Source organism: Dactylosporangium sp. NPDC051541 (assembly GCF_044454505.1).
Lineage (GTDB): Bacteria > Actinomycetota > Actinomycetes > Mycobacteriales > Micromonosporaceae > Dactylosporangium.
Genome location: NZ_JBITDU010000001.1, coordinates 283,779 through 340,224 on the forward strand (window position 1 = coordinate 283,779; position 56,446 = coordinate 340,224).

A 56,446-nucleotide genomic window follows, 5' to 3' on the forward strand; every position below is an offset into this window, starting at 1 on the left:
TCCTTGCCGTCGCGGACCTTCGAGACGAGCCGGCCCTGCGCCCACATCTTCTCGCGCAGGTCGCCGATGAGGTCGGGGTCCTCGGAGAAGCGCTCCACGAGGATGGCCCGGGCACCGTCCAGGGCCGCGGCGGTGTCGGCCACGCCCTTCTCGGCGTCGACGAAGACGGCCGCGGCCGCCTGCGGGTCGACGGTCGGGTCGGCCAGCAGCCCGTCGGCGAGGGGCTCGAGGCCGGCCTCGCGGGCGATCATGGCCTTGGTCCGCCGCTTGGGCTTGTAGGGCAGGTAGATGTCCTCGAGTCGGGCCTTCGAGTCGGCCGCGTTGATCTGCGCCTCGAGTGCCTCGTCGAGCTTGCCCTGGCTGCGGATCGACTCGAGGATCGCGGTCCGGCGCTCCTCCATCTCACGCAGGTAGCGCAGCCGCTCCTCCAGCGTGCGCAGCTGGGCGTCGTCGAGCATCTCGGTCGCCTCTTTGCGGTACCGGGCGATGAAGGGCACCGTGGCTCCGCCGTCGAGCAGATCGACCGCCGCGGTCACCTGCCGCTCCCTGACGCCGAGCTCTTCCGCGATGCGCTGGTGAATGGAGACCGTCACGAGCAGCATTCTGCCCCACCGGTACCGCCGACAACCAGCAGCTGGTTCGGGTGCGCCGAAAGGGGGTCACGTCGTGAATCCAGCTCACCTATGATCACGCGTCGTGACTTCCTTCGACCCCGCCGGCCCCTACCCGGAGCTGGGGGAACTGCGCCGCGCGGCGATGCGCCGCGAGTGGCCCGCGGTCGCCGCGTTCTTCGCCGGCGTGCGCGACTGGGACGACCACGAGTATGCGGCCCGGGTCGTCGCCGAGGTCGCCGACAGTGAGGGTTTCCTGAGCGGCGCGGCCGACCGGGAGCGGTCCACCCGTGACGGCACGCTCGCGCGGACGCTGTATGCCACCCGGCTCATCAACGCCGGCTGGGACGTGCGGACCGGGGCCCGGGCCCAGAACGTCAGCCGCTCCCAGTTCGCCGCGTTCCACGACTATCTGCGCCGGGCCGAGCAGGTGCTGATCGAGGTCACGGCCGAGGACCCCGGCAACGCGACCGCGTGGACCCAGCGGATCAAGACCAACCGCGGCCTGCAGCTGGGCCAGGCCGAGGCCCGCCGCCGCTACGACCGGCTCAGCCGGCACGTGCCCCACCTGTACATCGCGCAGGCCAACGTCGTGCAGCAGTTCTGCCCCAAGTGGAGTGGCTCGATCGAGAAGCTGCACGCGTTCGGCCTGGAGTGCATGCGCGCCGCCCCGCCCGGCTCCCTGGCCCCGCTGTCGCTGCTCGAGGCGCACTTCGAGATCGCGTTCGACCTCAACGCGGAGCAGGCCAAGGCGCACTGGCGGCGGCCGGACGTGCGGGCCGAGATCGAGGAGGCGGCCGCCCGTTCGGTGCGCCACCCCGAGTTCCGGGCCAAGGGCTACCGGGCGCTCACCGCCTACAACCACTTCGCGCTGGCGTTCAGCCAGCTCGGCGACCACGCCGCGGCCCGGCCCTACTTCGAGGCGACCGGCGGCTTCGGAGCCGGGTTCTTCTGGGGCTACATCACCGGCGACGAGGCCGCGGCCTACAACGCCGCACGAGCGAAGGCGATGAAGGCGTGAGCATCGAGACGCAGGACGTCGACGGGGTGCCCACCCTGTTCGCCCGCCACGACGGGCCGATGATGGCCGGCCTGACGTTCCGCGTGGGCCAGGCCGACGAGACCCTCGCCACCCGCGGCGTCACCCACCTGCTGGAGCACCTGGTCCTGCACGGGCACGGGCTCACCGACTACCACTACAACGGCAGCACCGGGGCCGTCATCACCACGTTCCACCTGCAGGGCGGCGAGGACGACATCGTCGCGTTCCTCAACGGCGTGTGCGCCTCGCTGCAGGCGCTGCCCCTGCACCGGCTGGAGACCGAGCGGCAGGTGCTGCGGGCCGAGGAGGGCGGGCGGCGCGGCGGGGCCTCCGACGCGCTGGCGCTGTGGCGCTACGGGGCGCGCACCTATGGGCTGCCCGCCTACCCGGAGCTGGGCCTGCCCCGCATCGGCCCCAACGAGCTGCAGTGGTGGGCCCGCAGCTGGTTCACCCGGCAGAACGCGCTGCTGTGGGTGGCGGGTGAGCGAGTACCCCCATCGCTGAAACTCGCGCTCCCGGACGGGCAGCGGCGAGCGGTGCCGGCCCCCACGACGTCGCTGCGGGGCACGCCCGCGTTCTTCGCCGGCGACGGCACCGTCGTGGCCTACGACGGGGTGGTGCGGCGCAGCACGGCCGGGATGGTCCTGTCCGAGATCTTGGAGCGGGAGCTGTACCGCAACCTCCGCCAGGAGGACGGCAACTCGTACACGGCCGCGACCAACTACGAACCGCGCGGCGACGGCTACGCGGTCATCACCGCCATCGCCGACAGCGTGCCCGACAAGGAGGACGCGGTCCTCGGCGGCTTCGTCGACGTGCTGGCCAAACTGCGGGCCGGGCGTATTGAGCCGGCCGACCTGGACGCGGTGCGGGCCAAGGCCGAGGACAGCCTGCGCGGGCCGATGGCCGAGATCGCCCGGCTGCCCCTGCAGGCCTTCAATCTGCTGGTCGGCGCGCCGGTGCTCAGCACCTCCCAGACAAGAGAGCAGCTGCAAGCGGTCACCGTCGAGGACGTGCACGCCTCGGCCTTGGAAATGCTCGGCACCGGGCTGCTGCAGACGCCGGACGGGTGCGGCGCGGAGTGGGCCGGGTTCGAGCCCGCCCCGACCGCCTCCGAGCGGCCGATCGACGGGCAGCGGTACGCCGCCCTCGACAACCCGGACCACCGGATCGTGATCGGGCCGTACGGCGTCGGCTTCGAGCGGGTGGGGCAGCCGCCGGTGGCGATCCCGTTCGACCAGTGCGCGGTGTCCCTCGCCTACCCCGACGGCGGCCGCCAGCTGATCGGGTTCGACAGCCTGACGATCCGTGTCGAGCCGACGATGTACCCCATCCCGCCCCACGAGCTGGCCCGGGTCGACGCGGCCCTGGCCCCGGTGGCCGTGCTCCTGCCGCCGCGGGACCCCAAGAACGTGCCGGTGCCGCAGGGCCCGATGCCGAGCGCCGCCCCGACGGCCGCACCCCGGGACAAGGTCGGGCTGCTGGTCGGGGCGGTCACGTCGCTGATCTTCGCGGTGCTCGCGCTGTGCTGCGGGGGCTTCTGGACCGTCCTGGTCAACGACGACTCCGACCCCGAGACCGACATCCCCATGGACGGCTTCGCGGTGGGCGTGTTCGTGCTCACCTACGGAGGGTTCCTGATTCTGGCCGTTTTGGGTCTCTACCTGCTGCGGCGGCGTAACAGAAAGTAGTTTTTCCAGAAGCGTTATTGACCCTGCGCCACCACGTCTCCTGAATAGGTCTGACAGGAGGCGCGGATGAGCACGGCCACGGTGATCGCGGCACGGTCCGGCGACCAGCGGGCACTCGATGCCCTGGTCGGCGAGTACCTGCCGCTGATCTACAACATCGTCGGACGGGCGCTGCAGGGGCACGCCGACGTCGACGACGTCGTGCAGGAGACCATGCTGCGCGTCATCGACGGGCTGCCCCGCCTGCGCGAGCCCGACAGCTTCCGCTCCTGGGTCGTCGCGATCGCGATGTCGCAGGTCCGCGACCGCCACCGCCGTCAGACCCAGGCGCCCCTCGTGGGGGACTGGGCCGACCCGACCGACACCGCCGACCCCGGCGCCGACTTCGCCGACCTGGCCATCACCCGGCTGCGGCTGTCCGGCCAGCGCCAGGAGGTCGCCGAGGCCACCCGCTGGCTCGAGCACGACGACCGCGAGCTGCTGTCGCTGTGGTGGCTGGAGGCGGCCGGGCAGCTCGAGCGGGAGGAGGTCGTCGACGCGCTGCAGCTGACCCGCCAGCACGCGGCCGTGCGCATCCAGCGGATGAAGGCCCAGCTCGACGCGGCCCGGGCGGTCGTGCGGGCGCTCGCCGCCAAGCCCCGCTGCCCCGAGCTCAGCGCCGTCCTGCACAGCTGGGACGGCCGCCCGAGCGCCCTGTGGCGCAAGCGGCTGGCCCGGCACACCCGCGAGTGCCGCCAGTGCGACCGCGCGTGGACGGACATGGTCGCGGCCGAGCGGCTCCTCGCCGGCGTGGCCCTCGTCCCGGTGCCCTTCGTCTTCAACGCCCTGGCCGCCGCCACCACGGCCACCACCACCGCCACCACGGCCGCGGTGACCACGACCAAGGCCGGCGGGCTCAAGGCGGTCCTGTTCGGCTGGTTCGCGGCCTCGAAGCCGGCCCTGGTGGGCATCGCGGCGACGGCGGCCATCGCCGGCACGGCGGGCGCGGCCTACGTAGCCACCCAGGGAGACGAAAAGCCGGCCGTCGTGGCGGCGGCCGCCCCATCCGACAGCCCCGCTGCGGAAAGAAGCGAGGCCCCCGCTCCGAGCCAGCCGCCCAGCAGCGCGCCGCCCAGCCCGACGCCGGCCAAGAGCACCGTGGCCGCCCTGCCGCCGGCGACGAAGAGCGCCAAGAAGGGCGTCAGCACCAACGACAAGTTCGGGGCCAACAACGGCCCGGCGATGAAGGACGTCAAGGCGGCCTGGTACTACGACTGGTCGGCCAGTCCCATGTCCGGCGTCTCCGGCGTCGAGTTCGTGCCGATGGTCTGGGGCGGCGGCAACGTCGCCGGGGACCTGGCCAAGGCCAAGGCCAACGGCAAGACGCTGCTGGCCTTCAACGAGCCCGATCTCAAGGAGCAGTCGAACTTGACCCCGACCCAGGTCCTCGACCTGTGGCCGCAGCTGGAGGCGACCGGCCTGCGGCTGGGCAGCCCGGCCCCGGCGTTCGGCGCCGACACCCCCGGCGGCTGGTTCGACCAGTTCATGACCGGCGTGAAGCAGCGCGGCCTGCGCGTCGACTTCATCACCCTGCACTGGTACGGCGGCGACTTCGGGCCGAACGCCGCGAACCAGCTCAAGACGTACATCCAGAATGTTTACAACCGCTATCACCTGCCGATCTGGCTGACCGAGTACGCGCTGATGCGCTTCGACAACGGCACCGTCTACCCCTCGACGGACCAGCAGGTCGCGTTCGTCAACAGCTCGACGGCCATGCTCCAGGGCCTGTCCTACGTCGAGCGGTACAGCTGGTTCCTGCTCTACACCAGCAAGGCGGGCGACACCGGCCTCTACAGCAACGGCACCACCCCGACCCAGGTGGGCGCCGCCTATCGAGCCGCAGGAGGATGACCATGGACGCGAGATCGAGCGGAGCCGCCGCGCTGCTCTGTGCCCTCAACGAAGCCTGTGAGGACTTCCAGCTGTACGGTCAGCAGGTCGCGTCGGCGCACGGGCACATGCACTGGGAGCTCATCGGCCGGATCGGCCGGATCGGCCCCGGCGAGTCGCCGTTCGCGCTCGTCGGCGTCGTCCTGCGCTACGAACGGACCACGGTCGACCTGGGCGTCGACGTCTGGGTGCGGGACGGCAACTTCGAGGTCAGCGGCTACGCCACCATCGACGGGCGGCGGATGCTCATCGATTTGCCGGACGTGCTGACCGCGGACGTCGATGAGGCCATTCGCGCGCTCAGGGAGTACACCCGGAAGCTTTGCGCTCGTCGAAACGTGCTCGAAGAAGTGGCCTGAGCACCCAGACCGCCACGGCGACCAGACCCAGCAGCACGATCGCGACGCCGCACGCCACCAGGGTCGCGGCGGCCCCGGTGGCCTGGACCAGCGGTGCGCCGAGCAGCGTGCCCAGCGGTGTGGAGATCACCAGGACGGCTCCGCGCGCGGCGAGGACGGACTGCAGGCACGCGGCCGGCGTCAGCCGCTGAAACAGCGACATGCTGGCCGTCGGGTAGGGCGCCCAGGCCAGCCCGGCCAGCGCCAGGGTGATCAGGTCGGCCCAGTGCGGCAGGCCGAGGCCGAGCGGCAGGAGCAGCAGGCCGAAGCCGAGCACCGAGCCGATCGCGGCCGGCCACAGCGGCAGCCGGGGCAGGTGCCCGGTGGTGATCGCACCGGTCACGGCGCCGACGCCGAACGCCGTGTACAGCATCGCGACCTCCTGCGCCGAGGACGCGAAGATCGGCACGGCCACCGGCACCGGGCCGAAGAGCAGGAAGAACCAGAACGACAGGCCCATGATCGCGAAGAGCCGCCGGTCCCGCCGGATCGCCGCGAAGCCCGCCAGCCGCCGCTCCCGGGCCGGCAGTGGCGCGCGGGCGCGCACGAGCGCGAACGAGACGGCCAGCACGGCGAACGTCACCGCGTCGACGGCCAGCACCGCGGCCGCGCCCAGCCAGGCGATGAGCAGGCCCGCGAGCATCGGCCCGGCCACCGTCGCGGCCTCCGTGAGCACGGTGAGCAGGGCGTTCGCCGGGACGTGGAGCTCGGCCGGCAGAACCTGGGCGACCAGGGTGTACCGCCCGGCCGAACCCCAGGCCGAGAGCAGAGCCGAGCAGGCCAGCAGGGCCGTGTATCGGCCGATCGTGAGCCCGCCGGTCCAGGCCAGCACCGGCACCGCACCGAGGAACACCGCGCGCAGGCCCGCATCCAGGGCGGCCAGGTGGGCCCCGCCGCGCCCGCGCAGGAGCGGACCCAGCAGCACCGCGCCGGCCGCGCCCGGCAGCGTGTAGGCCGCGATGGCCAGCCCGATCCACAGCCCCCGCTGCTCGTGCGGGGCGTACTGCAGTGCGAGCCAGCCGATCGCGACCGCGCTCATGCCGTCGCCGAGGGCCGACAGGGCCAGGCCGGGCAGGATCGGGCCGAAGACCCGGTCCCGCACCACTGGCCAATAGGGAGGCATCGATTGATGATGCCCCATGCCCGCCGGTCGGTTACACCCCGCCGGGGCGCAGCCGGGGCAGCCGGGTGTCGACGTCCGGCACCGAGTAGCCCAGCGCCCGCAGCCGCGCGCTGACCTCCTCGATCGGCTTGCGGATCTTCTGGGCCGCGGCCAGCAGGTGGTTGAGCGGCACCGGCTGCGAGGCGTCCAGCCACGGTCGCGAGCCGTCCAGGTCGGTGCTGGCCAGCAGCAGGTCGTTGGGCTTGACCGAGTCGACGGCGATGCTGCTCAGGTCCACGTCGACGACGTAGCCCAGCGTCTCCAGGCGGGCCGCGATCTCGTGCACCGGCCGGCGCACCCGGCGCGCGGCCTGCAGCAGATGCGGCAGCGGTACCTGCTCGTCGAGGTCCAGCCACGGCTGCGACCCGTCCAGATCCCGGCTGGTGATGAGCAGGTCGTCCGGCTCGACCTGGTCCAGCGACGGCCCGCCGCCCTGCAGGCTCACCGCGTAGCCCAGGAACGTCAGCCGGGCGGCGATGTCGTGCACGCTGCGCCGGGTCCGCTGGGCCGCGCGCAGGATGCGGATCGTCGGGATCGGCTTCATCGGGTCCAGCCACGGGTCCGAGCCGTCGAGGTCCTCGCTGGTGATGGTCAGGTCGTCGGGCTCCAGGTGGTCGATGAGGATCGCGTCCGGGTCGATGTCGACGCGGTAGCCGCACGCCGCCAGCCGGGCCGCGACCTCCCGCACCTCCCGCCCGGTCGACTCGGCCGCCCGCAGCAGGTGGATCAGCGGCACCGGGCGGGACGAGTCCAGCCACGGCTGCGACCCGTCGAGGTCGCGGCTGGCCAGCTGCAGGTCCTCCGGCTCCAGCTTCACCACCTCGATGGCGTCGAGGTTGCCGCCGAGCCGGAAGCCGAACGAGCGCAGCCGCGCCGCGACCTCGATGACCGGCCGGGCGGCCCGCTCGGCCGCGCGCAGCACGTGCACCGGCGCGACCTCCTCGTTGAGGTCCAGCCAGGGCGAGGTGCTGTCCAGGTCCCGGGAGATGAGCACCAGATCGTCGGGCTCGGTGGTCAGCGTCTCCCAGCCGCTGTCCAGGGGGTAGCCCAGCAGCGCCAGCCGGGCCGCGGTCTCCTCGGCCGGCAGCCCGACCTTGTGCGCCGCGCGCAGCAGGTGCAGCAGCGTCACCGGCTCCCGCGGATCCAGCCACGGGTGCGAGCCGTCCAGGTCCCGGCTGGCGATCATGAGGTCCTTGGGGCCGAACTGCTCCAGCGGCAGGACGTCGACGTCGACGTCCACGTCGAAGCCGAGCTGGCGCAGCCGGGCCACGACCTGGTGCACCGTCCGCCCGGTCCGGTGGGCGGCGCGGAGCAGGTGCACCAGGTACACCGGCTGGTCGGGCTGCAGCCATGGACGAGTACCGTCGACGTCCCGGCTCGTGAAAATGAGGTCGTCCGGGTCCACGCCGACCGATTCGGCCCCCACCGACGGCTCGAAGCCGAGCGCGTCGAGCCGGGCCGCGACCTCGACCGCCGAGCGGCCGGTCTTGCGGGACGCCCGCACCAGGTGCACGAGCGGCACGATGTCGACCGGATCCAGCCACGGGCCGGTGCCGTCCACGTCGACGCTGAGCAGCAGCGCGTCCGAGGGCCGGGCCCGCATGGCGCGCTTCCAGTCCGGACCCGGCTTGAGCACCTTGCGGTAGCGCCCGCCCGCGGCGAGGGCGGTCAGCCGCCACTCGACGAGCTCGTCCGGCCCGCCGACCGGCCCGTCGTTGGCCACGAAGCAGCCGGTGACGGCCGCGTCGACGGTCTCGCCGTCCATGTCCCACTTGCCGTGGCCGCGCTCGATCGCCTGCTCGTAGATGATGTCGGCGACGAGGGGCCGGACCGGGGCGAGCCGGCACAGCCACTCGTAGCCCAGGAGCGTGGTGCCGGGCGCGGTCAGGGCCGGGACCGCCTCCCACAGCAGGCGGTCGACGTCGTCCTCGCGGTACGCCAGGATCTTCGTCCGGTCGACCGACAGCCGTGGCGCCAGGTCCCGGTTGAGGTTGACCACCGCCCCGAAGATCTCCTTGCCGGCGTAGAGGCCGTCGGCCAGCAGCGCGCCGTTGTTGCGGCACCACCAGACCCGGGAGCCTTCGGCCGCGACCACGCCCGGCCCGACCCGCTCCTCCTCGTCCTCGTCGTCGCTGAGGTCCTCGGCCGCGGAGCTGAGCTCGCCCGGCGCCCAGACCTGGCTCTGCACGCCGTCGGTCGCGTCGGTGCCGAACTCGGCCACCCACAGCAGCTTGCGCAGCTCCTCGACCGCGCTGACGGTGACGCCCTCGCGCAGGTGCAGCCGGACCGTCGTGCCCGTCTCGGTGCCCGGCCCCAGGTCCTGGATGCGGAACAGGCTGCCCGGGCCCGCGATCGAGACCCGCAGCCGCTCGCCGGCCTGCCCGTCGCGGCCCATCCGGCACGTCTCCACGGTCAGCTCGTCGGCGAGCATGAAGTAGCTCAGCACGCCGATGCCGAAGCGGCTGTTGGGGAACAGCTGGACTGGGGGGTCGAGCCGGGCCCACTCGGCCTGCTCCTCCAGGAACTCCGGCAGGTCGGCCAGGCGCACGCCGGCCTGCGAGAAGACCTCGCTGAGCTCGCGCACGCCCATGCCGATGCCGTTGTCGGAGCAGTCGAGGTAGCCCCGGCCGTCGGGCTCCGTGCCCTGGGTGAAGCGGATCTGGCCGTCCCACGGGAGTTTCTGATCCTGCGCCCTGGTCAGGTACTCCGTGCGGGCCTCGCGGTAGCGGCAGGCGTCGAGGGCGTTCTGGTACAGCTCCCGGATCGCCAGAGCCGGGTCGCCGTAGAGCTGCTCGCCCATCAGCAGCTCCCGGACCCGGTCCTCGGCCAGCCGGAACCGCACCCCGGCCGACTGGTAGGCCGGGACGCCGTCGCGCACCAGCGGCGCCACGTCGTCGGTCGCGGCCCGGTTGGGCAGGTGCCGCAGGGGCAGCATCGCCTCGTCCCGGCCGGTGGAGCGCTGGGCCTCGGCCAGCAGCTGGTTGAGCGTGTCGATGTGCGCCCGCAGCGCCACCTCGATCGACGGGTGCGCGCAGGCGGCGGTGAGCACGAGCGTGGCGCCGCGCAGGTCCCAGTGCGCGTCGCGGACGGTCTCCAGGACCTGACCCGCGGTGACCGGGTCGCCGATGCCGAGGTGCTCGCCGATGACCTCCGGCAGCACGGTGACCTCGATGGCCAGCCCGCGGGCGATGGCCAGCAGGAAACCGATCAGGCGCTCACGTACTGCACCGTTGACTGACAGCAGCGACTCCGGCCGGTCGTGCCGGTTGAGAAACGCCGGGTCGGCCCGGACCGCGCGCAGCGTCTCGGCGGTGCGCGCGTCGGCCGCGAAGCCGGTCAGCGCCGCGATCGTCGCCGGCTGGTAGGCCTGCGGCCGCCGCCCGATCCACCGGTGCAGCAGCCACCAGCCGAGCTCGGCCGCGGTCTCCCGGCGCCCGGCCCGGATCGCGGCCAGGGCCCGCCGGTGCGGCTGCGCATAGGTCTGCGTGAAGCGCTCGAACGCCGCCCGGTCACTCGACGCGTCCTGCGAAGGCTCCAGATCACCGGGCTCGACGCCGCGCTCCTGGGCCGCCAGTCCATTCCAAAGAACATCATGCAGCATTGGTACTGTCACGAGGAGCAACGCCTCCGGCCCGCTGAACGTGACCGTCTCCGGCAGCATCCCGATCAGTCGCTGCACCTGATTCGACATCCGGTCGCCGAAATCGTCGTCCTGCCACGGGTCGTCGCCCAGCGCGGCGGCCGCCCGCCCACGCGCCGCGGCCAGCTCGCCCGCCAGCGCAATGGCTTCGTCACGGAATGTCGACGCGCCCTCGACGCGACCCCAAACCGTATGCTGCCCCGCATTCGTTTCCCAGCCCGTTGGCACCATGCGGGAAAACTTACCGGCCAACCGCAACGCACTGCGCGTAATACCGCGTGCTGGCGATCCGGATGTGCCGCGAATCGGACTTATGGCCGGTCGCGATTTGGCTCGGGAGCCGCTACGGTGCACCGGGCGTCTTCTTTGTGCTCGTTTTGCTGGAAGGGGATCGGGCATGTCCGTCGCTGGAGACGGTGACGACGCGGAGCTGGTAGGCGAGTCGCGCGGCCTCCCGCCCGCGGCCGGCCCGCAGCCGCGCCACCGCGTGCCGCCGACGGCGTCCGCCGCGGCCCGGGTCCTGCCCGAGCCGTTCACCCCGCCGAAGCCGACCATTCCCCACATCCCGCACCAGCGCCGCCCCGACGGCCCGACCGCGGTGGCCAGCGTCTCGGTTCCGCCCGCCGGATCGGTCGATGACGAGCCGGACCCGTCGCCGGTGGCGACGCTGGCCGGTCAGGCCCGCGCGGACGCCGCGGCCATGGACCAGACGCAGAACCTCGAGTTCATCGTCTCGCTGCCGGGCATCACGAACGACCCCGATGCCGTGAGTCCCCCGCCGGCCGACGAGCCCGAGGAGCCCGTCGAGCCCGTCGAGACCGTGGAGGGCGAACTCCTGCCCGTCGGTCCGACGATGGCCGCCGACGACTCCCCGACGGTCGCCGACTACCGGGCACCGGCCCTGACGATCGTCACCGACTACGCCCACGAGGACGCCGAGGACTACCGCGGCAGCCGCCGCCGCCTGATCCCGTGGCGCCGCTACCCGGTCGGCGCCCTCGCCGTGGCGGTGTTGCTGCTGCTCATCCTGGGCGCGGTCGTCTTCCAGGCGGTCGACCGCGACGACCCCGGCGGCCCCCGCAACAGCTCCCTGCCGGGCCAGGTCCCCGGCGTCGACACGGGCGGCAACAACCAGGCCCCGGCCGGCGCCAGCCCCACGGCCGACGACCAGCAGACCGACCCCGAAACCCAGCCGGCGACGGCGGTCGACGCGACAACGACCCGCCCGCAGACGGCGACCACGGTCCCGGCCCCGCCCTCCACCTCGGCCCAGCCCCCGTCGACGGCGGCGACGACCACGTCGGCCGCGCCCCCACCCCCGGTGGCCCAGCCGCCCCAGGGCCGGCTGACGGGCGCACAGTCACACAAGTGCCTGGAGTACCGCACCGGCTCCTCCAACCGCGTGGTCCTCGACAACTGCTCGTCGGACGGCAACCAGCAGTGGAAGGTCGTGGGCAACGCCGCGACGGGCGCCACGGTCGTAGCCGACAACGGCAAGTGCCTGGACGTGGCCAACGCCGCCACCGCCAACGGCACGGCCGTGCAGGTCTACACGTGCAACAATACGGCCGCCCAGAAGTGGATCCGCCGCGCCGACAACAGCTGGCAGAACCCGAATTCGAAACGCTGCCTGTGGCCCACCAACAACGGCACCGGCGCCGGCACGGCATTGGTCATCTGGGACTGCGTGCCCGGCGCACAGAGCCAGATCTTCACCCTGCAGTAATCGCATTTATTTGTTCGGACCCGAGCGATTCCGCGTGGTAGCGTGACACCGGGCGTACGGTTCCTGACTCATTCACGGTTCACTCAGTGCCGATTGCTGGAATATGATCTCCGGCCGTCGCGGTTCGCCCCCATGATGGAGCTTTGGTCGCTCGGCACTTGCTGAGCGAAAAGCATCCACGGGTCGGGTGTGCGATGGCCAGAACTCTTACCGATCGGGTAGCAGCGGTGCGGCCACTGCTCGTGGCCGGTCTGCTCGTAGCCGCCTTCCTCCTGGCCGGCGTCCTCGGCCTGGCCGGCATCGGCGCGGCGGAAATCGCGACCGGCATCCGTGCGCCGCAGGGGTGGGACCAGCTGAGCGACGCCTTCTCGGTGGTGAACGGGATCTTCTCGGCGTTCGCACTGATCGTTGTCCTGGCCACCCTGTGGGTTCAGTTCAACGAACTCCGGATGCAGCGCTCCGAACTGCGCATGCAGCGAGAGGCCGCGGAACAGTCCAAGCATGAACTGTTCCGCTCCTCCGAGGCCGTCTTCCGTGAGCTGCACATGCATCTGCTGGAGATGGCGATCAACGACGAGGACCTGGCCGGCGTGTGGCCCGAATTCGGCCCCGGTGTCTCCGCCGTGCGCCGCAAGCAGTTCCTCTACGCCAACCTGATTCTGTCTCATCTGAATCTGAGCTACCGGCTGGCCGAGCGCGACGAACAATTCTGGCGCGAGACCATCGCGGACGTCTTTCTGAGCTCGATCGTGCAAGAGTTCTGGGAGGCCGTGCGGGATTACCGCCTTCGCGTCCGCGCCGGCAGCGCGATCGGCGCCGACTTCGACCGGTTGTGCGAGGAGGGATTCCAGCGTGCCCGTGAACCAGTCTAGGTATTGGGGATGTCGCCCTTCGCGTGCAGCATCGTGTCTCGACTGATCACGACGATGCGCTCGTAGTCGGCGACACCCGCGTCCGGCGGGAGGTGATCGCGTAGTTCGGCAGTCATGTCGGTGCCGATCACCGCGAATCGCCCATCGGTGAGCTCGAATATGTCGGGGCAGTTGAACTCTTCCCGTGAGCCTCGCTGGTAGGGCGTCGAGCCTAGGCGGCGCAGGATGGGCGGGTAGTCCATCGACTTCTTGCGTTCCTTTCCGGGGATGGGAAGTGGGCCGCGCATTGCAAACCAACACGAGACATTATCACACTTCTCTAAATCGATATCCGATCATTTAACGCCGCTGATACTCGGACGCTGTTATCCCCTTCGTGTGAATATGTTCCTGTAGCGTTAGCGCCATAACGGAAGCCAGCAGGATTGAGCCGCCCAGGGCTGACCACGGCGTCAGTGGTTCGTGGAGGACCAGGGCGCCAAGGGCGACGGCCGCCAACGGCTCGCTCAACGCGACCACCGATGCCGTCGTTGCCCGTACCACCCTGAGCCCTTGAAAGAACAAGGCGTAAGCCAGAGCGGTCGGGATTGCGCCCAGGAATGCCAGCAGGGCCACGGTTTCGCCCAGGTGGGCCGCGTTGGGCAGCGGGCCCTCGATGGCGGCCAGGGGCAGGAGCGCGGCGGTGCCGATGGCGAAGCCGGCCAACGCCGAGTCGTACGGGTCGTCGGAGTCGGCTCGGTTGAGGAGGGTCACGGCGGCATAGCCGGCCGCGGAAACCAGCGCCACGGCGATGCCGGCCAGGGGGTGGGGGCCGACGCCCGGGTTCTGCGCCACCAGGAGGGTCAGGCCCACCACCGAGGCGCCTACCGTCAGCGCGCCCGCGCGGCCCATGCGCTCGGCCAGGAACAGGCGGGCGCCGACCGCGATCAGGATCGGGCCCGAGCCCAGGGTCACCACGGTGACGATGCCGACGCCGCCGAGGGCTATGGCTACGTAGTACGTCGTCTGGTACAGCGCCATGCCCAAGCCGTTGAGCAGGAGCCAGCGTGGCTTCGGGCGGCGGGTGCCCGGGGTGCGCAGGAACGGGCGGAGGGCGGCCAGCAAGGTCAGGCCGCCGGCGTAGCGCCAGAACGTCACGGCGATCGGGCCGAGGCCGCTGCGGTGGTACAGCACCGCGGCCACGAAGCCGCCGACGCCCCACGAGACGGCGGCGAAGGCTATGTAGGACAGGTTGAGGCCGACTGATTTCGGCATGGTCGTGTGCTCCCGGAGGTCGGATCGGGCTGGGGCGTACGGAACGCGGGCAGCCCTCACCGGCCCGGCTCATGGCGCCGGGTTGTGGGAGTGTTTTCGCCGGCCCGCTAGTGGAGGGGCGGCGGGCACACGACACGCAAGCACATGGGGCGGACTCTAGCGATCTCCGCCGAGCCGTGGAAATGCAATAAGCGCGCGTGCTCACCCGAGCGGGTTTCGCCTCGATCACGATGTGGTGACAAGTGCCCGACAGTTAGGTGCCGTGCAGCACGGAGGGCGACGGCGACACGCCGGGCGACGCGCCGGTGAGCGGGGGATTCTTGCTTGAGCGTTACGTATCGTGTACGAAGCTTCGCCTAATAGTCACCTTTCAATGGGGTGCCGGGCTGGTTGACGGCGTTTACGCTGTAGCGACACGCACAGCCGGAGGTCGCGCCGTGGCTCTTGAAACCCCAACCACGTTGGCGCAATCCACCGTTGACATGCCGTGGACACTCACCGGCGGGCGCGGCATCTTCGGGCTTGATCCGATCTCCGGGGCCATCGTGCTCTGGGTCGGGCTGATGGTCCTCATCGTCCTGTTCGTGCTGCTGGCGGCGTTCCTGTCGCGCTGGAGCCTCTACCGGCTCAACCGGGACGACCGCCGCGCCGCCGTCGAGGAGGCCCAGGCCAGCCTGAGCCCGGCCGAGCGGGCCCGGCTGCGCACCGAGGCCGGCGAGCTGATCCGGCAGGCCGCCGCGACCGCCGCGGCCGCCAAGCGGGCCCAGATCGAAGTGGTCGAGGCGCAGGCCCGCAGCGTCGCCGCGCAGACCGCCCGCGAGCACGCGTGGTCGACGTTCGACGTGGCCCAGAAGGCCTACCAGGACGCCCTGCGCGCGGCCGGCCAGGTCGTCGACGCGCAGCCGGCGACCGATCAGGACGACGACACGAAGCGTGAGGTGTCGCGGGCCGCCCTCGACGCCTTCAAGCGCGGCGACATCACGGTCGACGCGCTGGAGCAGGTCTTCAAGGGCGTCGCCGGCGCGGACCCGCTGCAGGAGCTCGCCGCGCGCGAGGTCGAGCTGCGCCGGACCGCCGAGAGCCGGGCCCGGCGGCTCTACGAGGCGGCCGCCGCCACCGAGCGGGCCGCCGTCAAGGCCGCGGACGTGGCCGTCGTGGCCGCCGCCGCCCTCGCGCACGAAGCGGCCGAGGTCGCCGAGGAGGCCGCGGAGCTGCGCGACACCCTCGACGCCGCCCGCCAGGCCGGCATCACGGCGGCGACGCTGCTGCCCAAGGCCCGCGTGCCCCGCCAGCGCAGCCGCAACTCCCGCTCCGCCGCGACCGACAACACCGCGCTGTCGAAGGCCACCACCGAAGCCGCGTAGCGTCGGGCTCAGGCCGAGTCGGCGAGGGCGTCCGGCGGCGGGAGTTCGGTCTCGAACTGCATGCCGGCCAAGGCGGCCTGCAGGCGTGGTAGGTCGGTGTCCGCGAGTTGGAACGACGCGCGGCAGATCTTGTCCACCCACAGGGACACGACGACCGTGCCGCGCTGCGGATGGCACGTGACTCGCATCGTGCGGTCGCCGCCGCGGCGGTCCTCGAATACGTCGCCCGATTTGGGCAGCGCCACCAGCTCACCCATGCATCGATGGTGCGGCACTGAACGGCGGTTCAGCAAGGGGTTCAGTGCCGCCTCATCCGTGAGATCGCCCGGCGGCTAGAGAGCGACGGGGATCACTGCCGTCGGGGACGGGTGCTCGATGACGACGCGGGCGGGTTGCGGTACCCCCGAATCGCGGTGCAGTTCCAGCAGCGCCACCGTGTTCGAATGCTCGTTGGCCACGCAGAGGGCGCCGTCGAGGACGGTGAAGTGCCGGGGCCAGGTGCCGCCGGTGCTGACCTCGTCGATCGGCAGGAGGCCGCCGCCCTCGACGGCGAACGTGGTGATCGTGTCGTTTCCGCGGTTGGCCACGTAGAGGTGGCGGGCGTCGGCGGACAGGGCCAGCTCGCTCGGCAGGTTGTCGCCGACGGGCTGGACGAGGCAGGACGGTTTCACGTCGAGCAGTTCGAAGCCGGAGGTGTACGTCGAGACGGTCGACGAGAGCTCGTTGGCGACGAACACGCGGCCGTCGGGGTGGAACACGAGGTGCCGGGGGCCGCTGCCCAGCGGCTGGACCGTCGTGGTGCGCAGGTGCTCCAGGCGGCCCTCGGGCGTGATCCGGGAGTGCACGATCGCGTCCATACCGAGGTCGACGGCGTGCAGCATCGTGCCGCGGACGGTCACCTGGTGCGCGTGCGGGCCCTCCTGGCGGTCCGCGACGATGCTCGCGCCGGCGTGCTGGGCCAGGTCGGTCTGGCGGTCCAGGCCGCCGTCCGGGCGTAGGGCGAACGCGGTGACGCTGCCGCTGGCGTAGTTGGCCACGAACAGCTTGTCGCCCGCGACCGCGACGTGGCACGGGGAGCCACCGGCGGTCGGCAACGTGTTGATCAGCTCGCCGGTCGGGGTGAAGGCGGAGACCTGGCCTTGCTCGATCTCGCCCACCACATACCGCACGCCGCTCGGGCCTACGGCCAGGAAGCTGGGCGCGGGCGTGTGCACCGGCGGCGCGAGCGGCTTGAAGTCGTCGTCGTAGGTGGAGTACTGGTCTGCGTAGGAGCCGATGAGCACTGGCACCCGGCCAAGCCTAGGCTCCGGTTCTCCGGTCCGCAGCGCGGCTGCCCCGGACGGCTCATCCGGACCTTACATAGGGCCCTAAGGTAGGGGCAACACCACCATTGATCCAGGTGCTGACCGGCTCGATAAGGGGGCCCTTACCCGCAACGCTGTTCCCATGACAGCGCTGGCGCCCGCGGAACGCACAACCGACTTCGCCGTCCTCACCCAACGCATCCGCGCGGCCGGACTGCTGGAGCGGCGGCCGTGGTACTACACCGTCCGGCTCACCCTGGTCTTCGCCCTCTACGCCGGCGCCTGGGCCGGGCTCGCGCTCACGCACAGCCTGTGGTTCGGGGTGGTGCTCGCCATCGCGACCGCGCAGGTCGCGCTGGTCGCCCACGACCTCGCGCACAAGCAGATCTTCCGCGGCCGCCGCTGGTCGGAGGGGCTCGGCATGATCGCGGGCAACGTCATGATGGGTATGAGCTACGGCTGGTGGATGAACAAGCACACCCGCCACCACGCCAACCCCAACCACGAGGACCACGACCCGGACGTCGCGCCCGACATCATCGTGTGGTCGACGCGCCAGGCCGAGCAGGCCAAGGGGCCGGCCAAGTTCATCGGCGGGCACCAGGCGCTGCTGTTCTTCCCGCTGCTGCTGCTCGAGGGCTTCAACCTGCACGTCTCCAGCGCGCGCGGCCTGCGCAACGTGAAGCGCCGGGGGCTGGAGTCGGTCCTGCTGTACGGCTTCTTCGCCGTCTACCTGGCGGCCGTCTTCCTGATCCTGTCCCCGCTCGCCGCGATCGGGTTCATCCTGATCCACCAGTGCCTGTTCGGGCTGTACCTGGGGATGACGTTCGCGCCGAACCACAAGGGCATGCCGATGCTCACCGCCGAGGACGAGCTGGACTTCCTCCGCAAGCAGGTGCTGACCTCCCGCAACGTGCGCGGTGGCGTCTGGCTGGACGTCGCGCTCGGCGGCCTCAACCTGCAGATCGAGCACCACCTGTTCCCGAGCATGGCCGCGCCCAACCTGCGCAAGGCCCAGCCGATCGTCGAGCAGTACTGCGCGGAGATCGGGGTTTCGTACCACTCGGCGAGCTTCGTCGGCTCGTACGTCCAGGCCCTTCGCCACCTGCACGAGGCCGGAGCGCCGCTGCGGCGGTAGCGTCGAGGGCGTGGATCATCTTGCGCTGGCCGACTACCGGGCCCGGGTCGCCGCCATGTACCTCTCCGACGAGGACCTGGCGGGGTTCCGGGCCCGTCGCGATGAGCTGTTCGCCACCCACTCCCAGTCGGCCGCGCCCGGGCCGCTGCGGTACTTCCCGCCGTCGGACGAGTTCGTCGCGACCGTCCCGCTGACTCCGGCCGACGGCGAGCTCGAGATCGCCACGGGCGGGTCCGACGGGGTGTTGCGGTACCAACGCGCAGGAATCCTGGAAACGCCGTGGGGCCCGCTGACGCTGTTCTGGCTGGCCGCGTACGGCGGCGGGCTCTTCCTGCCGTTCCGCGACGGCACCAGCGGCCGGGAGACCTACGGGGCCGGGCGCTACCTGACGGACACGATCAAGGGCACGCACGGCCGCGGCGTCGAGGTGCTCGGCGACGGCCGGGTGCGGCTCGACTTCAACTACGCGTACAACCCCAGCTGCGCGTACGACGACCAGTGGGCCTGCCCGCTGGCGCCGTACGAGAACCGGCTGACGGCGCGTCTCGAGGCGGGGGAGCTGACCTACTCAACGCCGGCGGGCGCGTGAGGCCCGCAGCCGGCGGAGGCGCTGGACCACGATCGGGTCGTGTGCCAGCGCCAGCGGATCGTCCAGGAGCGCGTTGAGCAGCTGGTAGTAGCGGGTCGTGCCGAACCCGAAGGTGTCCCGGATGGCCTGCTCCTTGGCCCCGGCCTGGCGCCACCACTGCTTCTCGAACGCCAGGATCTTCCGGCCGCGCTCGTCGAGCTCGGCCGGCTCCTCGGCGACCGCGAGGTCGGCGACCGCAAGGTCAGCGACCGCGAGATCCGCGCCCGGCGCGCCGTCGAAGTCGTCATCGAGCGCGTCGTCGACGTCCTCTGTGGAGGGTTGCGCCGGGACGCGGGCGGCGAGGTCGTCGCGCTTCATCGTCGATAACCCTAATGGCTGACCTCCTAGATCGCCCCGGCCCAGCGCATGTCGACCTCGCTCAGTTTCGTGCTCTCCAGCACCGTCCGGGCCTCGTCGGCGGTGAGGTTGGCGCTCGGGTCCTGCTCGTCCGGCACCCACAGGGTGATGCCGCCCGCGCGGGTGGCGCGTGCGAGGAACCGGTCGGGACCCCGGCCCTTCGTCGCGTTCACGGTGCAGCCGCGGGTGCGGTCCGACGACATCGAGGTCAGCGCGGCCATCCAGCCGTCCGGCCGGACGTGGACGCTGTACTGGGTCAGGCCGCGGTAGCGCTCCGGCAGCTTCGCCGGGTGGACCGCGACGAGGACCTTGGCGTCGGTCGGCCGCACCGAGCGGGCGACCTGCAGGACCACCTCGGCCGCGTTGGGCAGGCCGGACGCCTGGACGGTCAGCACCGGTCCGCCCGGTGCGATCCAGGTGACCCGGGTGGGGTCGGCGTTCGTGAACAGCCGCCCCGGGACCTGGCCGATGGTCACCGGCTGCCCGGTGCCGTCTTCGGTGAAGGCCTCGCCGACGACCAGGCAGATGCCGGGCGGCAGGTCGTGGTTCTCCGGAAAGTCGACGCCCTCGGGCAGCCAGTAGCGGCGCGACCCGTTCTCGGTGCCGTACGTGACCTGCCGGCACCGCTCGACCAGCCCGGCGGGCACCGAGCCGGGGGAGTAGTACAGCGGCGCGCCACCCTCGACGATCTCCGAAGGCGCGGCGGTCGAAGGAGCGGCGGTCGAAGGAGCGGCGACCTCGGCCGGTGACTCGCGGCCCAGCCCGTTGAACAGCGGAATCCCCACCGCCGTGGCGGCCGCCGCGCCACCGAGCGCGCCCACCCCGACGAGGATCTGGCGCCGCTGCCGGTGGAACCGGGCGCGGGCGGTGATCCGGCCCCGGACCCGTTCGGGCGGCGCGGCGGTCGCCGCGATGGCGTCGAGAGCGGCTTTCACAAGCTCATCACTCATCTGGTACTCCCTGAAAGTTGGCGCAGCGTCGCGAGCGCCCGGGCGGCATGGCTACGCACCGTGGCCGGACGGCACCCGAGCTGGTCGGCGATCTCGTGGTCGGTCAGCCCCTCGTAGTACCGCAGCGCGACGACCATCCGCTGGCGCACCGGCAGCGCGGCGATCCGCCGGATCATGGCGTCCCGCTCGTCCACCGCCTCGGCCGGGTCGGCGAGCGGCGCCCCGGCCGCGTCGAGCGCGGCCAGGGACATCGGCACCACCCGGGCCGCCCGCCGCCGGCGCCACGAGGCGAGCTCGTTGACGATCATGCGTTTGACGTAGGCCTCGGGCACGTCGGCGGCGCTGATCCGGGTCCACCGCGACTGCGCCCGGGCGAGCACCTCCTGCACGATGTCCTCGGCCAGGTGCGGATCGCACGCGAGCACGGTGGCGTACCGCAACAGGGCCGCGAGCCGCGCGCTGAGAAACTCCTCGAACTCCATCGCCCCTAGAGACGCACAAACCCCCGGCTTTTGTGCACCCCCAAATCCACTTCCGCCCGCGCGCCGCACCTACGCCCGTACCGGCGGGGCCTGGCTCGGGATGACCCCATGAGGCCGGCACCGAAGGCGCCGCTCATGCGGGGGTGCGGGTGGAGGCGAAGCCTTCCCCGCCGCGAGCGGAGCGAGCTATGACACAGTCAGGCGGTGACGATCGTGACGCCGGCCTCGCGGAAGGCGTCGAGCGTCTGCGGTGTCGCGTTCGAGTCGGTGACCAGGGTGTCGATGCGGTCGATCGGACAGATGCGCGCGAACGCGTGGCCGCCGAGCTTGGAGCTGTCGGCGATGATGACGACGCGGCGGGCGCGGGCGACCATCAGGCTGTTCATCGCCGCCTCGCCCTCGTGGTGGGCGGCCGCGCCCAGGGTCACGTCCAGGGCGTCGACGCCGAGCAGGGCGATGTCCAGGGTGACGTCGCGCAGGATGTTGCCGCCGAGGGGGCCGACGAGTTCGAAGGACTGGGGGCGCACCACGCCGCCGGTGACGACGATCTTCATGCGGGAGCGGACCAGGAGCTCGTTGGCGATGTTGAGGGCGTTGGTGACGACGGTGAGCTGGGCGTCGTCGACGCCGCCGGTCAGTTCGGGGCGCACGGCCAGGGCGCGGGCGACCTCCGTGGTCGTGGTGCCGCCGTTGAGGGCGACCACCATCCCCGGCGAGACGAGGGCGGCCGCGGCCGCGCCGATGCGCTGCTTCTCCGGGGCGTGCTTCGCCGTCTTGTACCGCAGCGGCAGGTCGTAGGACACCCCGTTGGCGACGGCGCCGCCGCGGGTGCGCGTGATCATCTGCTGCTGCGCGAGCTGGTCGAAGTCGCGGCGGATGGTGGCCTGGGACACGTCCAGGCGCTCGGCCGCGTCCTCGACGCTGATCCGGCCGCTGTCCGTGAGGATCTCGAGGAGCGCGTTCCAGCGCGCGTAACGGTCCACGCGGCCCCTCTCTGCGCGTACGGTGCGAGATGTGTGCACAATAATGCGCGAAACAACGGGTAAACGCAAAGGCCATTGCGCGAAGTAGACCGGGTGATGGTTGCCAGCCTGGCCGGGCGTGCGCGATGATGCCGCAACCGGAAGGTTTGTTGCCAGTAACGAAGTGGGCGGAGTCAGGGCCACAAATGACGCAGACCGTAATCGCCCTCGACGTCGGGGGTACCGGGATCAAGTGCGCACTGGTCGGCGCGGACGGCGACGAACTGCACACGGTCCAGCACGCGGAGCGCCACCCGACCGGGGCGGAGCGCGGCGGCGAAGCCGTGATCGCCGACATCCTGGATATCGCCGAAGGCCTCGCCGCGACCGCCCGGGCCAAGGGCCTGGAGCCGGTCGGCGCCGGCCTCGTGGTGCCCGGAGTCATCGACGAGGTCAACGGGGTCGCGGTGTGGGCGGCGAATGTCGGCTTTCGTGACGTACCACTGCAGGCTCTTCTGGAAGCACGCCTCGACCTGCCCGCGGCTCTCGGTCACGACGTGCGGGCGGGCGGCCTGGCCGAAGCGCGCCTCGGCGCCGGCCGGGGACGCGACTACGTGCTGGTCATCCCGATCGGCACCGGGATCGCTGCCGCGAACGTGGTGCACGGCCAGGTGTACACGGGCGCGCACGGCGCCGGCGGCGAGATCGGCCACATCGTGGTGCGCCCCGGCGGCCCGGAGTGCGGCTGTGGCCAGCGGGGCTGCCTGGAGGCGATCGCCTCGGCGTCCGCGGTCGGCCGGCGCTACTCCGAGCAGGCCGGTCGCCCCGCCACCGCCGAGGAGGTCGTGCGCCTCGCCGCCGCCGGTGACCCGGTCGCCGGCGCGGTGTGGCGGGAGACCGTCGACGCCCTCGCCGACGGGCTGCTGACCGGCATGGCGCTGTTCGACCCGGCGGTCATCGTCCTCGGCGGCGGTTTGGCCGAGGCCGGGGAGGCGCTGCTCGGCCCGCTGCGCGCGGGCGTGCACGCACGGGTGACCTTCCACCGCGAACCGGAGATCACCCGGGCCGCACTCGGCGACGAGGCCGGCTGCCTGGGCGCGGCGCTCATCGCGCTCGACCACCTGCATGCAAAGGGGAACGACTCATGACGCTGGTGTTCGGACTCAAGGTCGTCGCGGGCGACCGTGTCATCGACAACGGCTTCGTGCGGGTCGAGGGTACGCAGATCGCCGAGATCGGAATATCGGAAGAAAAATCAGTCGATGCCGGATTTGTCGTACCCGGCTTCGTCGACATCCACGTCCACGGCGGCGGCGGCGCGACGTTCACGACCGGAGACCCCGAAGAAGCCCGCACAGCGGCGGCCTATCACCTGCGGCACGGCACCACCACCATGCTGGCCAGCCTCGTCACGTCACCGCCGGAGCTGATGATGAGCGCCACCAAGGCGTTCGCCCCCCTCCAGGCCGAGGGCGTGCTGGCCGGCATCCACTTCGAGGGCCCGTACCTCTCCCAGGCCCGCTGCGGCGCCCAGAACCCGGCCCACCTGCGCCACCCCGACCTCGCCGAGCTCGACGCGCTGATCGAGGCCGGCGACGGCGCGGTCCGCCTGGTCACCGTCGCGCCCGAGCTGCCCGGCGCCCTGGACGCGATCCGGCTCCTGGTCGAGCGCGGGGTCGTGGCCGCGATCGGGCACACCGACGCCACCTACGAGCAGACTCTGGCCGGGGTCGCCGCCGGCGCGACCGTCGGCACGCACGTGTTCAACGGCATGCGCCCGCCCCACCACCGTGAGCCCGGCCCGGTCTTCGCGCTGCTCGGCGCGGCCGGCGTCGTCTGCGAGTTCGTCGCCGACGGCATCCACCTGCACGACGGCACCCTGGCCTTCGCCACCTCAGTCACCGGCCCGGCCCGGGCCGCCCTGATCACCGACGCCATGGCCGCGGCCGGCATGCCCGACGGCCGCTACGACCTGGGCGGGCAGAGCGTCGACGTGGCCGCGGGCGTGGCCCGGCTGACCCGGGACGGCTCGATCGCCGGCAGCACGCTGACCATGGACGCGGCCTTCCGCCGGGCCGTGGGTGCCGGGGTGTCGCTGGTCGACGCCGCGAAGATGGCGGCCGGCACGCCGGCCGCGGCGATCGGCCGCGGCGACGTCGGCGAACTGCGCGTCGGCGCCCGGGCCGACCTGGTGCTGCTCGACGACAACCGGCACGTTCAGCGCGTGATGCGCGCCGGCTCCTGGGTGTCGTAGAACGGGCCGGTCCAGGCCGCGTAGCGCCGTGGGAGCGGGATGTCGTCCCACGGCACCCGCTGCAGGATCCGGTCGAGCACGACGCCGACCAGGAGTGCGGCCAGGCCGTCGGTGAACCAGTGGAAGCTCAGGTAGGTCGTGGTGAACAGCACGATCAGCGGCACCACGACGCGCAGGGCGAGCACGTATCGGGGGCGCAGGACGCCGGCGAGCATGCTGGCCAGCACGCCGTAGAAGACGATCGTGTTGATGACGTGCCCGGACGGGTACGACATCCCGGAGTCGATCCGGAACAGCTCCTCGGGGCGGCTGAGCACGTGGTTGCTGGGCGCGGTGCGGTCGGTCCACAGCTTGATCGGGCCGATGGTGATGTACGTGATCAGCTCCGCGCCGATCAGCGGCAGGAACGGCCGGATCGTGTGCCGGGCCCGGCTCATGAAGAACGCGGCGATCGCGACCATCGGCGTGAGCACGCCACCGCCCTGGCCGAGCAGGTTGCCGATCCGCAGCACGATGTAGAACCAGTAAGGCCGGTGCGCGTCGGCGAAGTCGCGCACGCCGGTGTCGAGGTGCAGCAGCGAGGTCTTCGCGGCGAGCAGGACCGTGATGGCGGCGAAGCCGGCCAGCAGCAGCGCGTCGAGCCACCAGCCGGACGGGCGGACGGGTCGAAGCTCAAGGCGCACGAGGGAAAACGTACCCGAACATGCGAAAGGGCCCGGTCGCCCGGGCCCCTTCGTGCACAAGTTCTCTACATCAGGTTGCGCAACTGGTCGGCGATCCGGTCGATCCGCACACCGGAGTTCGGGCAGCCGCCGAAGTGGTGCAGCGCGATCACCTTGTTCGTGCGGCGGGAGATGACCGGCGAGCCGGACGACCCGCCGTCGGTGTCGCAGTAGTAGGACATGTCGGTGTTCGCGGCGTACCCGTCGTATGACGGTTCGCTCACCGCGCAGTTGCCGCTGCGCTCAGTGCTGTCCTCGGTCGTGATCACGGTCGGGGCGCCCCGCGGGTGCTGCGGGATGTACAGCTCCTCGCCCCGCACCGGCGCCCGGTCGTCGATCTCCAGGAAGCCGAACGACTGGATCTGCGCGAAGTTCTTCACGCTGAACAACGTGTAGTCGAGGATGTCGTCGGTCGCCAGAACCTGGTCACCCATGACCTTCGTGGGGCGCAGCGTGGAGCCGCCGTTGCAGCTGGCGCACTCGTAGTTGAACCAGACCTCGGTGCTCTTGGCCTCGCGGGTCGTGGTGAAGCAGTGGTGGTTGGTCAGCATCCGGTTCTGGCTGCCGACCCGCCAGGCCGTGCACAGCTCGACACCATTGATGAGCAACCGCGCGACGGGCTTCGAGTTCGCGTACGCCACCGGGTCCGACGACTTGTAGCAGGCCGCGTTCTCGGTCTCGTTCGTGCGCCCGCAGATGCTCTCCTCGTGCGGCGCCGCGGCCAGCTGGGCCTTGCGGTCGGTGTCGGCCTTGGCCCGCTCGGTCGCCGTCTGCCCGCGCGCCACCTTGTCGACGGTGACGCCCATGCTGGCCAGCTTCGACCGGATGCCGAACACGTCGTCGCGCGCCTTCACGACCTGCACGACCGCGCGGTCCCCGGACACCGACATGGTCCAGTTGTCGCTGTTTTCCAGATCTTTCCGGGTGTACTCGTAGTGCTCGGACTTGCTCACATCGCTCACGACAACCTTGTCCGCGTCGTCGAGCGCGAGCCGCGAGAAGTGCACCTTCACATAGTCCGCACCGGCGTAGCTGAACGTCCGGCTGGCCGCCCGCTCGATGCTGCCGCCGGTCACGGACTCGAGCACCCCGGCCGGCTGCGCGCCCGGCTCCTCCAGCCCCGACACGTCGTGGAACAGGCGCAGCTTCGGCGCGCTGGCCGGGCCTCTCGCCGGCTGCGCCGAGTCGGAGGACGCCATCGCGACCCCCGCTCCGGTGATTCCCAGCAGGGCACAGACCCCGGCTACCAGCAACGACCTACGCCGCATGAGCGCGTCCTTCCATGGATGAGCAAAAGCAGAAGGGAACGCCCGCGAAGCGTTAGGGGTAAATCGGGCGATCCGCCCCATTCAACGACCCATCCCCGCACAAGGGATCGGATTCTGGCTGTGATCCGTCGACCGTCCCCATGGTCCGGTCCGTACGGTTGATGCTTTTTGCCCGGGTCGCTACAGGGTCGGGCGCCCGTCGGTCGTGCCGCCGGTCCGGGCCAGCAGGCCGCCCAGGCCGACCCGGGTCGTCACCACGGTGAGCAGGTCGTCGGCCCGCAGCACATACGACTCCGGCGGCGCCCACACCGTCTGGCGCTCCCCGTCGGTGGCGACCGCGAGCACCCGGACCTCGCCCACGTCCTGTGCCGCGGCGACCGGGCGGCCGTCCAGCTCGGAGCCGCCGCAGACCGGCACCTCGGCCAGCAGCAGGACCCGGCGGCCGACCGGGATGGTGCCGATGACCTCGCGCTCCAGCAGCGCGGCGGCGAAGGCCGGGGCGGCGAGAAACGACACGCTCCGCGAGGCGGTGATGCCGAACGCCCGCTGCACCCGGTCGGCGAAGCGGCCGTCGAACAGGCGCAGGACGACCCGCAGCTCGGGGTTGAGGGCGCGGCTCTCCAGGGCGGCCTCGAGGTTGGCCTGGTCGTCGGTGGAGACCACGACCAGCGCCCGGCAGGTGTCGACGGAGGCGGCCCGCAGCGTCTCGACGTTGCTGGCGTCGCCGACGATGAACGGCACCCCGCGGGTGCGCGCGGCCTGGGCACCCCGGGCGTTCTCGTTGCGGTCGATCACCACGACCGGCACGCCGAGGTCCACGAACGCGTGCATGACGCGGGTGCCGACGTTGCCGAGCCCGACCACGACCACGTGGTTGGAGACCGGCTCGCGCAGCCGGCCCAGCGCCAGGGCCAGCCGGGCGTTGACCACCGCCTCGACCACCGCGGCCGTGATCACCGGGATCAGCGCGACGTTGACCAGGCCGAGCAGGGTGGTGACCAGCTTCTCCGGCCAGTGCGACTCGAGGTCCGGGCTGGCTCCGGTGAGCTCGGCGAGCAGTGTGACGTAGGCGGCGTTCCACCAGCTGATGTGCTTGTAATGGGCGATGACCGCAGTGCCGGCCGCGAGCATCGCCAGCAGCACCAGCGCCGTGAGCCAGAGCTTGCGGCCGACCAGGCCGCGCAGCGTGTGCAGCGGACTGTGCAGCTGGCGGCGCCACCAGCGGCGCAGCCGGCTCTCCCGCGGCGCGGTCGGCCGCTCGGCCCGCTCGTCGCGCGAGACGACCGTGGCCGCGCGCTCGCCGCTGGCCACCGCCAGCACCAGATCCGCGTGCTCGGCGGGCAGCAGCTCCGGCGACTCGGCGTCGTCGTCACCGGTCGTGCGGGCCAGGCCGCAGACCACGTCCTCGGCGCGGACCTCGCTGCGGCGGGCGACGAACAGGGTGCGCTGGGCGACCCGCACGTGCACCGGCGCGACCTCGCCGAGGGCCTCGGAGACGAACGCGGGCGCCGCCATCTGCGCGTCGGAGAGCACCCGGACGTCGGCGAAGTTGCGCCGCACGCTGTGCCCGAGCCGCAGGTTGAACATCCGGATCACCAGCCGGACGCCCGGGTTGACCTCCTGTGCCTGCAGCGCCGCGTCGAGGTTGCCGATGTCGTCCTGCTTGACCAGGGCCAGGGCGTCGGCCGAGGCCAGCCCGGCCCGCTCGAACGCCTCGGTGTCGGGCCGGTCGGCCTCGATGATCCGGCCGCCGTGCCCGTCCAGCAGCTTGACGATGTCGGGCCCGTGGCGGCGCTGGCGGCTGGGCAGGATCGCGGTGACGTGCACGCCGTACTGCACGATCAGCTCGGAGATCAGCCGATGTGCCAGCGGATCGTCCCCGCACACCACGACCCGCTTGACCGGGGCGTGCACGACGTGCCGCTCACCCTCGACGACCGGCTCGATGGACCACGGACGGGTGATCGCCTGAACGCGTGGAAGGTTCCCCCGCAGCCGCCGCATCAGCCACGACTCGGACGCCACCGGCCGATCCTAACGAAGATCACCAGTTTCCGAAGACCGGCGACCTCGTTGGTCCCGGCGAATCGCATTGTCGACCAGATGGGTATTCGAGACATGGGGTCTAGCGGCACCAAGCCAGAGACAGGGTCTGCGTCCTTGAACACGTGGCTTCGCCGGACGGTTGGGACCGTCGGTATCGCGGGCGGCATGCTGCTGCTCGGTGCCGGCGCCGCGCACGCCGATGACACCGCGCTGGCGCCGGGCGCGCTGGACGACCTGTTCTCGCCCGTCGGTGGCCCGAACAACCAGGCGCTGCAGATGCAGGCGTACACCGACCGGATCGACACCAGCACCGAGTCGGTGACCGAGGCCGCGGGTCAGCGCACCGCGCGGGCCGGTCAGGCCGTCCCGAACATGCTGCCGGGCCTGCCGGTGTCGAGCCTGGTGCCGACCAACAGCCTGGGCCTGCCGCAGACGACGTCGAGCCGCCTGCCGAACCTCCCGGCCCTGCCGACCGACGCGGTCGCCGCCAGCGCCCTCCCGGCCGCCGGTCAGGCCCCGTCCCTGGCCAACACCGAGGACTCGCTGTCCACGCTCCCGCTCGTCGGCGGCCTGACCGATTTGTCCCAGCTCGGCCTCCCGGGCGCGGGCCTGCCGGGCACCGACACGCTGCAGGGCGCGTCCATCGCGGACACCTCCAGCGCGTTCCCGTCGGTGCAGCAGCCGAAGCCGTCCCCGCGCAAGGCCAAGAAGGGCCACGCCCAGACCGAGGCCCTCCCGATGGTCGGTGGCCTGCCGGTCGTCGGCGGTCTGCCGCTGCTCAACGGCGGCGGCCTGCCGGTCCGCGGCAACCTGAACCCGGTCGACAACGTCGGCCTCCCGGTCGGCGGCGGCCTCCCCGGCGGCGGCCGCGCGGCCACCGAGGCGGGCGGCCTGCCGATCGTCGGCAACGCCCTCCCGCTCGGCGGCAGCGACGTCCTGAAGAACGACTCGGTGCGGGGCGTCCCGGTCATCGGCGGCGTCGGCCCGACCCCGGGCGTGAGCACCACCGCGGTCGCGAACCGCCTGGTCCCGACCACGGGCGCCCTCCCGCAGGCGGCGAGCAACCTGCCCCTGGTCACCGAGTCGGCCGCCTACGCCCCGCGCCACGCGGAGTCGGCCGCCTACGCCCCTCGCCACTCCCAGACCGAGGCCCTCCCCGTGGTCACCGGCCTGCCGGTCGTCGGCGGCCTGGCCCAGGGCGTGCTCCCGTTCTTCAGCGGCATCGCCGGCTGATCCAGCCGTCAGGCACAGCACCTTCGAGCGAGGCCGGTCCCCTGGTGCGGGACCGGCCTCGCCCGTCCCCGGCCCGGCCCGGTCATCCTTCCGAGCGCGCGGATACGTTCGCGGACGATCGTGCGGCAGGGGCGAGGTCGATCCCGACCTGGCGGTACAGGTCGTTCAGCCGCCCCTCGACGTCGACGTCGGCGCCGAGGACGTCGAGCGTCGCCTTTCGCTCCGACTCGAGTCGTTCGTCAAGCCAATCGTACCGGCTGCTATCCATGTCGCTCCTCCTTCCCGAGCCTCTCGATGCGGGTACAGCTTCTTGATCAGGTTCTCGCGGGCCAGTCTGAGGTTCGATCGGACGGTTGCCGCGCTCTTGCCGGTCAGCGCGGCGATTTCGGCCGGCTTGAACCCGTCGACCGTCAACGCCATGACGATTCGCTGTTCGGGCTTCAGGGCCCGCAGCGCTCGCCGGACCTCGTCGGCGTCCGAGGGTGTCGCGCCCGTGTCTCGTCCGTCGAGCCGCGCGAGCCTGATCGCCAGGTCCCGCTCCTGGAGCCCGCGCGTCCGGCGGGCGATCAGGGTCCGGATCGCGGCCTTGTACGCGTACGCGGTCGGATCGGCCGCGGTTCCCCATGCCTTGAAGAGGCTGATCATCGCTTCCTGGGCGAAATCCTCGGCCTCGGACCGGTCTGTGCCGTTGCGGAGCAGGAACGCGATCAGCTTCGAGTATGTGGCACGGTAGAAGTCGGCGAAGTCGGTGAACTTCGCGCTCGAATGCGTGGACTGCTCTGGCATGCGCTGCTCCTAAGGGGGTCAACAACCACGAATCGATGCTTGTGCATCCCGGTGCTCCCGACTGGCATCGTTACCGCCCCCTCGATTCCTTAGTGTGCGTGCAGCGCCGAATCGTGCAGTCCCTGGCGTCGGTTTTCTGCCGACCGGGTCGTCGGAGGGCGAACGCCAGCACGAGTGCGGCAGCGGTCGCGGCCGCGACGATCGTGATCAGCGTGGACCTGGTGGAGGCATACGCCGAGGGCACGCCGATCAGGGCGATGTTGGTCAGTGCGATGAGCGGCGCTACACGGTGGTCCCGCTTTGTCGTCACGCACCTGGTCGTGTGGGAACGGTGCTGACGCGTGCAGTCAGCGAGCCTTCTGCTGCTCGGCGTAGTTGGCCAGCCACTCCACCTGGGTCGGGTCCAGCGACGGGCGGACGCGCTCGCGGGCCAGCTCGACGTGGGTCGCGGTCACCTCGGTGGCGTCGAGCGACTCCCGCATCGCCGCGAGGGCCGACTCCCGGATCAGGGCCGCGCAGTCCGCGGCCGAGAACCGGTCCAGGGTCCCGGCCAGCGCGGCCAGGTCGACGTCGGGGGCGAGCGGGACCGACTTGGCCGCGGCCCGCAGGATCTCGGCGCGGGCGTCGGCGTCCGGCGGGGGTACGAAGACCAGCCGCTCCAGGCGGCCCGGGCGGAGCAGGGCCGGGTCGACCAGGTCGGGGCGGTTGGTGGCGCCGATGACGACGACGTTGCGCAGGGACTCCACGCCGTCGAGCTCGGTGAGCAGAGCGGCCACCACCCGGTCGGTGGTGCCGCCGTCGGTGGCCTGGCCGCGGGTCGGGGCCAGGGCGTCGACCTCGTCCAGGAAGACCAGGGTCGGCGCGGCCTCGCGGGCCCGGCGGAACAGCTCGCGGACGGCCCGCTCGGACTCGCCGACCCACTTGGAGAGCAGCTCCGCGCCCTTCACCGACAGCACGTTGGCCTTGCCGGTGCCGGCGATGGCCTTCACCAGGTAGGTCTTGCCGCAGCCGGGCGGGCCGTAGAGCAGCACGCCGCGGGGCGGGTCGACGCCGAGGCGGGAGAACGCGTCGGGGTAGGACAGCGGCCACAGCACCGACTCGGTCAGCGTCTGCTTCACCTCGACCATGTCGCCGACGTCGTCGAGGGTGACCTTGGCCAGCTCGAGGGAGCTCTCGGCCATGGAGGTCGGCCGGACCACTTCCAGGGCGGCGTCGAAGTCGGCCATCACGACCTGGGGTGTTTCGGCTTCGCGGCGATGGCGCAGCGCGGCCCGTACCCCCGCCTCCCGGGCCAATGCGGCGAGGTCGGCGGCGACGAAGCCGGGCGTGCGGGCGGCGACGTCGTCGAGCTTGACGTCCTCGGCCAGCGGCATGCCGCGGGTGAGGACGGTGAGCTGCTCGCGGCGCAGGGCGGCGTCGGGCAGGGGCAGCGCGATCTCGTGGGCGAGCAGGTCGGGGGAGTGCAGGGCCGGGTCGACGGACTCGGGGCGGCTGGTGGTGCACACGACCGCCTCGCCCTCCCGGATCAATTCCCCCAGGAGCTGCCGGAAGACGGTCGAGAGAGGGCCGGGCTGGTCGCGCGGCGCGAGCGCGTCGACGTCGGAGATCAGCAGGATGGCCGGGCCGGGCGCGCGCATCTCGTCGGCCGCCTTGCGCAGCCGCGCGGCGGCGTCGTTGTTGGCCAGCGCGGCGATCTCGGGTGCCCACAGGGCCACGACCTGGGCCTCGACCTCGCCCGCGACCGCGTGCACGAGGGCCGACTTGCCGGAGCCGGCCGGCCCGGTGATCAGCATGCCCAGGGACACGGTGGTGCCGAGCTTGGCCAGCACCTCGCCGTGGTGGAAGCCGAGGTCGAGCAGCTCGATCAGCTGCTCGGCCTGGCTGCGCAGGCCGGGGAGGTCCTCCAGCGTGACCGCCGGCGTCACGGTGACGGTCGGTGTGGGGGCGGGGGCCGAGGTGGCCGTGGCCATGACGCCGCCCGGGGCGTGGGTGGCCTGGCCGTGCTGCCAGCCGACGGCGGTGTCCATCGTCACCAGGGCGCCCGCATCGGGCTCGGCCGCGACGACGGTGAGCAGCGCGCTGGTGAACGCGAAGCCGACGGTGTTGGAGAGGCTTCGGCGCGCGGCTTCGACCAAACCCCGATCCACCATGTGTACAGCCGGTGCCGAAACGGACAACGTGCCGAGGGACACATCCTGAGGCAGCAGTGACACGTTGTCGCCGACCGTGACGACCTTGCCGAGCAGCGCCAGCCGCAGCATCTCCGGCGACACGACGGCCATGATCTCGGCCGGCCCGGCCAGGGTGACCGTCCCGGCCGCGCGCAGCGGTGCGGCGGCCACCGTGACCTGGCCCCCGTCGCGCAGGCCGAGGTTGCCCAGCAGCAGGTCGTCGGCGTAGAGCAGGGCGCGGCTGGCCCCGGCCTCGGCCACGGCGGCGATCCCGGCCGACGTCCGCCGCCCGGTGATGGTGACCGGGTCGCCCGGGCTCAGCCCGAGCGCGGTCAGCACCTCCCGGTGCAGGCGCACGACCCCCCGGCGGGCGTCGAGCGCGGCCGGGCGGAGGCTGGCAGTGAGCGTCAAGGTCGCCGACACGTGTCCGAGCGTATCTGTTGCTGTGAAGGGCCTGAGTCTTTACCTGACTCGCAACATCGGGTGCGTACGTTTGGTCAATGCGGATTCGCCTGCCCGGCCTCAGCCGGCGCCAGATCATCGCCGGCGCTGTCGGGTTCGTGCTGGTCGCGGGGCTCATCGGGTGGGCCGCGGCCCCGACGCCGAAGAGCTATCGCACCACCGAGCAGATGCTGACGGTCACGACCGGGCCCACCGACTCGGACGAGGTCACCCTCGACACGACGCTCTACCTGCCCAAGTCGGCCGGTGCCACGGCGCCGGTCCCGGCGATCCTGCTGGCCCACGGCTTCGGCGGCACGAAGCGCAGCGTCGACAGCGACGCCCGGCTCTACGCCGACCAGGGCTACGCGGTGCTGGCCTGGACCGCGCAGGGCTTCGGCAAGTCCACCGGCGAGATCCACCTGGACAGCCCGGACTGGGAGGTGAAGGACGCCCAGCGGCTCATCGACTGGCTCGCCGCGCGCCCCGACATCGCCAAGAACGGCAGTGACCCCAAGGTGGCGGCGGTCGGCGGCTCCTACGGCGGGGCGCTCGCGCTGCTGCTGGCCGCCCAGGACACCCGGGTCGACGCGATCGTGCCGATGATCACCTGGAACGACCTGGTCAACGTGTTCCTGCCGGGCGGGGTGTTCAAGAAGCAGTGGGCCGGGCAGTTCTTCGGGGCCACGGAGAACGAGAAGAACCCGCAGTGCGGCCGCTTCGCCGCCGACCTCTGCCAGGCCTACCTCGACATCGCCACGACCGGCAAGGCGACCCCGGGGGCCGAGGCCCTGCTGCGCAAGTCGTCGCCGTCGGCCGTGCTGGACCGGATCAAGTCACCCACGCTGCTGATCCAGGGCCAGGTCGACACCCTGTTCCCGCTGAGCGAGGGCGACGCCAACGCCCGCGGCATCGCGGCCGCCGGCACCCCGGTCCGGGTCGCCTGGTTCACCGGCGGCCACGACGGCGGCACCGGCCCGCAGTCCGAGGTCGACCGGCTGCGGCTGCTGACCGGCCAGTGGCTCGACCACTACGTGAAGGGCAACGGTGACGCCCCCGCGGACAGCTTCACCTACTCCCGCGTCTCCGGCCTCAACGCCCAGGGCCGCGGCCTGGTCACCGCCGCCTCCAAGGTGGACACCTACCCGGGCCTCAACACCGCCGGCCCCACCGTCGACCTGCGCGGGCCGGCCCAGCCGATCGCCAACCCGCCGGACGGCAACCCGGCCGCCATCTCGTCCCTGCCGCTGGCCGCCGGCCTGTCGGGCCTGCTCGGCTCCAGCGGCCTGGCCGGCGGCCTGTCCCAGGAGATCCCGGGCCAGCACGCCGACTTCGTCTCCGAACCGCTGGACTCGTCGCTCGACGTGACCGGCAGCCCGCGGGTGCGGATCCGCGTGGCGTCGCCGACGGGCGAGGCGACGCTGTTCGTGAAGCTCTACGACGTGCCGGCCGGCGGGGCACCGACGATCCCGGACGGGCTGATCGCGCCGATCCGGCTGACGGGCCTGCCGAAGGACATTGCCGATGCGGTACCGATGACCGTCATCCTGCCCGCCGTCGTGCACCGGTTCGAGGCCGGCAGCGCGGTCCGCGTCACCATCGCGACGTCCGACACCGGCTACTGGTCGCCGGCCGAGCCGGCCGTCTACACGGTCGCCGTCGACGGGGCGATCACCCTGCCCGCCGTCGCCGGCACGCCGATCGCCAACCCGGATGTCATCTGGCGATACGTCCTGGCCGGCCTGGTCGCCCTGATCGTCATTGCGCTCGGCGTCGCGCTGCTCGTGGCCCGCGCCCGCGCCCGGCGCATCGACCGCAGCGTGGCCACCGACCTCGTCGACACGCCACTCGTGGTGCGGGGTCTGCGCAAGGAGTACAAGAACTTCGTGGCGGTGTCCAAAGTGGACTTCACCGTGAACCGCGGGCAGGTCGTCGGCCTGCTCGGGCCGAACGGGGCCGGGAAGACCACGTCGCTGCGCGTGCTCATGGGCCTGACCCGGCCGACGTCCGGCGAGATCCTGGTCTTCGGCCACCGGCTGCTGCCCGGCGCGCCGGTACTGTCCCGGGTCGGCGCGCTGGTCGAGGGGCCCGGCTTCCTGCCCCACCTCACCGGCGCGCAAAACCTGGAGCTCTACTGGCGGGCGACCGGCCGGCCGGCGGCGGACGCGCACTTCGAGGAGGCCTACGACATCGCCGGCCTCGGCACCGCGGTCAACCGGCGGGTGAAGACCTACAGCCACGGCATGCGCCAGCGGCTGGCCATCGCCCAGGCCATGCTCGGCCTGCCGGAGCTGCTGGTGCTCGACGAGCCGACCGACGGGCTCGACCCGCCGCAGATCGCGGAGATGCGCAAGGTGCTGCGCCGATACGCCACCGGCGGGCGGGCCGTCCTGGTCTCCAGCCACCTCCTGGCCGAGGTCGAGCAGACCTGCACCGACGTCGTCGTCATGCACAAAGGCGAGGTCGTCGCGGCCGGCCCGGTCGACGACATCGTCGGCGACTCCCCGTCGGTGCAGCTCGACGTGTCCGATGTGGACGCCGCCGAGAAGGTCCTCGAGGAGCTCGACGGCGTGCGCTCGGTCAACTGGTCCGGCGGCAAGGGCCTGGTCGTCGACATCGACGGCACACCGCGGGCCGAGATCGTGGCGGCGCTGGTGCGGGCCGGGGTCGGCATCGACCGGGTCACGCCCCGGCGGCGGCTGGAGGACGCGTTCCTGTCCCTGGTCGGCGGGGACACCAAGGCGAGCGGGGAGCGGGAATGAGCACGGACACGAAGCCCGAAATCGTCGGCGGCGCCGCGGGTTACCGGCCCGGGGCGACCCTCTCGCTGTGGACCGAGATCCTGCGGCAGGGGTCCCGGCGGCGCACGCAGATGGCGCTGGCGTTCATGGTGCTGCTGCCGATCATCATCCTGATCGCGTTCCAGCTCGACACCAACGGCGACAACGGGGACGGCGGCGGTGGGGGTGGCGAGTTCTCCCGCCTCTCCGACCTGGCCACCAGCGGCGGGCCCAACTTCACCCTGTTCACCCTGCTGGTCTCGGCGGGCTTCCTGCTCGTCGTGGTGGTCGCGCTCTTCCACGGCGACACCGTGGCGTCCGAGGCGAGCTGGGGAAGCCTGCGCTACCTGCTGGCGATGCCGGTGCCGCGCTCCCGCCTGCTCGCCGTCAAGCTGGCCGTGTCGCTGCTCTACAGCCTGGCCGCGATCCTCACCCTGGTGCTCACGGCGCTCATCGCGGGGACGCTGCGCTACGGCTGGTCGCCGCTGAGCGCCCCGATCGGCGGCGAGATCGCGGCCGGGACGAGCCTGGTGCGGCTGGCCGAGATCGTCGGCTACCTCTGCGTCACCCTGCTCGTCGTCGCGTCCCTGGCGTTCCTGCTGTCGGTGTCGACGGATGCCCCGCTCGGCGCGGTCGGCGGGGCGGTGCTCCTGCAGATCCTGTCCAACATCCTCGACCAGATCACCGCGCTCGGAAACTTGCGCACGGTCCTGCCGACGCACTACGCCGACGCCTGGCTGGGCCTGCTGTCCAGCCCGATGCAGACCGACGACCTGGTCAAGGGCGCGATCGCCTCGCTGGCCTACGCCACCGTGTTCTTCGCCCTCGGCTGGTGGCGGTTCCTGCGCAAGGACGTCGTCAGCTGATCTTCTTGGGGCGGTGCCCTACCGACCGGTAGGGTGCCCGCTCATGCGGATCTCCGCCTTAACCGGCGCCTGTGTCTTAGCCATCAGTCTGGCCGTGCTCGCGGCCGGGCTGTACTACGACCAAGCGCACGTCTACGAGTGGACCCGCTTCGCGGCGAGCTCGAACCTGACGAAGGGTCCGGTCGAGGCGCAGACGGCCAAGATCTTCACCCTCGTCGGCGCGATCGCCAGCGCATTCGGCGCCTCGGTGGCCGCCGGCGGTGCGCTGCTGGCCCGGCTCGGCGGCCGCACCGGCGTGTGGGTGCTCCGGCTCACGTCGGTCCTGCTGCTGGTGCTGATGCTGCTGGTCGCCGTCGTGCTCGTGGTCGGCTCGCTCACCGGCGAGGACCCGGTGGCCATCATCGAGACGCCCGGGTGGCTGCTCACCGCCGAGTGGGGCGCGCTGCTGCTGGCCGTGGTGGGGGCCGGGATATCGGTGGCCGATCTGTGGCGCTTCGTGCCGGCTCAGGAGGAGTAGCCGGGGACGGTCCGCATCGCCGGGCGGTCCGGGTGGGCGACCGGCGTCTCATGCGGTACCACCGCCGAATTTTGACGTTCGAACTGCGTCAGCGTCGGCCAGAGGGAGTGGCCCGGCTCGACCCGGGCGTTGATGGTCTGCAGGATCGTGGCCGCCATCCGGCCCAGCGCCGCCGTGTCCTGGTGGCCGTGGGTCCGCTGGCCGAGGTCGACCTGGGCGATCGCGTCCAAGCCGTAGGCCCGCCAGGCATCGATGAGCAGGCCCGTCTCCACGCCGTAGCCGGCCGCGAACGGCAGCGCCTCCAGCAGGGTCCGGCGCGCCGCGTACTCGCCGGCCAGGGGCTGCACGACCCCGGACAGCTCCGGGAAGTAGGCGTTGAGCAGCGGCCGGGCGGCCAGCTCGGTGACCCGCCCGCCACCGGCCGCGGAGACGTCGAGCAGGGGCCGGTCGTAGAACGCCTTGACCATCAGCGTCGCCGGATCGGCCAGCAGCGGCCCCAGCAGGCCCGTGACGAAGTGGGGGCGGAAGTCGGTCAGGTCGGCATCGACGTACACCAGGATGTCGCCCTTGGTGACCGCGAGGGCCTTCCACAGCACCTCGCCCTTGCCCGGCCGCGAGCCGGTGGCCGGGAGGATGTCGTCGCGGTGGTGCACGGTCGCGCCGGCGGCCGCGGCCACCTCGGCGGTGCGGTCGACGGAGCCGGAGTCGACGACGATCAGCTCGTCGACGAGGGGGCCCAGCGACCGTACCCCCGAAACGATCTCTCCTACTGTCGGCTCCTCGTCGAGGGCGGGCAGTACCACGCTGACCCGGGTGTCGCCCTTTGCTTCGAGCACCTCCTCGACCGGCCAGTCGGTCCAACGAGAGGTGCGCCGGGTGAACCAGTCCGCTGCCGCGTGGTGCATGAATGAAAACCTAGCGCTGCCCACCTCGTGAGATGACTCATACCCGGCCGGCGGTGGTGCCCCTTACACTGGGCGTCACGCGTCTTGGCGCGTCTTACAACTCAATACCTCATCCAGAGGGGCAGAGGGATACGGCCCGATGAAGCCCCGGCAACCCCTGCGGCAATGGCTCGATGACGAGGTCAGCCGCGGTAGGTGCCAAATCCGTCTCGCGCACACGCCCGTGCGCGCGGGAAAGATGAGAGGAAGGCCTCCGCCATGACCTCGACGCTCGGCGTCTTCACCGACTCACCCGCCCGCAACCTGGTCTGCCGCGGCTGTGGCGCGACGTTCCCGCTGGCCGCGCAGCACGCCTGTTACGAGTGTTTCGGCCCGCTCGAGGTCGGCTACGACGCCGAGGCGCTGGCCAAGGTGACCCGGGAGCAGATCGAGGCGGGACCCAAGAACATCTGGCGGTATGCGCCGCTGCTGCCGGTCGGCGTCGACCCGGCCACCCGCGTCACCCTCGACCCCGGCCTCACCCCGCTGGTGCGGGCCGACGGCCTGGGTAAGGAGCTCGGGTTCACCGCCCCGCTGTACGTCAAGGACGACTCGGCCAACCCGACGCACTCGTTCAAGGACCGGGTGGTCTCGGTCGCGCTGACCGCCGCGAAGGCGCTCGGCTTCACGCGGTACTCCTGCGCCTCCACCGGCAACCTGGCCAACTCCGTGGCCGCGCATGCCGCCCGGGCCGGCGTGCCGTCGACCGTGTTCATCCCGGCCGACCTCGAGCCCGGCAAGATCGTCATGACGGCCGTCTACGGCGGCGAGGTCGTCGCCATCGAAGGCTCCTACGACGAGGTCAACCGGCTGTGCTCGGAGCTCACCGAGACCGACGAGTTCGAGGACACGGCGTTCGTCAACGTCAACGTGCGGCCGTTCTACGCCGAGGGCTCCAAGACGCTCGGCTACGAGGTCGCCGAGCAGCTCGGCTGGCGCATCCCGGCCCAGGTCGTCATCCCGATGGCCAGCGGCGAACTGCTGACCAAGATTGACAAGGCGTTCGCCGAGCTGGTCGAGATCGGCCTGGTGCCGCCGTCGGAGTGGAAGGTCTTCGGGGCCCAGTCGGCCGGCTGCAACCCGATCGCCACCGCCCTGCACGAGGGCCGCGAGGACATCATCCCGGTCAAGCCCACCGGCATCGCGAAGTCGCTGAACATCGGCGACCCGGCGGCCGGCGTCTACGCCCTCGAATCGGTGCGGCGCAGCGGGGGCTGGATGGAGTACGTCGACGACGACGAGATCCGCGCCGGCATCCAGCTGCTCGCCCGGACCACCGGCGTCTACGCCGAGACGGCCGGCGGGGTGACCACGGCGGTGCTCAAGAAGCTCGTCGAGTCGGGTCGTTTGGACCCGAACGCCGAGACGGTCGTCTTCAACACCGGCGACGGGCTGAAGACCCTGGATGCGGTGGCCGACCGGGTGGGGCCGACGCACCGCGTGAAGCCGTCCCTGAAGTCCGCCCGCGAGGCCGGCCTGCTCGGCTGAGCCCGACCACGGCCGGATGATTTTTTGGTCTGGCACGATCACCGAGCGTTCATCTGCGGAGAGCGCTTCCAGGCCGGGACTAGGAACGCCGAGTCCCGGCCGGGGCGGTGATCGACACGCAGCGTGATCGATGGTGCGCGGATCGTCGGATCGAGGACTTGACGACCTGTTGCCCTAGGTTCAGGATGCTCGGTGCGGGAGGACGTGTCGCCGCGAGACCCCTGGGTCCGCGACCACAGCACCGGAGGTGCTGGCGAGCGTCCTCTCGACCAAATTCTGCTGTGTTTCGCGGTCGCTTCGCTCCCTCCCCGGCATAGGGCTCCGCCCACCCGCACCCCCGGCCACACGTGGTTGCGGTCGGCGTTGCTTGATCAGCCGGCGTAATTGGTTTGCTCTCGCTTCGGGGCGGCGCCACGCTGGCGGCATGTCTCCCACCACGCTCGAGATCGTCGAGGTGCGCGCCGACGACCCGGCGGCCGTCGACGCGGTGTACGACGTGCTCGTCGCGGCGCTCCGGGCGGACCGGCCCGAGCTGCCGCCGCTGTGCCGCTACCAGTACGAGCGGCAGTTCGAGGTCCCGGCCCCGGCCACCAAGCGGTCGTTCTACCTGGCGCGGCACGGCGACGAGCCCGTCGGTGTGGCCCAGCTCGACCTGCCGCACCTCGACAACCTCGACAAGGCCCACGTCGACCTCTACGTGCGCCCCGACGCGCGGCGGCAAGGGATCGGCCGCGCCCTCTACACCCACGCGCTCGTCCCGGCCCGCGCCGACGGTCGTACCAGCGTCCTCGGCTTCAGCCCCGAGGGTGACGGCCCCAACGGATTCGCCGCCGCCGCCGGCCTGCGCAACGGCCTGCTCGACGCCCGCCGCCGCCTCGACCTGGCCGACATCGACGACGCCGCCCTCGACCACATGTACGCCGAAGGCCTCGTCAAAGCGGCCGGCTACCGGCTGGTGCAGTGGAGCAACGAGCTGCCGGAGGAGTACGTCGAGGACCTCGCCGCGCTCGACAGCTCCTTCCTCGCCGAGACACCCATGGGCGAGCTCGACTACGAGCCGGAGCAGGTCGACGCGGCCCGGCTGCGGCAGCTGTACCGCGCGTTCGCCGCCTGGGGAGCCCGGCGCTACGAGTGCGGCCTGGTGCACGAGGCCACCGGCCAGCTCGTGGCGTGGACGGCGCTGCGGGTCGCGAAGACGGTCGACTGGCACTGCTGGCAGCTGATCACCCTGGTCCACCCGGCCCATCGCGGCCACCGCCTCGGCCTCGTCGCCAAGGTGGCCAACCTGCGCACGCTACGCGCGGCCGAGCCCGCCGTCACCGTGATCGACACCTTCAACGCGGCCGACAACTCCTACATGATCGCGATCAACGAGGCCATGGGCTTCCGCTTCCGCGACACCTGGGCCAACTGGCAGGGCCCCATGCCCGCCTGACACCCCAACACCGATCCGCTCGTCACCCGCCGCCCACCCCGCCCGTTCACCGCCGCTGTGCCGCTGTGCCGCTGTGCCGCTGTGCCGCTGTGCCGCTGTGCCGCTGTGCCGCTGTGTCGCTGTGTCGCTGTCGGGGCGGCCGGGCGGTCTGCGTGTTGCGGGCCGGGCGGTCAGTGTCGTGTGAGCCGGGCGGTCAGCGCCTTGCGGGTCGGGCGCTCGGCGGTGCGGCGCCGGTCCGGTCGGGCGCGGCGCTGGTCGCGTGGCGGGTTGCTCTCTCGCGGGAAGTCGTCAGACGGTCGGCGGGCCCGCTCCACGGTGGCAGGATGGCGCCATGGAGAACTCACACCCCATGTTCACCAGCCACGCCGACACGCTGGAGCGGGCGCTGACCGCGATCGCCGAGCGTGCGTACTGGTCCAACTATCCCGAGTCGCCCAGTCCCCGCGTCTACGGCGAGCATGCCGCCGCGGAGGGGGAGGCCGCGTTCCGGGCCTACCTCGGCACCGATTTTCCGCTCAAGGACCAGCCCGGGATCACCGACTGGGTCGCGACCGAGAGTTCGCCGTTCGGGATCGCGCTCGACGTGCGGTACCCCCGAATCGATCTTGATCTTGGTTTTGCCGCCCTCGCCGAAGGAATGCCGGCGTGGCGGGCGGCCGGGCCGCAGACCCGGGCCGGAGTGGGCCTGGAGATTCTCGCGCGTCTGCACAAGGCCGCGTTCGAGCTGGCCAACGCGGTGCACGCGACGACCGGCCAGGCCTTTGTGATGGCGTTCCAGGCCGGCGCGCCGCACGCGTTCGACCGGGCCCTGGAGGCGATCGCCTACGCCTACCGCGAAATGACCCGCACGCCGGCCGTGGCCGACTGGGAGAAGCCCGCCGGCAAGGGCCAGACGTTGAAAATGTCGAAGACCTTCCATGTGGTACCGCGTGGAGCCGCGCTGGTCATCGGCTGCAACACGTTCCCCACGTGGAACTCGTACCCGGGCTTCTTCGCGTCCCTGGTCACCGGCAACCCGGTGATCGTCAAGCCGCACCCGCGGGCCGTGCTGCCCCTGGCGATCACCGTGAAGATCGCCCGCGAGGTGCTCGCCGACGCCGGCTTCGACCCCAACCTCGTGCTGCTGGCCGCCGAGGGGACCGGTGAGGGGCTGGCCAAGACGCTCGCGCTGCGGCCGGAGGTGCGCATCATCGACTTCACCGGCTCGACCGAGTTCGGCGACTGGCTGGAGGCCAACGCCCGCCAGGCCGTCGTCTACACCGAGAAGGCCGGCGTCAACACCGTCGTCGTCGACTCGACCGACGACTTCGCCGGAATGTGTCGCAACATCGGGTTCTCGTTGGTGTTGTATAGCGGCCAGATGTGTACCACTCCGCAGAACATTCTCGTGCCCGTCGGCGGCATCGCGACGAACGAGGGGCACAAGAGCATCGACGAGGTTGCCGACGGTATTGCCGGTGCCGTGCGGGCGCTCACGGCGGAGCCCGCGAAGGGCGTGGAACTGACCGGCGCAATCGTGAACGACGGCGTTCTGGAGAGGCTCCAGAAAGCGGCTTCCGTCGGCGCCGCGGTGCTCGAATCATCAGACGTTTCACATCCGGCTTATGCGACCGCGACTGTGCGTACACCGCTCATCCGGAAACTCGGTGCCGGTGACGAGCAGACGTATGGCACGGAGTGGTTCGGGCCCATTTCCTTCGTTGTCGCCACCGATTCCACGGCGGGCAGTTTGCGGATCTTCGGGGCCACCGTCGGCCGGAAGGGCGCATTGACCGCTTCGGTCTATTCGACTTCGCCGGAGGTCCTCGACGCGATGGAAGAGGCCGCTCTGCTTGCTGGTGTGCATTTGTCAGTCAACCTGACCGGCGGCGTCTTCGTGAACCAGTCGGCCGCGTTTTCCGACTTCCACGCCAGCGGCGCCAATCCGGCCGCCAATGCCGCGCTCACCGACGGTGCGTACGTCGCGAGCCGTTTCCGCGTTGTCCAGTCACGCCGTCACGTGTAGGCGCGAAGGTTACTAACACGTAGTCGCCGGGCGATGCTTGCCTTCGCAACGGAAAATTGCGGAGAAGGCATGCTCGGCGACCTTTTACAGCTGTTTGATTCGTGACCTTGCTGTCCGATTTGGGCCTGTCGGCAGTCGGGTTACTCCTGTACCGTGCGGTTCGGTCATCGTTCTCGCGTCGGAGTCCACCCCCGGAACCGGCGGTTGTGGCCGACGACCCGGAGCTGGTCCCCACAACCAGCCGAGGTAGCGCAGGACCGAAGTAGAGGAAGTGCACCGTGGCACAGGGCACCGTCAAGTGGTTCAACAGCGAGAAGGGCTATGGCTTCATCGCGGTCGACGGGGGGCAGGACGTGTTCGTCCACTTCTCCGCGATTGAGATGGACGGCTACAAGTCGCTGGAGGATGGGCAGCGCGTCGAGTTCGAGATCGCGCAGGGTCAGAAGGGTCCGCAGGCCGAGCAGGTTCGTCTGCTTGCCTGAACCCAGCTCCTCTAACAACCCGCCGGGGCACCGTTCTCATTGACGAGGAGCGGTGCCCTGCGCGTATTTGTTGCCCGCTCCATTTAATGCCCGTTTTATTCCTATTCATGGATCGCGCCGTTATTTCCGGCGCCTTTGCGGCTCGTCCGGCCGCCGCGCGGCCCACGTCCGGCGCCGATCGCCCGGTCCGCCGCCTTCCTCCCGGCCTCGCCGGACACCCTCCAGATCACCTGTCGCGGGGCTTCCGTTTGCTTGCACTCGACCGGCCAGAGTGCTAAACAAGGACTTGGCACTCGCAACCGGTGAGTGCCAAGGTCGGGACGGTGCAGTCCTCCGGTGGGCAACCACCTGAGGCTGGTCGTCGCGGGCTCATCCGGCCCGACCGCCGAGGTCCCGCTGGGTCCTCGAAGGTGTGAAATGCAGGCGGTGCGCCGCCGGCCCCACGGGGTCGAGGCGAATCGTGAGTGTCCAGGAGGACAACGCCGAATGGCCAAGATTATCGCGTTCGACGAAGAGGCGCGCCGCGGCCTCGAGCGGGGCATGAACACCCTCGCTGACGCCGTCAAGGTGACGCTCGGCCCCCGTGGCCGCAACGTCGTCCTCGAGAAGAAGTGGGGCGCGCCCACCATCACCAACGATGGTGTGAGCATCGCCAAGGAGATCGAGCTCGAGGACCCGTACGAGAAGATCGGCGCCGAGCTGGTCAAGGAAGTCGCGAAGAAGACCGACGACGTCGCCGGTGACGGCACGACGACGGCCACCGTGCTGGCCCAGGCGCTGGTCCGTGAGGGCCTGCGCAACGTGGCCGCCGGCGCGAACCCGATGGCCCTGAAGCGCGGCATCGAGGCGGCTGTCGCCTCCGTCGCCGACGAGCTGTCCAACCTCGCCAAGGACGTGGAGACCAAGGAGCAGATCGCCTCCACCGCCTCCATCTCCGCCGGTGACACCACGGTCGGCGAGATCATCGCCGAGGCGATGGACAAGGTCGGCAAGGAAGGCGTCATCACCGTCGAGGAGAGCAACACCTTCGGTCTCGAGCTCGAGCTCACCGAGGGCATGCGCTTCGACAAGGGTTACATCTCCCCGTACTTCGCGACCGACAGCGACCGGATGGAGGCCGTCCTCGACGACCCCTACATCCTCATCGTCGAGTCGAAGATCTCCGCGGTGAAGGACCTGCTCCCGGTGCTGGAGAAGGTCATGCAGGCGGGCAAGCCGCTCGCGATCATCGCCGAGGACGTCGAGGCCGAGGCCCTGGCGACCCTCGTCGTGAACAAGATCCGCGGCACCTTCAAGTCGGTCGCCGTCAAGGCCCCCGGCTTCGGCGACCGCCGCAAGGCCATGCTGGCCGACATCGGCATCCTGACCGGCGGCCAGGTCATCAGCGAGACCCTCGGTCTGAAGATCGAGAACGCTGACCTCGGCCTGCTCGGCCGCGCCCGCAAGGTCGTCGTCAGCCGCGACGAGACCACCATCGTCGACGGCTCCGGTGACGCCGAGGCGATCAACGGCCGGGTCGCCGAGATCCGCGCCGAGATCGAGAAGAGCGACTCCGACTACGACCGCGAGAAGCTGCAGGAGCGCCTGGCCAAGCTGGCCGGCGGCGTTGCGGTCATCAAGGTCGGCGCGGCCACCGAGGTCGAGCTCAAGGAGCGCAAGCACCGCATCGAGGACGCCGTGCGCAACGCGAAGGCGGCCGTCGAAGAGGGCATCGTCCCCGGCGGTGGCGTGGCCCTCGTGCAGGCCGGCAAGACCGCGTTCGACAAGCTCGAGCTGACCGGCGACGAGGCCACCGGCGCCAACATCGTCAAGGTCGCGCTGGACGCCCCGCTGCGCCAGATCGCGGTGAACGCGGGCCTCGAGGGCGGCGTCGTCGTCGAGCGCGTCCGCAACCTCGAGCCCGGCCACGGCCTCAACGCCGCGACCGGCGAGTACGTCAACCTCCTGGCCGAGGGCATCATCGACCCGGCCAAGGTGACGCGCTCGGCGCTGCAGAACGCCGCCTCCATCGCGGCCCTGTTCCTCACCACGGAGGCCGTGGTGGCGGACAAGCCGGAGAAGGAGAAGGCCCCGGCCGCCCCCGGCGGCGGCGACATGGACTTCTGAGTCCACCAGCTCCACACGAAGCGGGCCGACCCTCCGGGGTCGGCCCGCTTTGCTGTGCGCCACCCCCGAACCGCCGGGAACTCCGCCCGCCCGCCGTCCAGCGCCAGCTCACTCGCTGCGCGCGCCCCGCGAAAGTCGGGCGCTCCGCATGGGGCCGACCCTTGGGCGCCAACTCGCTTGCTGTGAGCGTTCACGAAGAGTCGGCGCTCCGCGAAAAGTCGGGCGCTTCGCACCACGACTTTTCGGATTTATACCCCGACGGCGGATAAGTCGAATTTGCGCGTTTTCGGCATCGCTTTGGGGCACTTCGGCTGGGCCTTCGTCGTCGACCCACTGACCGTCGAACGTCACGCTGCCGATCCGCTGCCGATCCGCTGCCCATCCGCTGGCCGTCCGCTGATCCGTCCACCGATTCGCTTCTCGCTCGCCGATCCGTCCGCCGGCGTCACATCGTGCGGCCAGCGTGTCGTGGGGTTCGGACCGCTGTCGGTTGTTGCCTTGCGCTGCCGTGCCGGGCGTCGCTGGCAGCGGCTCGCCGTTGCCGTTGCCGCCGCTGCCGTCGTCGTTGCCGCTGCCGTTGCCGTTGCCGTTGCCGCCGCCGCCGCCGCCGCCGCCGTCGTCGTTGCCGTTGCCGTTGCCGTCGCCGTTGCCGTTGCCGTTGCCGTCGTTGCCGTTGCCGCCGCCGTGGTCGCCGTTGCCGCCGCCGCCGTCGCCGTCGCCGTCGCCGTCGTCGTCGTCGTCGATGGCAGTGGCTCGTCGTTGGCGGTGGCTCGTCGTGGCTCGTTGTCGCGGTCGTGTCGTTTGGGTGGCGGGTGTTTCGTGGTCGTAGCGCAGCGGTGGAGCGATATTGGGTGCCTCTGGGAGGTGGGAGGTCCGTAAGGTGGGGGCCTATGGGGTGGGAGGCGCTTGGGCGGTGGGGGGCGGATGCGGCTCGCGTTGAGCGGCTCTCCGGTGGGGTGGCCAATGATGTGTGGCGGGTGCGGGTTGATGGGCGGCCGGCGGTTGGGCGGCTCGGGCGGCGGAGTGATGCTGATCTTGCTTGGGAGACTGGGCTGCTGCAGTACCTCGACCGGGAAAGGTTGACGGTGCCGGTGCCCATTCCGACCGTGGACGGGCGGTTGTTCGTCGACGGGCTGGTGGTGATGACCTTTCTGGAGGGTGGGCCGCCGGAGACGTCGGACGACTGGCGGCGGGTGGCGGGGGCGCTTCGGGAGCTTCACCGGGTGACGTCGGGGTGGCCGCAGCGGCCCGGGTGGCGGTCGTCGACCGACCTGCTGCACGCCGACTCTGGGACGAAAGTCGACCTCAACGCGATGCCTGCGGAAGGGGTTGCTCGCTGCCGGGCGGCTTGGGCTCGGCTCGCCGGGCGGGCGGCTTGCGTCGTGCACGGCGACCCGAACGCCGGCAACGTGCGGATCACGGCGGATCGCGTCGGACTGATCGACTGGGACGAGGCGCATGTCGACGTGCCCGACCTTGACCTGGCGCTGCCGGACAACGCCGCTGGGCTCGACGACGAGGCCTATGACGTTGCCGGGCAGGCGTCGGCGGCGTGGGAGGCGGCGGTTTGTTGGGACGACGAGTACTCGAAGCGGCGGCTCGCTGCAGTGCGGGCGGTCTGACCATCGCGTGACCTGGGGCGGGTGTCAGGGCTCGGAGTCGTACGACATCGCCGCGCGGACGTCGGTGGCGTGAGCGGTGGCCGGCCGAAGTGCGGGCGCTCCGAAACACGTGATCCGAGCGGACGTGCTGGGAGGCGCGGCTCGCTGCAGCGCGGGGGATCTGGGAGAAGCGTGTGACCTGGGCGGACGTCGTGGGAAACAGTTAGGTATGTTTACCAAATGATCGTGGAACTCGACGCTGGGGCGGTCGGGGTGTTGCTGGCGCGGGGGCTTGACCTGCCCGAGGACGCGGCTGAGGCACCGGTGCTGGCGGCTCGGCTGGCGGCACCGCCCCGGGGGCGGCAAGTCGTGCGGTTGGGGACGGGGGACGGTACCGCCGCCGCGTTTGCCTCTATCAGTGACACCGACCCGCAGCTCGGCCACGTCGAACTGCTCGCGGTCGCGCCCGAAGCCCGCCGCCGCGGTGTCGGGGCCACGCTGCTCCGGGATGTGGAGCGGCGACTGGCCGGGCTCGGTGCGACGCGCGTCCGGCTCGGTGGCAACCCGCCGTGCTATGCGTGGCCGGGCATCGATGTGCGGTACACCCCGATGGTTTGTCTGGCTCGTAGCGCGGGCTACAAGATGACCGACACCGCCTGGAACATGACCGCGGACCTGCGCGGCCCAGAGCTCGACGGGCCGGTGGACGAGTCGCGGCTGGAGGCCATGGGGGTGAAGGTCGGGCCCGCCGGTCCGGACGCGCCGGAGTGGGTGCGGGCCATCTGGGGTGACGGCTGGGCGTGGGAGGTCGAGCAGAGCCTGGGCCGCGCCGACGCCGGCTGCTACGTGGCCGTGCGGGACGGTGAGATCCTGGGCTTCGCGGCGTACGGCGCGAATCGTCCGAGCTGGTTCGGTCCCATGGGCACCGCGCCGGCGGCGGAGGGGCTCGGTGTGGGCCGGGTGCTGCTGCGCCGCTGCCTCGCCGACCAGCGCGCGGCCGGGCACGACACCGCGCAGATCGGCTGGGCCGGCCCGATCTCGTTCTACTCGAAGGCGGTCGCGGCCCGGGTCGAGCGCGTATTCTGGATCTACACGAAGACGCTGTAGAGGCCGGGAAACGCATGTGGGGCAGGCCGTGGGTTCGCCACCGACCTGCCCCGCACACGTGCCGCCGTCACCCGTGATCCCCCGTTATGCCACGGGCGACGACGTCGTCTGGATAGAGCGCCTCACATGTCCGGCTGGTTCCCGCGCTTCTTCTGCATCGCGGTCTGGTCCTGCTGGGTCTTGGTGCGGGCCCGCATCGTCGCCGTGTTGGCGGTGGTGGACTCGCCCGACATGATGTCGCCCGACATGATCGAGTCCGGCGTGCTCATCGTGTCGTCGGTCTGGTCCAGGTATCCGAGGTCGTCCTCGCTGCGGTGCATGCCGCGCTCGATGCCCTGGCTGTCGAAGTTGTCGTTCTTCTTTGACTTGCCCATGGGTCCCCCCTCATGTCGGCCCAGCTTCACCATATGAGGACGGTTCGCATGTTGCCGGCAAAACGCGCATTTCGGGGCCGGACCGCACCTTGCCTTTAGGGTCTGGTCATGGACGTGATCGACGGCCACAACGACCTGCCCTGGCGCCTGCGCGTCCGCGACCCCGAGGGCCGCCTGGACCTGAGCGAAGACCTCACCGGTACCGGCCTGCACACCGACCTCCCCCGTCTGCGCCGTGGGGGAGTGGCGGCGCAGTTCTGGAGCGTGTACGTCCCCAACGACCGCCCCGAGCCGCAGGCCGCGATCAACGTCGTCGAGCAGGTGGAGCTCGTGCAGCGCCTGGCCACGCGCTACCCGGACACCCTCGCGATCGCCCGCAGCGCCGCCGAGGTCGACCGGGCGAGAGCCCAGGGCCGGATCGCGTGCCTGCTGGGCGCGGAGGGCGGTCACTGCATCGACAACTCGCTGGTCGTCCTGCGCGCACTGCACCGGCTCGGCATCCGCTATCTCACCCTGACCCACTCCCGCAACACCGGCTGGGCCGACAGCGCCACCGACACCCCGGCGCACGGCGGCCTGTCCCCGTTCGGCCACGAGGTGGTGCGGGAGCTGAACCGCCTGGGCATGCTCTGCGACCTGTCCCACGTGGCGACCACCACGATGCATGCGGCGCTCGACACGACGACGCATCCGGCGTTCTTCTCGCACTCGTCGGCCCGCGCCCTGTGCGACCACCCGCGCAACGTCCCCGACGACGTCCTGACCCGGGTCCGCGACTCGCAGGGCGTGGTGATGGTGACGTTCGTACCGTTCTTCCTGCGCGACGCCTGCCGCCAGTGGGGTGAGGAGCTGACCCGGGTCGAGGACGCGCTCGAGCCACCCTGGGACACCCCGGCCTTCCTGCGGCAGCGCCAGGCCTGGATCGACGCGAACCCCTGCCCGCCCACGTCGGCCCGCGATGTGGCCGACCACGTCGAGCACGTCCGCGCCGTCGCCGGCCTCGACGCCGTCGCGCTCGGCGGCGACTTCGACGGCACCGAGCTGGTCCCGAGCGACCTCCAGGACGTGTCGGCGTATCCGGCCCTCTTCGCCGAGCTCGGAACCCGCGGCTGGTCGGAGCGGGAACTCCGCAAACTGGCCTGGGACAACGCGATGCGGGTCCTGCGCGCGACCTGCGGTTGAAAGACCCTAGCCTTTGGCGGCTCGCACGGCGGCGTAGGCGTCGACCAGGCCGGCGCCGACGGTGTTGGACTCGGAGCCGCAGGACGTGCCCTGCGTCCGTGCCGTCCGGGCCGTCGACCGCAGGATCTCGCGGGTGCGCGGGATGTCGCCGACCAGCGCCGGGTTGGCCGACCACATCAGCGCGACCACCCCGGCCACGTGCGGCGTGGCCATCGAGGTGCCGCTGAGCACGTCGTAGCCGCCGCCGGGCAGAGCGGAGAGCACGTCCACCCCCGGCGCCATCACGTCGGGCTTGGTGAGGCCGTCCGCGGTCGGCCCGCGGCTGGAGAAGTCGGCCACCCGCGCGTTGCGGTCCACCGCACCGACCGTCAGCGTCGACGCGTAGTTGGCCGGCGGGTCGGTGATCGAGGAGCAGCCCGGCCCCGTGTTGCCGGCCGCCGCCACGAAGAAGATCCCGGCGGCCGTGAACGCGTCGATGGCCGGCCGCATCGAGTAGAGGTCGCAGCCCTCCAGGGACGGGCAGCCCCACGAGTTGGTCAGCACCTGCGGCGCGCGGTCGGGCCGGCCGGCGTGCCAGGGGTCGGCGCCCGGCGCGTAGGGCGCCAGCATGAACTGCAGGCAGGTCAGGTAGTTGGCCATGCTGCCCAGGTTGCGGGGCAGGTTTTCGCAGGCGATCCAGGACGCGCCCGGTGCCACGCCCACACCCGCACCGACCGCGGTGGCCACCGTGTGGGTGCCGTGGCCGTTGGGGTCGGTCGGGGACCGGGTGCCGTTGTAGGGGTCGAGCCAGGAGTCGTCGCCCCCGCGGAAGTTGCCGCGCAGCGCCGGGTGCGTGCCGTCGACGCCCGAGTCGGAGCTGCCGACCACGATGCCCTTGCCGGTCGTGCCGTCGGCCCAGACCCGGTCGGCCCCGATGAGGGTGAGGTTCCACGGCGTCGACGCCGGCGCGGCCTGCCCGCCGTGCATCGGCTCGGCCGCCGCCGGCAGCGGCCGCAGCTGCGGGTTGAGCAGGACGTGCAGCACGTCGGAGCGCCCGGCCAGCCACTGCCGGGCCACCGGCCCGGCGTCCACCTCGACGCCGTTGACCAGGTAGAACGGCGTGAACGAGACGTGTTTGGAGCGCAGCTCGGCCCGCAGCGGCGCCTGGGTGCGCTCGGCGGTCGAGACCAGCCGCTCGTAGGTCTGCCGCACCCGCTCCGTGTGGTCGGCCACCGCTGAGAGCCCCGACAGGTCGGCCTGCTCGCGCATGACCACGAACAGCCGCTCCCCGGCCAGCCCCGGCTGCCCCAGCCCCACGTAGACCACGGCCCCGGTCGCGGCCAGCAGGATCGCGAGGGCGCCGGCCAGCCACGCGTGCAGCCGCACCCGCCGGAACGCGGTCAGCAGCACGACCGCGGCCACCAGGGCCAGCAGCCACCCGGCGGCGGCACCGACGCCACCCCAGAACAGCCCGTCGCGCAGCCCCAGGATGAGCGACGTCTCATCCGGATCGACCAACGCCAGGGGCCCGAACAGCACCGGGGTGAGCAGCGCGACCACCGACGGCGTCCCGAGCCGCCGCAGCGCGGCCAGGACGAACGCCACCGGCGGCACACACAGCAGCGCCAGCACCTGTACCGCCGGCTCGCCCACCCCCGCCACGACCGCCGCCAGGGCCACCCCGCCCAGCAGGCCCCCGAGCGCCGAGCGGCCCCACGCGTGCCCGCCGGCCGAGATCCGCGCGGTCAGCGCGAGCAGCGGCCGGGCCGCGAGCCAGGCCACGGCGAGCGCGGCGACCAGGGCCAGGACCGTCTCCGTCGCCCCGCCCAGCGCACCCACCCACAGCCACGGCAGCAGCAGGAGCAGCCCGGCCGCCAGCGACAGCCACGGCAGCCAGCGATCGGGCTCGCCGCGCCGCTCCAGCCGCCCGGTGACCAGGCGGTGCCCGAGGGCGGCCGCGGCGGCCAGCACGGCCAGGACCGCGAGATAGACCTCGTGATAGGTCGGCGGGACGAGCCGCGCGAAGCCCAGGAGGGCACCGAAGCCGATGGCGATCAGCCACTGCCGCCCCGCCGTCCGCGCGAACCAGATCGGCGACAGCAGGCTGAGCAGGAGTGCTGGCACGCCCGCCAGGAGCAGGGTCACGATGGATGCGACCGCCCACGCCCAGCGCGGCACGGACGTGCCCTCGATGCCGAGCGCGTCCGCGACGAGCGAGAGACCGGCCTCAACCAGTACCACCGAAGCGGTAACCCAGAGACCGAGCACGATCGTCAGGGCGAGGGACCAGCCCCACGCCCGGCGTGACGGAACCGCTGGGGAATTCATGGTCCGGACTCTACGGCGCGGGTATGACAAATCCTGAAGGTGCGGAAGGAGACTGAGGGCTATGACGGACACGGTCGACGCGGTCGTCGTCGGAGCCGGGCACAACGGCCTGGTCGCCGCCAACATGCTCGCCGACGCGGGCTGGGACGTGGCGGTCCTGGAGGCGACCGGGGACGTCGGCGGAGCCGTGCGCTCGGCCGAGGTGACCGCGCCCGGGTTCGTCAACGATCTGTGCAGCGCGTTCTACCCGCTCTCGGCCGGATCGCCGCCGCTGCTCGCGCTCGACCTGGAGGCGCACGGGCTGCGCTGGACGCACGCGCCGCAGGTCGTGGCCCACCTCTTCCCGGACGGACGGTCGGCCGTGCTCAGCCGGGAGCTCGACCTCACGATCGAGTCGCTGGAGCGGTTCGCTCCGGGAGACGGAAAAGCTTGGCGGCATTGGTACTCCGAGTGGCGCCGACTGGCCCCAGATCTCATTCCGGCCCTGCTCACCCCGTTTCCGCCGGTCCGCGCCGGAGCTCGGCTCGCGGCGCAGGCCGGCGTGGGCGGCGCCCTGCGGCTGGGCCGGCGGTTCCTGGTCCCGGCGCGGGTCCTCGGCGAGGAGCTGTTCGCCGGCGACGGTGCCCGGATGCTGCTCACCGGCCTGGCGCTGCACACCGACCTGGCTCCCGACGACGCGGCCGGCGGCGGGTTCGGGTGGCTGCTGTGCATGCTCGCCCAGCAGTACGGCTTCCCGGTCCCGGTCGGCGGCGCGCAGCAGATCACCGAGGCGCTGCTGCGGCGGTTCCCGGGCGTCGTGCACCGGCACGCGGCCGTGGAGGAGGTCATCGTCGGCGGCGGCCGGGCGCTCGGCGTGCGCTGCGCGGACGGGCGGCTCTTCCGGGCCCGCCGGGCGGTCGTCGCGGATGTTCCGGCGCCGTCGCTGTACCAGGACATGATCCAGCCGCGGCATCTGCCCGGCCGGCTGCTGGCCGACCTGGCCGGGTTCCGCTGGGACAACGCCACCCTGAAGATCGACTGGGCGCTGTCCGGGCCGGTACCGTGGATCTCGCCGGACGTCGCCGGGGCGGGGACCGTGCACCTGGGCGCCGACCCCGTGCGCTACGCCGCCGACATCGGGCAGGGCCGGATGCCGGAGGAGCCGTTCCTGCTCGTGGGCCAGATGACGACAGCCGACGCGAGCCGGTCACCGCGCGGGACCGAGTCGCTGTGGGCATACACCCACATCCCGCGGGACACGAGCGCCGAGGCGGTCGCGGCCCACGTCGACAAGGTCACCGAGACCATGCGCCGGCACGCGCCCGGGTTCGACGATCTCATCCTGGCCCGCTACGTCGCCGGGCCGGCCGAGCTGCAGGCCAAGAACCCCTCGCTGGTCCAGGGCGCGATCAACGGCGGGACGGCCGGCGCCTACCAGCAGCTCATCTGGCGTCCGACACCCGGACTGGGCCGGGCCGACACGCCGATCGACAAGCTGTACCTGGCCAGCTCCAGCGCCCACCCCGGCGGCGGCGTGCACGGTGCTCCCGGCGCCAACGCGGCCCGCGCGGCCCTCGCCCGCAGCCGCCCCGTCCTGGGCGACGCCTACCGCGCGGCGATCGACGCCGCGCTCAAACGGATCTACCGCTAACGACGCTCGGCCAGGTCGGCGAGGCGTTGCAGTGCCTCCGCGTTGCGGAAGTGCAGGAACACGTCGCCGACCTTGTTGCGCATGCCCAGCATCGGGCCCTCGGTGAACTGCTCCTGCATCGTCACCCTGGTGGCCTGCGCGTCCAGCGGGTCGAGGGTGAACTTGACGTGCCCGGCCCCGAACGGCCACACGTGCACCTTGAGCAGCAGCGACCGCCCCGGCTCGCACTCGAGCGACTCGCTGCGGTCCTTGATCGACACCGGCCAGGGCCCGGCCTTGTGGTGCAGCAGCGACCCGGGCGCCGGCCACGCCTCGTCGACGTCGCGGATGTGTGCGGTGCCGACCACCCAGTCGGAGTACGACCAGCCGTCGGACAGTACGGAGAACACGGCCTCGGCGGGCGCACGGACGATGCGTTCGGTGATGGACACCCTTGTTCAATTCCCTCAGCCGCGCATCTCACACCAGCGGCGTGACGGGCGAGGCTACCGTGTAGTAGTGCGCCGTGAATCCTCCACGTCCCGCTTCGAGGCGGCCCGCCTGTCACCCGCGCGCCGCGCCGGCGACGTGGCCCGCCTGCGCCGTGAGCGCTTCGACGTCCTGATCATCGGCGGTGGCGTGACCGGCGCCGGAGCCGCGGTCGACGCCGCCTCCCGGGGCCTGTCCGTGGCCCTGATCGAGGCCCGTGACCTGGCCGCGGGCACGTCGAGCCGCTCGTCCAAGCTCGTCCACGGCGGCCTGCGCTACCTCGAACAGCTCGAGTTCGGGCTGGTCACCGAGGCCCTGCAGGAGCGCGGCCTGCTCGCGACCAGACTGGCACCCCATCTGGTACGTCCAGTGCCGATTCTGGTCCCGCTCCCGTCCCACCGCGGCCTCGCGGGCGTGGGCAAGCGGGCCTGGCAGCGCGCGTATTTCGGAGCCGGTGTCGGGCTCTACGACGCCTTCGCCGCCACCGCCCGCCTGCGCCGCGCCTCCCCGCGCGGCATGCCCCTGCACCGCCACCTCTCCCGCGCCGAGACCCACCGCCGCTTCCCGTCGCTGCGCGAGGACGCGATCAGCGGCGCGATCCAGTACTTCGACGGCCAGGTCGACGACGCCCGATTGGTCGCCACCCTGGCCCGCACCGCCGCGAGCATGGGCGCCGCGATCGTCCCCAGTGCCCGGGCCGTCGGCCTGCTCCGTGACGCCCGCGAGGTGACCGGGGTGCGCGTGCGCGACCTGGAGTCGCGGGAGGAGTTCGAAGTACACGCCAGAACCGTTGTCGCCGCGACCGGCGTCTGGATGGACGACATCGCGGGCATGCTGTCCGGAGCCGGCCCCCGGGAGTCGGCCGGTCTGCAGGTCCGGGCTTCAAAGGGCGTGCATTTGGTGGTACCGCGTTCAGCCATCACGGGCGAAGCGGGCCTGATCCTGCGCACGCCGTCGTCCGTCCTCTTCGTGATCCCGTGGGGCGGCCACTGGATCATCGGCACGACCGACACGGACTGGAACCTGGACCGCGGCCACCCGGCCGCCTCCGCCACCGACATCACCTACCTGCTGGGCCAGGTCAACGCCGTCCTGGACCGCCCGCTGGGCACCGCGGACATCGAGGGCGTCTACGCGGGCCTGCGCCCCCTGCTGTCCCGCGAGGCCCGCCACCGCCAGCCGCACAGCCGCGACGAGCAGACGTCGGCGCTGTCGCGCACCCACGCCGTCGTCGAGCCGATGCTGGGCCTGATGCTGATCGCCGGCGGCAAGTACACGACCTACCGGGTCATGGCCGCCGACGTCATCGACCGCGTCGCGCACCGCCTGGGCGGCCTGCGCCGCCACGGCGGCCTGGTCCCCGCGTCCCGCACCGCCGACCTGCCCCTCCTGGGCGCCGACGGCTACCACCAGCTGTGGACCAACCGGGCCGACCTGGCCCGCCGCCACGGCCTGCCGGTAGGCGTCCTCGAGCACCTGCTGGAGCGCTACGGCTCGATGACCTTCGAGATCCTGGCCCTGGACCCGGACCTGCACCGCCCGATCGCCGGCGCCCCGGAGTACCTGGCCGCCGAGGTCGCCTACGCGGCCCTGGCCGAGGGCGCGCTGCACCTGGAGGACGTCCTGACCCGCCGCACCCGCATCTCCTTCGAAACCGAACACCGCGGCGCGGCGACGGCCCAGGACGCGGCGAGGGTGATGGGCGACGTCCTCGGCTGGGACGCCGCGACGCGCTCCCGCGAGGTCGACCACTACCTGGCCCGGGTCGCCGCCGAGCAGGAGTCCCAGCGCATGCCCGACGACCTCACCGCCGACGCCGCCCGCCTGGGCGCCCCCGACGTGCGAGGCTTCCAAGCCGACCGCGCCGGCGTGTAGCCGTCACCGCCGCACGGCCCGCACCGCGTTGAAGACCACGTCGGTGACCGCCTGCGGATGCGAAACCAACGTCAGGTGCGACCCACCATGAAACAGGGTGACTCGCGAACGCGCCCGCCCCGCCATCGCCAACTCCGACCGCGCCGTGATGATCTCGTCGTTGCTGCTGATGAAGTACCAGGACGGAATCTTCTGCCAGGCGGCGAACCTGGACGGCGTGTCGAACGCCGCGCTCGAGGCGCCGCGCTGCGAGGCCCACAGCAGACGCGCCTGCGCCTTCGGCAGATCACTGGCGAAGTGCCCGGTGAAGACGTCTTCCTTGAGATAGAGCTCCGACCGCCCGCTCCGAGCCCCCGCACCCGGCGACGCGGTCATGTCGTACAACCGCTCCGCCGGCATCGTCGACAGCACCGACCCGGAGCCACTCAACGCCCCGGTGGTCTCCCCGACCGCCGGCGCCGCCGCGTCCACGTAGACCAGACCCTTGACATTGCTCACCAGGGCCGCCGCGTTGGTGATGACCGAGCCACCGTACGAATGCCCGACCAGCACCACCGGCGCCGGAACGGACCGCAGGAAGTCCGCGACATACGCAGCGTCGGTGGTCAGATCCTCCACCGGATTGGCGATGGCCCGAACAGCACACCCAGCCCCCTGTAGCCGGCTCACCTCACCGCTCCAACTGGACGCATCAGCCCAGGCGCCGTGGACCAGTACCACCGTCACACCACCACACCCCGCCGCCCGCCCAGCGACCGCCACCGACCCGGACGACCCGGTGGCCGCGACAACAGCGGTGACGACAAGGGACAGCAGGCCCACGACCGGGCGAAGACTCGGCAGTC

47 protein-coding genes and 1 riboswitch (2 of these 48 only partly in view) are annotated in these 56,446 nt (G+C 71.6%); of the genes, 26 read left to right on the forward strand and 21 right to left on the reverse strand.

Features of this window, described 5'->3' with window-relative positions:
- On the reverse strand, positions 1 to 602 hold the 5' portion of the coding sequence (locus ACIA8L_RS01315; RefSeq protein WP_395899199.1) for a Tex family protein. 1,801 nt of this gene lie to the left of the window's left edge; 602 of the gene's 2,403 nt are visible here — the first part of the coding sequence; its start codon is at positions 600 to 602; the stop codon falls past the left edge of the window.
- Between the two features lie 94 nt (positions 603 to 696).
- Here ACIA8L_RS01315 and ACIA8L_RS01320 point away from each other — a divergent pair, with 94 nt between their 5' ends.
- The 4 genes from ACIA8L_RS01320 to ACIA8L_RS01335 all read left to right on the forward strand — a co-directional run bounded on the left by ACIA8L_RS01320 (position 697) and on the right by ACIA8L_RS01335 (position 5,635).
- Complete coding sequence (locus tag ACIA8L_RS01320) at positions 697 to 1,632, forward strand: hypothetical protein (protein ID WP_395899201.1); 936 nt, start codon at positions 697 to 699, stop codon at positions 1,630 to 1,632.
- Entirely contained in the window at positions 1,629 to 3,344 is a 1,716-nt protein-coding gene (locus ACIA8L_RS01325) for an insulinase family protein (protein WP_395899203.1), read from the forward strand. The genes ACIA8L_RS01320 and ACIA8L_RS01325 overlap by 4 nt, the downstream gene beginning before the upstream one ends.
- A 66-nt stretch (positions 3,345 to 3,410) precedes the next feature.
- Positions 3,411 to 5,237, forward strand: a complete 1,827-nt coding sequence (locus tag ACIA8L_RS01330) for a sigma-70 family RNA polymerase sigma factor (protein ID WP_395899205.1) — start codon at positions 3,411 to 3,413, stop codon at positions 5,235 to 5,237.
- 2 nt (positions 5,238 to 5,239) lie between these two features.
- The gene (locus tag ACIA8L_RS01335; RefSeq protein WP_395899207.1) at positions 5,240 to 5,635 is read left to right on the forward strand and encodes a hypothetical protein; all 396 of its coding nucleotides are present in this window, start codon (positions 5,240 to 5,242) and stop codon (positions 5,633 to 5,635) included.
- Here ACIA8L_RS01335 and ACIA8L_RS01340 read toward each other — a convergent pair.
- Together ACIA8L_RS01340 and ACIA8L_RS01345 are read right to left on the reverse strand one after the other, a co-directional pair.
- A complete protein-coding gene (locus ACIA8L_RS01340; protein WP_395899209.1) occupies positions 5,577 to 6,797 on the reverse strand; it encodes an MFS transporter in 1,221 nt (406 codons plus the stop codon). The two genes, ACIA8L_RS01335 and ACIA8L_RS01340, sit on opposite strands and share 59 nt — an antisense overlap.
- A 31-nt stretch (positions 6,798 to 6,828) precedes the next feature.
- Positions 6,829 to 10,707: a hypothetical protein gene (locus tag ACIA8L_RS01345; protein ID WP_395899211.1), complete on the reverse strand. Its 3,879-nt coding sequence runs from the start codon at positions 10,705 to 10,707 to the stop codon at positions 6,829 to 6,831.
- Between the two features lie 166 nt (positions 10,708 to 10,873).
- Here ACIA8L_RS01345 and ACIA8L_RS01350 point away from each other — a divergent pair, with 166 nt between their 5' ends.
- Both ACIA8L_RS01350 and ACIA8L_RS01355 read left to right on the forward strand, forming a co-directional pair.
- Positions 10,874 to 12,202: an RICIN domain-containing protein gene (locus tag ACIA8L_RS01350; protein WP_395899213.1), complete on the forward strand. Its 1,329-nt coding sequence runs from the start codon at positions 10,874 to 10,876 to the stop codon at positions 12,200 to 12,202.
- A gap of 227 nt (positions 12,203 to 12,429) precedes the next feature.
- Positions 12,430 to 13,074 carry a DUF6082 family protein gene (locus tag ACIA8L_RS01355; RefSeq protein WP_395899215.1) on the forward strand — a complete coding sequence of 215 codons (645 nt, stop codon included), beginning with the start codon at positions 12,430 to 12,432 and terminating at the stop codon, positions 13,072 to 13,074.
- Here the strand turns inward: ACIA8L_RS01355 and ACIA8L_RS01360 are convergent.
- Both ACIA8L_RS01360 and ACIA8L_RS01365 read right to left on the reverse strand, forming a co-directional pair.
- Entirely contained in the window at positions 13,071 to 13,316 is a 246-nt protein-coding gene (locus ACIA8L_RS01360; RefSeq protein WP_395899217.1) for a hypothetical protein, read from the reverse strand. The two genes, ACIA8L_RS01355 and ACIA8L_RS01360, sit on opposite strands and share 4 nt — an antisense overlap.
- A 97-nt stretch (positions 13,317 to 13,413) precedes the next feature.
- The gene (locus ACIA8L_RS01365; protein ID WP_395899219.1) at positions 13,414 to 14,328 is read right to left on the reverse strand and encodes a DMT family transporter; all 915 of its coding nucleotides are present in this window, start codon (positions 14,326 to 14,328) and stop codon (positions 13,414 to 13,416) included.
- 482 nt (positions 14,329 to 14,810) lie between these two features.
- On the opposite strand from ACIA8L_RS01365, the gene ACIA8L_RS01370 reads away from it, so the two are divergent.
- Entirely contained in the window at positions 14,811 to 15,692 is an 882-nt protein-coding gene (locus ACIA8L_RS01370; RefSeq protein ID WP_395899221.1) for a hypothetical protein, read from the forward strand.
- An 8-nt stretch (positions 15,693 to 15,700) separates the two neighbouring features.
- Here the strand turns inward: ACIA8L_RS01370 and ACIA8L_RS01375 are convergent, their stop codons facing one another.
- Both ACIA8L_RS01375 and ACIA8L_RS01380 read right to left on the reverse strand, forming a co-directional pair.
- Positions 15,701 to 15,949 (reverse strand): hypothetical protein, encoded by a 249-nt coding sequence (locus tag ACIA8L_RS01375; protein ID WP_395899223.1) that lies wholly within the window; start codon positions 15,947 to 15,949, stop codon positions 15,701 to 15,703.
- 75 nt (positions 15,950 to 16,024) lie between these two features.
- Positions 16,025 to 16,981 (reverse strand): lactonase family protein, encoded by a 957-nt coding sequence (locus tag ACIA8L_RS01380; RefSeq protein WP_395899225.1) that lies wholly within the window; start codon positions 16,979 to 16,981, stop codon positions 16,025 to 16,027.
- A 157-nt stretch (positions 16,982 to 17,138) separates the two neighbouring features.
- Between ACIA8L_RS01380 and ACIA8L_RS01385 the strand changes: the two genes are divergently transcribed.
- Both ACIA8L_RS01385 and ACIA8L_RS01390 read left to right on the forward strand, forming a co-directional pair.
- The gene (locus ACIA8L_RS01385; RefSeq protein WP_395899227.1) at positions 17,139 to 18,134 is read left to right on the forward strand and encodes a fatty acid desaturase family protein; all 996 of its coding nucleotides are present in this window, start codon (positions 17,139 to 17,141) and stop codon (positions 18,132 to 18,134) included.
- 10 nt (positions 18,135 to 18,144) lie between these two features.
- Positions 18,145 to 18,723: a DUF1684 domain-containing protein gene (locus ACIA8L_RS01390; protein ID WP_395899229.1), complete on the forward strand. Its 579-nt coding sequence runs from the start codon at positions 18,145 to 18,147 to the stop codon at positions 18,721 to 18,723.
- Here the strand turns inward: ACIA8L_RS01390 and ACIA8L_RS01395 are convergent.
- The 4 genes from ACIA8L_RS01395 to ACIA8L_RS01410 all read right to left on the reverse strand — a co-directional run bounded on the left by ACIA8L_RS01395 (position 18,703) and on the right by ACIA8L_RS01410 (position 21,534).
- Positions 18,703 to 19,080 (reverse strand): DUF3263 domain-containing protein, encoded by a 378-nt coding sequence (locus ACIA8L_RS01395; protein ID WP_395899231.1) that lies wholly within the window; start codon positions 19,078 to 19,080, stop codon positions 18,703 to 18,705. The two genes, ACIA8L_RS01390 and ACIA8L_RS01395, sit on opposite strands and share 21 nt — an antisense overlap.
- Positions 19,081 to 19,106: 26 nt before the next feature.
- Entirely contained in the window at positions 19,107 to 20,069 is a 963-nt protein-coding gene (locus ACIA8L_RS01400) for a hypothetical protein (RefSeq protein ID WP_395899233.1), read from the reverse strand.
- A complete protein-coding gene (locus tag ACIA8L_RS01405) occupies positions 20,066 to 20,551 on the reverse strand; it encodes a SigE family RNA polymerase sigma factor (RefSeq protein ID WP_395899235.1) in 486 nt (161 codons plus the stop codon). The genes ACIA8L_RS01400 and ACIA8L_RS01405 overlap by 4 nt, the downstream gene beginning before the upstream one ends.
- A gap of 197 nt (positions 20,552 to 20,748) precedes the next feature.
- Entirely contained in the window at positions 20,749 to 21,534 is a 786-nt protein-coding gene (locus tag ACIA8L_RS01410; protein WP_395899237.1) for a DeoR/GlpR family DNA-binding transcription regulator, read from the reverse strand.
- A gap of 185 nt (positions 21,535 to 21,719) precedes the next feature.
- Between ACIA8L_RS01410 and ACIA8L_RS01415 the strand changes: the two genes are divergently transcribed.
- Positions 21,720 to 22,661: an ROK family protein gene (locus tag ACIA8L_RS01415; protein WP_395899238.1), complete on the forward strand. Its 942-nt coding sequence runs from the start codon at positions 21,720 to 21,722 to the stop codon at positions 22,659 to 22,661.
- Positions 22,658 to 23,767 carry an N-acetylglucosamine-6-phosphate deacetylase gene (gene nagA / locus ACIA8L_RS01420; RefSeq protein ID WP_395899240.1) on the forward strand — a complete coding sequence of 370 codons (1,110 nt, stop codon included), beginning with the start codon at positions 22,658 to 22,660 and terminating at the stop codon, positions 23,765 to 23,767. The genes ACIA8L_RS01415 and nagA overlap by 4 nt, the downstream gene beginning before the upstream one ends.
- On the opposite strand, the gene ACIA8L_RS01425 is transcribed toward nagA, so the two are convergent.
- The 3 genes from ACIA8L_RS01425 to ACIA8L_RS01435 all read right to left on the reverse strand — a co-directional run bounded on the left by ACIA8L_RS01425 (position 23,731) and on the right by ACIA8L_RS01435 (position 27,782).
- Positions 23,731 to 24,450, reverse strand: a complete 720-nt coding sequence (locus tag ACIA8L_RS01425) for a phosphatase PAP2 family protein (RefSeq protein ID WP_395899242.1) — start codon at positions 24,448 to 24,450, stop codon at positions 23,731 to 23,733. The two genes, nagA and ACIA8L_RS01425, sit on opposite strands and share 37 nt — an antisense overlap.
- Before the next feature lie 65 nt (positions 24,451 to 24,515).
- Complete coding sequence (locus tag ACIA8L_RS01430; protein WP_395899244.1) at positions 24,516 to 25,757, reverse strand: trypsin-like serine peptidase; 1,242 nt, start codon at positions 25,755 to 25,757, stop codon at positions 24,516 to 24,518.
- Between the two features lie 180 nt (positions 25,758 to 25,937).
- Entirely contained in the window at positions 25,938 to 27,782 is a 1,845-nt protein-coding gene (locus ACIA8L_RS01435) for an NAD-binding protein (RefSeq protein WP_395899246.1), read from the reverse strand.
- Between the two features lie 186 nt (positions 27,783 to 27,968).
- On the opposite strand from ACIA8L_RS01435, the gene ACIA8L_RS01440 reads away from it, so the two are divergent.
- Positions 27,969 to 29,036 carry a hypothetical protein gene (locus ACIA8L_RS01440; RefSeq protein WP_395899248.1) on the forward strand — a complete coding sequence of 356 codons (1,068 nt, stop codon included), beginning with the start codon at positions 27,969 to 27,971 and terminating at the stop codon, positions 29,034 to 29,036.
- Positions 29,037 to 29,201: 165 nt separating this feature from the next.
- On the opposite strand, the gene ACIA8L_RS01445 is transcribed toward ACIA8L_RS01440, so the two are convergent.
- Both ACIA8L_RS01445 and ACIA8L_RS01450 read right to left on the reverse strand, forming a co-directional pair.
- Complete coding sequence (locus tag ACIA8L_RS01445) at positions 29,202 to 29,822, reverse strand: RNA polymerase sigma factor (RefSeq protein WP_395899250.1); 621 nt, start codon at positions 29,820 to 29,822, stop codon at positions 29,202 to 29,204.
- A gap of 347 nt (positions 29,823 to 30,169) precedes the next feature.
- Positions 30,170 to 32,416 carry an AAA family ATPase gene (locus tag ACIA8L_RS01450; protein ID WP_395899252.1) on the reverse strand — a complete coding sequence of 749 codons (2,247 nt, stop codon included), beginning with the start codon at positions 32,414 to 32,416 and terminating at the stop codon, positions 30,170 to 30,172.
- Between the two features lie 77 nt (positions 32,417 to 32,493).
- On the opposite strand from ACIA8L_RS01450, the gene ACIA8L_RS01455 reads away from it, so the two are divergent.
- From ACIA8L_RS01455 to ACIA8L_RS01465, 3 genes are read left to right on the forward strand one after another with little or no spacing between them, the layout of a single operon-like run.
- Positions 32,494 to 35,196 (forward strand): alpha/beta fold hydrolase, encoded by a 2,703-nt coding sequence (locus ACIA8L_RS01455; protein WP_395899254.1) that lies wholly within the window; start codon positions 32,494 to 32,496, stop codon positions 35,194 to 35,196.
- A complete protein-coding gene (locus ACIA8L_RS01460) occupies positions 35,193 to 36,080 on the forward strand; it encodes an ABC transporter permease (RefSeq protein WP_395899257.1) in 888 nt (295 codons plus the stop codon). The genes ACIA8L_RS01455 and ACIA8L_RS01460 overlap by 4 nt, the downstream gene beginning before the upstream one ends.
- Before the next feature lie 43 nt (positions 36,081 to 36,123).
- Positions 36,124 to 36,597, forward strand: coding sequence for a hypothetical protein (locus ACIA8L_RS01465; RefSeq protein ID WP_395899260.1), 474 nt, complete (start codon positions 36,124 to 36,126; stop codon positions 36,595 to 36,597).
- Here ACIA8L_RS01465 and ACIA8L_RS01470 read toward each other — a convergent pair.
- Positions 36,585 to 37,502, reverse strand: coding sequence for a glucosyl-3-phosphoglycerate synthase (locus ACIA8L_RS01470; RefSeq protein WP_395899262.1), 918 nt, complete (start codon positions 37,500 to 37,502; stop codon positions 36,585 to 36,587). The two genes, ACIA8L_RS01465 and ACIA8L_RS01470, sit on opposite strands and share 13 nt — an antisense overlap.
- A gap of 106 nt (positions 37,503 to 37,608) precedes the next feature.
- Positions 37,609 to 37,747: riboswitch (SAM riboswitch) on the forward strand.
- Positions 37,748 to 37,760: 13 nt separating this feature from the next.
- On the opposite strand from ACIA8L_RS01470, the gene thrC reads away from it, so the two are divergent.
- The 8 genes from thrC (at position 37,761) to ACIA8L_RS01510 (ending at position 47,765) form a co-directional block, all read left to right on the forward strand.
- Positions 37,761 to 39,029, forward strand: a complete 1,269-nt coding sequence (gene thrC, locus ACIA8L_RS01475) for a threonine synthase (RefSeq protein WP_395899264.1) — start codon at positions 37,761 to 37,763, stop codon at positions 39,027 to 39,029.
- A 247-nt stretch (positions 39,030 to 39,276) separates the two neighbouring features.
- The gene (locus tag ACIA8L_RS01480) at positions 39,277 to 40,464 is read left to right on the forward strand and encodes a GNAT family N-acetyltransferase (protein WP_395899266.1); all 1,188 of its coding nucleotides are present in this window, start codon (positions 39,277 to 39,279) and stop codon (positions 40,462 to 40,464) included.
- 331 nt (positions 40,465 to 40,795) lie between these two features.
- Positions 40,796 to 42,469 carry a phenylacetic acid degradation protein PaaN gene (gene paaN / locus ACIA8L_RS01485; protein WP_395899269.1) on the forward strand — a complete coding sequence of 558 codons (1,674 nt, stop codon included), beginning with the start codon at positions 40,796 to 40,798 and terminating at the stop codon, positions 42,467 to 42,469.
- A gap of 278 nt (positions 42,470 to 42,747) precedes the next feature.
- Positions 42,748 to 42,951 carry a cold-shock protein gene (locus ACIA8L_RS01490; RefSeq protein ID WP_223100800.1) on the forward strand — a complete coding sequence of 68 codons (204 nt, stop codon included), beginning with the start codon at positions 42,748 to 42,750 and terminating at the stop codon, positions 42,949 to 42,951.
- A gap of 486 nt (positions 42,952 to 43,437) precedes the next feature.
- Positions 43,438 to 45,057: a chaperonin GroEL gene (gene groL, locus ACIA8L_RS01495; RefSeq protein ID WP_395899272.1), complete on the forward strand. Its 1,620-nt coding sequence runs from the start codon at positions 43,438 to 43,440 to the stop codon at positions 45,055 to 45,057.
- Positions 45,058 to 45,333: 276 nt separating this feature from the next.
- Entirely contained in the window at positions 45,334 to 45,936 is a 603-nt protein-coding gene (locus ACIA8L_RS01500; RefSeq protein WP_395899274.1) for a hypothetical protein, read from the forward strand.
- An 11-nt stretch (positions 45,937 to 45,947) separates the two neighbouring features.
- Positions 45,948 to 46,679, forward strand: a complete 732-nt coding sequence (locus ACIA8L_RS01505; protein ID WP_395899276.1) for a phosphotransferase enzyme family protein — start codon at positions 45,948 to 45,950, stop codon at positions 46,677 to 46,679.
- A gap of 219 nt (positions 46,680 to 46,898) precedes the next feature.
- Entirely contained in the window at positions 46,899 to 47,765 is an 867-nt protein-coding gene (locus ACIA8L_RS01510; RefSeq protein WP_395899278.1) for a GNAT family N-acetyltransferase, read from the forward strand.
- Positions 47,766 to 47,887: 122 nt separating this feature from the next.
- Here the strand turns inward: ACIA8L_RS01510 and ACIA8L_RS01515 are convergent, their stop codons facing one another.
- On the reverse strand, positions 47,888 to 48,139 hold the full coding sequence (locus ACIA8L_RS01515; RefSeq protein WP_395899280.1) for a hypothetical protein: 252 nt from the start codon (positions 48,137 to 48,139) through the stop codon (positions 47,888 to 47,890).
- 108 nt (positions 48,140 to 48,247) lie between these two features.
- Here ACIA8L_RS01515 and ACIA8L_RS01520 point away from each other — a divergent pair, with 108 nt between their 5' ends.
- Positions 48,248 to 49,321, forward strand: a complete 1,074-nt coding sequence (locus ACIA8L_RS01520) for a dipeptidase (RefSeq protein ID WP_395899281.1) — start codon at positions 48,248 to 48,250, stop codon at positions 49,319 to 49,321.
- Positions 49,322 to 49,327: 6 nt separating this feature from the next.
- Here the strand turns inward: ACIA8L_RS01520 and ACIA8L_RS01525 are convergent, their stop codons facing one another.
- Positions 49,328 to 51,628 (reverse strand): S8 family serine peptidase, encoded by a 2,301-nt coding sequence (locus ACIA8L_RS01525; protein ID WP_395899283.1) that lies wholly within the window; start codon positions 51,626 to 51,628, stop codon positions 49,328 to 49,330.
- A 61-nt stretch (positions 51,629 to 51,689) separates the two neighbouring features.
- Between ACIA8L_RS01525 and ACIA8L_RS01530 the strand changes: the two genes are divergently transcribed.
- Positions 51,690 to 53,258 carry a phytoene desaturase family protein gene (locus ACIA8L_RS01530; protein ID WP_395899286.1) on the forward strand — a complete coding sequence of 523 codons (1,569 nt, stop codon included), beginning with the start codon at positions 51,690 to 51,692 and terminating at the stop codon, positions 53,256 to 53,258.
- Here the strand turns inward: ACIA8L_RS01530 and ACIA8L_RS01535 are convergent.
- On the reverse strand, positions 53,255 to 53,689 hold the full coding sequence (locus ACIA8L_RS01535) for an SRPBCC family protein (RefSeq protein ID WP_395899288.1): 435 nt from the start codon (positions 53,687 to 53,689) through the stop codon (positions 53,255 to 53,257). The two genes, ACIA8L_RS01530 and ACIA8L_RS01535, sit on opposite strands and share 4 nt — an antisense overlap.
- On the opposite strand from ACIA8L_RS01535, the gene ACIA8L_RS01540 reads away from it, so the two are divergent.
- A complete protein-coding gene (locus ACIA8L_RS01540; protein WP_395899290.1) occupies positions 53,670 to 55,601 on the forward strand; it encodes a glycerol-3-phosphate dehydrogenase/oxidase in 1,932 nt (643 codons plus the stop codon). The genes ACIA8L_RS01535 and ACIA8L_RS01540 overlap by 20 nt on opposite strands.
- 3 nt (positions 55,602 to 55,604) lie before the next feature.
- Here the strand turns inward: ACIA8L_RS01540 and ACIA8L_RS01545 are convergent, their stop codons facing one another.
- A protein-coding gene (locus tag ACIA8L_RS01545) for an alpha/beta fold hydrolase (protein ID WP_395899292.1) crosses the window boundary here: on the reverse strand, positions 55,605 to 56,446 show its 3' portion. 4 nt of this gene lie beyond the right edge of the window; only the last 842 of its 846 coding nucleotides appear in the window; its start codon lies beyond the right edge, outside the window — the gene reads right to left on this strand; its stop codon occupies positions 55,605 to 55,607.

What these genes read in the sequence shown, in the direction of transcription:
- ACIA8L_RS01330 (WP_395899205.1), top strand. Translation starts at nt 3,411, where the DNA reads ATGAGCACGGCCACGGTGATCGCGGCACGGTCCGGCGACCAGCGGGCA.
- ACIA8L_RS01335 (WP_395899207.1), top strand. Translation starts at nt 5,240, where the DNA reads ATGGACGCGAGATCGAGCGGAGCCGCCGCGCTGCTCTGTGCCCTCAAC.
- ACIA8L_RS01340 (WP_395899209.1), bottom strand. Translation starts at nt 6,797, where the DNA reads ATGCCTCCCTATTGGCCAGTGGTGCGGGACCGGGTCTTCGGCCCGATC.
- ACIA8L_RS01345 (WP_395899211.1), bottom strand. Translation starts at nt 10,707, where the DNA reads ATGGTGCCAACGGGCTGGGAAACGAATGCGGGGCAGCATACGGTTTGG.
- ACIA8L_RS01350 (WP_395899213.1), top strand. Translation starts at nt 10,874, where the DNA reads ATGTCCGTCGCTGGAGACGGTGACGACGCGGAGCTGGTAGGCGAGTCG.
- ACIA8L_RS01360 (WP_395899217.1), bottom strand. Translation starts at nt 13,316, where the DNA reads ATGGACTACCCGCCCATCCTGCGCCGCCTAGGCTCGACGCCCTACCAG.
- ACIA8L_RS01365 (WP_395899219.1), bottom strand. Translation starts at nt 14,328, where the DNA reads ATGCCGAAATCAGTCGGCCTCAACCTGTCCTACATAGCCTTCGCCGCC.
- ACIA8L_RS01370 (WP_395899221.1), top strand. Translation starts at nt 14,811, where the DNA reads ATGCCGTGGACACTCACCGGCGGGCGCGGCATCTTCGGGCTTGATCCG.
- ACIA8L_RS01375 (WP_395899223.1), bottom strand. Translation starts at nt 15,949, where the DNA reads ATGGGTGAGCTGGTGGCGCTGCCCAAATCGGGCGACGTATTCGAGGAC.
- ACIA8L_RS01385 (WP_395899227.1), top strand. Translation starts at nt 17,139, where the DNA reads ATGACAGCGCTGGCGCCCGCGGAACGCACAACCGACTTCGCCGTCCTC.
- ACIA8L_RS01395 (WP_395899231.1), bottom strand. Translation starts at nt 19,080, where the DNA reads ATGAAGCGCGACGACCTCGCCGCCCGCGTCCCGGCGCAACCCTCCACA.
- ACIA8L_RS01400 (WP_395899233.1), bottom strand. Translation starts at nt 20,069, where the DNA reads ATGAGTGATGAGCTTGTGAAAGCCGCTCTCGACGCCATCGCGGCGACC.
- ACIA8L_RS01405 (WP_395899235.1), bottom strand. Translation starts at nt 20,551, where the DNA reads ATGGAGTTCGAGGAGTTTCTCAGCGCGCGGCTCGCGGCCCTGTTGCGG.
- ACIA8L_RS01415 (WP_395899238.1), top strand. Translation starts at nt 21,720, where the DNA reads ATGACGCAGACCGTAATCGCCCTCGACGTCGGGGGTACCGGGATCAAG.
- nagA (WP_395899240.1), top strand. Translation starts at nt 22,658, where the DNA reads ATGACGCTGGTGTTCGGACTCAAGGTCGTCGCGGGCGACCGTGTCATC.
- ACIA8L_RS01430 (WP_395899244.1), bottom strand. Translation starts at nt 25,757, where the DNA reads ATGCGGCGTAGGTCGTTGCTGGTAGCCGGGGTCTGTGCCCTGCTGGGA.
- ACIA8L_RS01440 (WP_395899248.1), top strand. Translation starts at nt 27,969, where the DNA reads ATGCTGCTGCTCGGTGCCGGCGCCGCGCACGCCGATGACACCGCGCTG.
- ACIA8L_RS01445 (WP_395899250.1), bottom strand. Translation starts at nt 29,822, where the DNA reads ATGCCAGAGCAGTCCACGCATTCGAGCGCGAAGTTCACCGACTTCGCC.
- ACIA8L_RS01455 (WP_395899254.1), top strand. Translation starts at nt 32,494, where the DNA reads ATGCGGATTCGCCTGCCCGGCCTCAGCCGGCGCCAGATCATCGCCGGC.
- ACIA8L_RS01460 (WP_395899257.1), top strand. Translation starts at nt 35,193, where the DNA reads ATGAGCACGGACACGAAGCCCGAAATCGTCGGCGGCGCCGCGGGTTAC.
- ACIA8L_RS01465 (WP_395899260.1), top strand. Translation starts at nt 36,124, where the DNA reads ATGCGGATCTCCGCCTTAACCGGCGCCTGTGTCTTAGCCATCAGTCTG.
- ACIA8L_RS01470 (WP_395899262.1), bottom strand. Translation starts at nt 37,502, where the DNA reads ATGCACCACGCGGCAGCGGACTGGTTCACCCGGCGCACCTCTCGTTGG.
- thrC (WP_395899264.1), top strand. Translation starts at nt 37,761, where the DNA reads ATGACCTCGACGCTCGGCGTCTTCACCGACTCACCCGCCCGCAACCTG.
- paaN (WP_395899269.1), top strand. Translation starts at nt 40,796, where the DNA reads ATGGAGAACTCACACCCCATGTTCACCAGCCACGCCGACACGCTGGAG.
- groL (WP_395899272.1), top strand. Translation starts at nt 43,438, where the DNA reads ATGGCCAAGATTATCGCGTTCGACGAAGAGGCGCGCCGCGGCCTCGAG.
- ACIA8L_RS01505 (WP_395899276.1), top strand. Translation starts at nt 45,948, where the DNA reads ATGGGGTGGGAGGCGCTTGGGCGGTGGGGGGCGGATGCGGCTCGCGTT.
- ACIA8L_RS01510 (WP_395899278.1), top strand. Translation starts at nt 46,899, where the DNA reads ATGATCGTGGAACTCGACGCTGGGGCGGTCGGGGTGTTGCTGGCGCGG.
- ACIA8L_RS01515 (WP_395899280.1), bottom strand. Translation starts at nt 48,139, where the DNA reads ATGGGCAAGTCAAAGAAGAACGACAACTTCGACAGCCAGGGCATCGAG.
- ACIA8L_RS01520 (WP_395899281.1), top strand. Translation starts at nt 48,248, where the DNA reads ATGGACGTGATCGACGGCCACAACGACCTGCCCTGGCGCCTGCGCGTC.
- ACIA8L_RS01525 (WP_395899283.1), bottom strand. Translation starts at nt 51,628, where the DNA reads ATGAATTCCCCAGCGGTTCCGTCACGCCGGGCGTGGGGCTGGTCCCTC.
- ACIA8L_RS01530 (WP_395899286.1), top strand. Translation starts at nt 51,690, where the DNA reads ATGACGGACACGGTCGACGCGGTCGTCGTCGGAGCCGGGCACAACGGC.
- ACIA8L_RS01540 (WP_395899290.1), top strand. Translation starts at nt 53,670, where the DNA reads ATGCGTTCGGTGATGGACACCCTTGTTCAATTCCCTCAGCCGCGCATC.